The following is a 44,993-nucleotide window of genomic DNA, read 5'->3' as shown; positions in this document are numbered from 1 at the left end:
GAAACCGCGTCGCTAGATGTGGTGGAGTCGTCCTTGAAATACCACCCTTGTAGTTTTGATGTTCTAACGTTGGTCCCTGAATCGGGATTACGGACAGTGCCTGGTGGGTAGTTTGACTGGGGCGGTCTCCTCCCAAAGAGTAACGGAGGAGCACGAAGGTGGGCTAAACACGGTTGGACATCGTGTGGTTAGTGCAATGGCATAAGCCCGCTTGACTGCGAGAATGACAATTCGAGCAGGTGCGAAAGCAGGTCATAGTGATCCGGTGGTTCTGAATGGAAGGGCCATCGCTCAACGGATAAAAGGTACTCCGGGGATAACAGGCTGATACCGCCCAAGAGTTCATATCGACGGCGGTGTTTGGCACCTCGATGTCGGCTCATCACATCCTGGGGCTGAAGTCGGTCCCAAGGGTATGGCTGTTCGCCATTTAAAGTGGTACGCGAGCTGGGTTTAGAACGTCGTGAGACAGTTCGGTCCCTATCTGCCGTGGGCGTTGGAAAATTGAAAGGGGCTGCTCCTAGTACGAGAGGACCGGAGTGGACGAACCTCTGGTGTTCGGGTTGTCATGCCAATGGCATTGCCCGGTAGCTAAGTTCGGAATCGATAACCGCTGAAAGCATCTAAGCGGGAAGCGAGCCTTGAGATGAGTTTTCCCTGGCGCTATAAGCGTCCTAAAGGGTTGTCGTAGACTACGACGTTGATAGGCAGGGTGTGTAAGTGCTGCGAGGCATTGAGCTAACCTGTACTAATTGCCCGTGAGGCTTAACCATACAACACCCAAGGGGTTTTGTGGACTCAATAGAAATACCAAACGCTTGAATGAGTTTGAAGAGAATTTAACAGCTTTCCAGATTATTTTGCCTTCAGTTTTTTAAAAACTGAAAGTAAAAGCAAAATTTGCTTGGCGACCATAGCATTGTGGACCCACCTGATTCCATGCCGAACTCAGAAGTGAAACACAATAGCGCCGATGGTAGTGTGGGGCTTCCCCATGTGAGAGTAGGACATCGCCAGGCTTTAATTTCGTTATTTGCATAGCAAGTAACAACCTCAACAGTGCACAAATCTGTTGATGACAATTTGTTGGAGGGATGGCTGAGTGGTCGAAAGCACCGGTCTTGAAAACCGGCAACCGTTAATAGCGGTTCTAGGGTTCAAATCCCTATCCCTCCACCACCATTGAAAAGCCCGCTGAGAAATCAGCGGGCTTTTTTCATATCTGTCGTTTAGAAAAACAAAAAGAGCACTAACGTGCTCTTTATCTGTGACTCTATCCCCGTTTGTTATCACTTATATATTCTTTAGTCTTGCAGATATTTTCCTTCGGCGACCTGCCAAAATGCTCTAATTAATGGGTTTTCTAACTGTGCTCTCTTGCAGCAAACACCCAACTCAAAGGGTTTGATGGGTTCTATCTTTAAACGGTCGACTTTATCTCTTACAGGGCTATTGTTAATCACCACATCAGGTGCAATTCCTACCCCACAACCTAGCGCCACCATACTCACTATCGCCTCATGGCCTGAAACTTGCGCGTATATGTTGGGTTTTATCTTCATCTTTTTGAACCATGCATTGGCACGTTCACGCGCCGTACCCGCTTCAGGGATGATAAAAGGCACTTCATTCCAGTTTGGCTTGTCAGACTGAAGTTGCTGGCTAAAGCTGCTGACACCTGATGGAATTATGACGGATAGTGGTATATCGCTAATCGTTTCGAATTCTAACCTTGAAGGAAGGATGTCCGGCTTCGCCGAGATAGCAATATCCGCTTCATCATTTAATATTTTGTCGATAGATTGAGCAGGATCGCCCGTAGAGAGCTTGAATTCAATATACGGGTGAATGGCTCTGAATTCAGTAATTAGTTCAGGTAAGTGACTGTAGCTAGCTGTTACTGAACAAAATATACGGATCTCACCTTTAAGCTCTTGCTCTCCACCTTTCAAATGAAGATTGTATTGCTGCCACTCTCCAACGATGCTTAATGCTACAGGCAATAGGTGTTTTCCTGCTGGGGTGAGATCAACACTGCGGTTGTCTCTGATAAGCAGTTCTTGTCCTGTTTCTTCTTCAAGCTTTTGTATCTGACGGCTCAGCGCTGAAGGACTGACATGCATAGCAGCAGCGGTTTTGCTGAAACTCTTGCTATCACATAAATGTATAAATAATTGTAGAGATTTTATGTTCATGTTTTGCGATCGTTTCCATGTTGCATTTATTGCAATAACTAATTGTGAATATATCACTTTCAGCAATGGAGTGTCTGTTTTAGTATGAAGTCATTCGATAGAGAGATATCGACCTTACGGACTTATTTTTAAAGGAGTGCCCTAGAATGGCTAACTATTTCAATACATTAAACCTTCGTGAACAACTAGACCAACTAGGTCGTTGCCGCTTTATGGATCGTGAAGAATTCGCGACAGAAGCTGAATTTCTTGAAGGTAAGAAAATCGTAATTGTTGGTTGTGGTGCTCAAGGCTTAAACCAAGGTCTAAACATGCGTGATTCTGGTCTAGACGTATCTTACGCTCTACGCCAAGCAGCAATTGATGAAAAGCGTCAATCATTCAAAAATGCTGATGAAAATGGCTTTGTTGTAGGTAGCTACGAAACGCTAATCCCTCAAGCAGACCTAGTAATCAACCTTACTCCAGACAAGCAACATACAAATGTTGTTGAAACTGTAATGCCTCTAATGAAAGAAGGTGCTGCACTTGGTTACTCTCACGGCTTTAACGTTGTTGAAGAAGGCATGCAGTTACGTTCTGACCTTACGGTTGTAATGGTTGCTCCTAAGTGTCCTGGTTCTGAAGTTCGCGAAGAGTACAAGCGTGGTTTCGGTGTACCAACACTGATTGCTGTTCACCCAGAGAATGACCCTAAAGGTGAAGGCTGGGATATCGCTAAAGCTTGGGCTGCAGGTACTGGTGGTCACCGTGCAGGTTGCCTAGAGTCTTCTTTCGTAGCGGAAGTTAAATCTGACCTTATGGGTGAGCAAACTATCCTTTGTGGCATGCTACAAGCGGGTTCTATCGTATCTTACGAGAAGATGATTGCTGACGGTATCGAACCTGGCTACGCAGGCAAACTTCTACAATACGGTTGGGAAACGATCACTGAAGCACTTAAGTTTGGTGGCGTAACTCACATGATGGATCGTTTATCTAACCCAGCTAAAGTTAAAGCGTTTGAGCTTTCTGAAGAGCTTAAAGACCTAATGCGTCCGCTTTACAACAAGCACATGGATGACATCATCTCTGGTCACTTCTCTAGCACAATGATGGCTGACTGGGCGAACGATGACGTGAACCTACTAGGCTGGCGTGAAGAGACAGGCGAAACGGCATTCGAAAACTACCCAGCTTCTGACGTAGAAATCTCAGAGCAAGAGTACTTCGACAACGGTATCCTAATGGTTGCTATGGTTCGTGCAGGTGTTGAGCTAGCATTCGAAGCTATGACTGCATCAGGCATCATCGACGAGTCTGCTTACTACGAATCTCTACATGAGCTTCCACTAATCGCAAACACAGTTGCTCGTAAGCGTCTTTACGAAATGAACGTTGTAATCTCAGATACTGCTGAGTACGGTAACTACCTATTCGCTAACGTAGCAACACCGTTACTACGTGAGAAGTTCATGCCTTCAGTAGCAACTGACGTAATCGGCCGCGGTCTAGGTGAAGCATCTAACCAAGTTGATAACGCTAAGCTAATTGAAGTAAACGAAGCTATCCGTAACCACTCTGTAGAGTACATTGGTGAAGAGCTACGTAGCTACATGAGCGACATGAAGCGTATCGCTGTAGGCGGTTAATTAGTCGCTTAGATACTGATAAATTTGCAGAAAAAGCGAAGCAGTATCACTAACTCCTTACAGGTTGGAGTTATAAGTAAGCAACACAACATCTAATAAAAAGGCTTGGTCGCCGTTGACCAAGCCTTTTTGCTTTTAGTAACAAAGTCTTAAAAATCAATCAAATGAACATTGCTTGATCAGTCTTCGTCGACTTTCAGGTCTTGATTGATCCTCAGAAATACAAAAGGGTTGGCGTTTTCACACCAACCCTTTCAGTTTTCTTGCTTTGCGCTTACTTATCGGCAATCTTTGCTTCTAAGTCAGCTAGCTTTTGTTCCATTTCAGTTAGCTTTTGGCGAGTGCGAAGCAGTACTTGTGTTTGAACATCAAACTCTTCACGGCTCACAACGTCTAGCTTGTTTAGTTGGCCTTGGATAACTTGGCGAACTTTTTGATCTACGTCTGAACCAAGCTCTTTTACTGGTTGAGGCATAGAATCGTGGATCTGCTTAGCAATCTGCTCTAGTTTTTTTGGATCAAACATATCAATTAAAACTCCTGAATATTTACCACTATTCTATTTAATCACACTTGAGATGTCGCCTATGGCGTATAAAAAAAGGCCACCGAAGTAGCCTTTTTATTGTTAATACGACTTAGCGATTACTTATTATCAGCTAATTCTCTGTGTGCCGCTTTTGCTTCATCGATGCGAGCTAGCTTTTCTAGGTCTTTGTCTTCTACAAATACAGGTAGAGGTTTGTGTTTTTCAGCCAAGTAGCTGTAAATCACTGGCAGTACAAATAGCGTGAAGATAGTACCAATCGCTAGACCAGCAACGATTACGATACCAATACTAAAGCGCTGAGCTGCACCCGCACCACTTGCGTACATCAGTGGGATTAGACCCGCGATCATCGCAGCTGTTGTCATCAGGATTGGACGAAGACGAACCTTCGCAGCTTCCATTACCGCTTCGATACGAGTCTTGTGATGATGCAACTGTTCTTCTTTTGCAACTTCACAGATCAAGATACCGTGCTTGGTAATTAGGCCGACTAAGGTGATCAAACCTACTTGCGAGTAGATGTTCATTGTTGCCGCACCCCAAGCCAGAGCTATTAGGGCACCACAGATCGCCAGTGGTACAGATACCATGATAACCAATGGATCTTTCAGAGATTCGAATTGAATCGCTAGTACCAAGAAGATGATAGCCAGTGCTAGACCAAAGGTCGCGTAAAGTGCGCTACCTTCAGTTACGTATTGACGTGCTTCACCCATGTAATCGTGGTTGTAGCCACTTGGAAGCTTATTCGCCGCCGTGTCTTCAAACCATGCAATTGCATCACCCATTGCAGCGCCTGGAGCAGGTACTGCACCAATCGTAGCTGAGTTCAATTGGTTGAAGTGAGGAAGAGAGCGAGGCTCTGCCACAACATCAATCGTAATCAAACTGCCTAATGGGACAGCATTACCGTCCGCAGCACGTACGTAGTAGTTATTCATCGATTCTGGGTTCAAACGGAATTTACGTTCAACCTGAGGGATAACCTCGTAAGAACGACCATTCAAGTCGATACGGTTTACGTAGCCATCTGACATCATGGTACCTAGCGTGATACCGATATCTTGCATGGTTACGCCGTATGCGCCCGCTTTATCCTTGTCGATGTGTACTTTCATCGTTGCTGAGTCGTAGTTCAGATCGAGATCCGAGTATACGAATAGTGGGTTTGTCGCTACATCAGTCAAAATGTCAGTGGTGATTTGGAACAAGCTTTCAAAACTGTTTGGCGTTGTAATAACAAACTGAATTGGAAGGCCAGAACCTGCACCTGGTAGTTCTGGCATTTGGAAGGCTGTTACTGCCATTCCTGGAACATCTTTCACCAAACCACCAACGCGGTTTGCTACCTCAGATTGGCTTGCTTCACGCTCACTCCAAGGAACCATAGATGCAATACCAAACGCTTGGTTTGCATTAGGAACTCCTGTGAACACCTGCGCGTAAGCGACTTCTGGCTGGTCAGACAGAATCTTGTTTACGTCGTTCATGGTATTTTGCATGAAGTCTAAGTTCGCATTAGATGGTGCAGTACCCATTAGCATGATTACACCTTTATCTTCTGAAGGTGCTAATTCACTAGGGATGAACTTGAACAACATCGGCAAACTTGCAAATACGATGATAGCAAAGCCAATAAATACTGGACGATGTTGCATTACCGCGCCAAGCATACGCTCGTAACGGTTAGTCATACCATCCAAAACGCTATGAACCTTCTGTTCAAACTTGCTCGGCTCAGCGTGAGCTTTCAGCATTTTTGAACACATCATTGGCGACAGCGTTAGTGCCACGATACCTGATACAAATACAGAACCGGCTAGGGTTAATGCGAACTCTTTAAATAGTGAGCCCGTGATACCGCCCATCATTGCGATTGGAGCGTATACCGCACCTAGCGTGAGTGTCATTGCGATAACAGGGACCGCAATTTCACGAGTACCGATGATCGCAGCGCGGAAAGGGGACTCTCCGAGCTTGATATGCCTGTCGACGTTCTCAAGTACCACGATCGCATCATCTACCACCAGACCGATGGCGAGTACCATTGCCAGTAGTGTCATCAGGTTCCAAGAGAAGCCCATCGCCTGCATTACCATTGCCACACCAATCAGAGATAGTGGGATAGTAACGATAGGGATCAGTACCGCTCGGAATGAACCTAAGAACAATGTGATTACGATTAATACGATTAATGCCGCTTCAAGAATTGTCTTGATAACTTCTTGAATTGACTCGTTAATCGCAATGGTTGAATCGTACATTACGTTCATTGAGATGTTGCTTGGAAGGTTCTTCTCTAGCTGAGGAAGAAGCTCAAGTACATCTGCAGCGATGTTGATTGGGTTCGCACTTGGTGCCGCATTAATTGCTGCAACAACCGCCTCCTGACCGTTCGCACTTGCACGATAAACGTCGTGGCTTTTCTCTAGAGAAACCTTAGCGATGTCAGACAGACGGATAATCTCACCTTCACCACTTCTAACGACTAAGTTCTCTAACTCTTCAGTGTTTGATACTTGTGTATCGGCACTGCCGTTATAAAGAACGAATTCGCCAGTAGCTTGACCTGTCGCTGACTGGTAGTTGTTGGCATTCAATACCGACATAACATCAGTAGCAGTTAGGTTAACAGCTGCCATTTTTGATGGATCTAGCCATACGCGCAGTGCGTATTTCATACCACCATAAAGGTCGACTTTAGATACACCATTTACCGTGAATAGTTGCGGGTTGATTACACGCTCTAGGTAGTCGGTAATTTGGCTCGACACCAACTCATCACTGGTAAAACCAATGTAGAGTACAGCTGTCGTTGAACCGGTAGACATGGTTACGGTTGGATCTTCTGCTTCTTTAGGAAGCTGAGAACGCACCGAGTTAGTCTTGGCCAGTATGTCAGACAGCGCCGCATTCGGGTCGGTGTTCAACTTCATGTTCACGGTAATAGTAGAACTACCGAGCACAGAAGAAGAAGTCATATAGTCGATGTTATCCGCTTGAGCCACAGCCTGTTCGAGGGGCTGGGTGATAAAGCCTTGGATAAGATCGGCACTTGCACCGTAGTAACTCGTGGTTACGGTTACGACGGTATTCGTCATTTCAGGGTATTCACGCACCTGCATTTTGAAGATTGCTTGTAAGCCAAGCAGCGCAATCAAAAAGCTGATGGATACCGCTAGAACTGGACGTTTAATAAAAACATCAGTAAAGCGCATTGTGCCTCCAGTTACAGCTTAGGTGTTTCAGATGGTGGAGTGATTGCATCACTTTCAACAACCTTAACTTTGGCACCGTTACTTAGACGTACTTGGCCAGAAGTTACAACCGTATCGCCGGCTTTAACGCCTTCAAGGATGTGTGCAATATCAGCTGTACGCTCACCTACTTTTACAACATGTTGAGCAACACGTTGAACGCCGTCTTCTTCAGTCAGGATGTAAACATTGTCACCGTATAGAGTGAAAGTAATCGCCGTTTGAGGCAGAGTTACTTGGTTCTCTAGTTTAGGCAGAATGATGTTAGCGCGAGCGAACATACCGCTACGAAGCTTGCCATCATTGTTTGGAATGTCTGCTTGAACTTGGATAAGACCACTTTGGATGCTTACAGCTGGTTCAATTGCACTGATAGAGCCTTCAAACGGTGTCTCTGGGTAAGCATCAACAAAGATGTCGATAGCCTGACCAACATTGATACGAGAGATATCTGTTTGAGAAACTGTGAAGCGCAGACGCATGACACTGGTATCTTCTAAACGAACGATATCGGTACCCGATTGTAGGTATTGGCCTAGGTATACGTTACGAATACCAACAGTACCGTCGAATGGCGCGCGAATTTCACGACGCTCGATCGATGCTTTTAGGCTTTCAATGTCAGCAGATAGAGAGAAGTAGTTCGCTTCTGCTTCATCGTACGCTTCTTTAGAGATAGAACCTTTCTTGAATAGACCTTGGTAACGCTTGTATTTTGCTTTCGCAGCAGGCAAACGAGCTTCAGAACTCTTTAGGTTTGCTTTCTCTACGTCAGAATCAAGACGCACCAGTTGCTGACCACTCTTAACATCAGTACCTGACTCGAAAGAGATCTGGTCAATAACACCGCTGGTCTCGTTCGCTAGTGTCACACCTTGGTTAGGTTCGATGAAGCCGATAGCTTCAATCACTGGAACCCAGTCGATCGGCTGAACTTCAGTTACCGTTACTGGAAACTCTGGTTCAGGGCGGTTGGCCATATACTCAGCAATTTTTTGTTGTTTGAACATGTTAAACCCAATAACGCTGCCGAAAAGTAGTACAGCGATGAGTAACATGAAGAAAGTCCACTTTTTCATTATGGTCAAAACTCCGATCTAGTGTTTAATTATTGCGTCCCAACTGGCTTCGATTGCAGATTCTAGTTCTGCCTCATCAAGTTGGTAAAATCCTAAAGAATGCTTGCGTGCTAGAGAAACACTAGCCGCCAAGCTCAATCCACCTAATACTTCATTGTTAAGTGGTTTAAACAATCCTTGTTCCTTCCCCTCATTAAATAGCAGCTCAACTTGGGCAAACATTTTACGTTCTAGTTCCCTGAAGTTTAGGCTATTTGTGATGGGTAGAGAGTCATACTGAACTCGATTTTTTATTGCGGCTAAATTCGTTCCTGCTAAGTTCCATATGTTCAACCACATAGTACGGTAGCGTTGTTTAATTGGATCCGAATCATTAACCCCTTCTTGAACAGCATCAGCTACTCTTTGAGTCACGAGCATTCGAACATCTTCTATCAAGTGCTCTTTATCATCGAAGTAGCGATAGATAGTGCCTGCAGCCACTCCCGCTTCTTTGGCTAATTTTTGCATTGAAAGGCCTTGGAAACCGACCTCTGCAATTAGCTTTTCAGCTGCAGAAAGTATTTGCTGGCGTTTATCCCGAGGTGCATGAGTTGTCATTATTCCATCACCAGTGAATGAACGTTCATTCATTATAGCCTAAGAACCACACACATGTGCAACAAAGTTTTACACAAGCAGCGTAAAAATCTTGTATAAGAGAACGTAGCATTCGAGGTGTTGCAGCATTATTATAAGCGCGCAATTTAATTCGCTCCTCTAGACCAAATTGAGAACCAAATGAAACTGAACCCAAGACAAGATGAAGCCGTGAAATATGTTTCGGGGCCCTGCTTAGTATTAGCGGGCGCTGGATCCGGTAAAACACGTGTTATCACGAATAAGATCGCTTACTTGGTTCAAGAGTGTGGCTATAAGGCGCGTAATATTGCAGCGGTAACCTTTACCAATAAAGCGGCACGTGAGATGAAAGAGCGTGTTGGTCAAACCTTAGGTAAAGGTGAGTCGAAAGGACTTATTGTTTCGACGTTTCACACCATGGGCCTAACTATTATTCGTCGCGAGTACAAAGCACTGGGCTTAAAAGCTGGCTTCTCTCTGTTTGATGACCAAGATCAGTTAGCTCTGTTAAAAGAGCTAACAGAGAGACAGATCGATGGCGATAAAGATTTATTGCGTGCATTGATGAGTGCGATTTCGAATTGGAAGAATGACATGCTGACGCCAGATCAGGCGAAAGCTCGAGCTCAAGGCGAACAAGAACAGCTTTTTGCATTCTGTTTTGAGATGTACCAGAAACAGATGAAGGCATACAACGCGCTCGATTTTGATGATTTGATTGCGATGCCTGTATTGTTACTGAAAACCAATCAAGAAGTGCGTGAGCGCTGGCAGTCGCGTATCCGCTATTTACTGGTCGATGAATACCAAGATACCAATACTAGCCAGTATGAGTTGGTTCGTCTGCTTGTTGGAGAGCGTGGTCGCTTGACGGTAGTAGGTGATGATGACCAATCTATCTATTCATGGCGTGGCGCAAAACCGCAAAACTTGGTGTTGCTGGGTGAAGACTACCCGAACCTTCGCTTGATCAAACTCGAGCAAAACTATCGCTCAACCAGTCGAATCTTACGTGCGGCGAACATCTTGATCGCTAACAACCCACACGTTTATGAAAAGTCACTGTTCTCAGAGATCCCAGATGGTGAAAAGCTCAAGGTACTGAATGCCAAGAATGAAGAGCATGAAGCAGAGCGTATTACCGGTGAGATCATCGCTCATAAGTTTTTGAACCGTACTGAATATAAAGATTACGCAGTGCTTTACCGTGGTAACCACCAATCGCGCTTGATTGAAAAAGCCTTGATGCAGAACCGTGTGCCTTACAAGATCTCTGGCGGTACTTCTTTCTTTGCTAGAGCAGAAATTAAAGACATTATGGCTTACCTACGTGTATTGGTGAACCCAGATGATGACAACGCCTTCCTGCGCATTGTAAATACACCGCGTCGTGAGATTGGTCCGGTGACGCTTGAGAAATTAGGCAGTTACGCCAATATGCGTGGTAAGAGTCTGTTTGAAGCCAGCTTTGAGATGGGCTTAGAGCAGACACTGACGGGACGTGGTTTAGAAAATCTACGCCGTTTCGGTGACTGGATTGTTCGTATCTCAGATAATGCTGAGCGTGGTAATACGGTTGAAGCCGTTCGCTCTTTGGTTCGTGATATCAATTACGAAGATTGGTTGTACGAAACCTCTGCGAGCCCGAAAGCCGCTGAAATGCGAATGAAGAACGTCTCTGATCTCTATAGTTGGATTGTGGCCGATCTTGAGGGTGACAACTACGACAAAGAAGAGAAAACCCTACGCGAGGTGGTTCAACGTTTAACGCTGCGCGACATGATGGAGCGTGGTGAAGATGACGACGACGCAGACCAAGTTCAATTAATGACATTGCACGCATCGAAAGGCCTAGAGTTCCCGTATGTATTTCTGATGGGTGCAGAAGAGGGCATCTTGCCGCACCAAACCAGTGTCGATGAAGGTAACGTAGAAGAAGAACGTCGTCTTATGTATGTAGGGATTACTCGAGCTCAGAAAGAGCTGACCTTTACTAAGTGTCGTGAACGTCGTCAATATGGTGAATTGATTAAGCCAACACAAAGTCGCTTTCTAGACGAGTTGCCGCATGAGGACGTTGAGTGGGAAAGCGTTAAGAAGCCTCAATCCGCTGAAGAAAGAATGGAAAAAGGGCAGGCACACATTGCGAATATTCGTGCGATGTTCAACAAGAAATAAAGCTCAGCTTTAATAGCACTATATTAGAAGCCAATAAAAAAGGTGACCATGAGGTCACCTTTTTTGAATCTGGCATTTTTAATTACAGATCGGTAAATTACAGACCGGCAATCATGTGCTCGATAGCATCTTTGATTTCATCGTCTGAACAGTCCATACATGAACCTTTCGCTGGCATCGCATTGAAACCGTTGATTGCGTGGTCAGCTAGGATGTCGCGACCTTGAGCAATACGAGGGCCCCAATCTCCAGCATCACCTGTTTTAGGTGCGCCACTTACGCCAGATGCGTGACAAGCGATACAAAAGGTACCGTAAACTGCTGCGCCATCACGAGGGCCTGTTGGTTCTGCGGCTACTGGCTCGCTGCCGACTAGGTAAACTTGGCCAACTGGTTTGATGCGTTCAGCAATTGCATCTTGCTCCGCTTCGCTAAGGCCTGCAGCCATTGCGCCAGTTGAAAAGGTTAAAACTGCGATGACAACGCTTAAAATTCGACGAGACATATCCATTAAACTCACTTTACATTCCCAAGGTAAGTACATGCTTACCAATTTATAGTGTTGGAAGGGTGTTTTGGCTTTAACCAGCAAAGAGCAACTGTTAAACCAATGTAAATAATGGGTGATTATATCCCGATAAGTTGTTGCAATAAACAACAACTTATAAGCTGTGGCGGGTTGTAGTACTCAAATAAGGGGTTTATCACATATTAACTGTCGAAAAAGAGACCAAACAGAAAAAAAAGTTAAAAAAGTACTAGACGGCATTGGGTGATATACGTATTATTCCACTCCGCCGACAGGGCATGCGCCTGTAGCTCAGCTGGATAGAGCGTTGGCCTCCGGAGCCAAAGGCCGAAGGTTCGAATCCTTTCAGGCGCGCCATCCGGTCTCTTACTTCGGTAAGTGAGAAATTGGCACAAAAGAAATAATGGTGGCTATAGCTCAGTTGGTAGAGCCCTGGATTGTGATTCCGGTGGTCGCGAGTTCGAATCTCGTTAGCCACCCCATTCTTTCTTTATAAAATATCGGTAGCTTCGGCTTCCTGTGTTGATTCACTATCCCAAGAATCGATACAAAATTAGTCGGTGAATAGCGCAGCTTGGTAGCGCATCTGGTTTGGGACCAGAGGGTCGGGGGTTCGAATCCCTCTTCACCGACCACTATTTCAATAATCGCTTTTAAGCGGTTATATAAAAAATTAGTGGTGGCTATAGCTCAGTTGGTAGAGCCCTGGATTGTGATTCCGGTGGTCGCGAGTTCGAATCTCGTTAGCCACCCCATTAATTTTGGTAACTTCTTTGAAGTTCCCAGTTTGAGAAATCAAACGAAATGTCTCGGTGAATAGCGCAGCTTGGTAGCGCATCTGGTTTGGGACCAGAGGGTCGGGGGTTCGAATCCCTCTTCACCGACCACCTTAAGAAAGCTCATCAGAAATGATGAGCTTTTTTTTCATCTGTAGATCACAGGTTGGAACCCAAGTGGGGTTCGCCTGATGTTCAAAGGATGTCTCTTCACTGACCGCCTTTATGAAAGCTCATCAGAAATGATGAGTTTTTTTTCATCTGTAGATCACTAGATAGGAACCCAAATGGGTTCGCCTGATGTTCAAAGAATGTCTCTTCACCGCTCACTTAAGAAGCATCATCAGAAATGATGGGCTTTGTTGCATATGTCGTGTCAGTATTCTTCAATTATTGCTTCTCACAGTGTTGAATTGGTCCAGTTCGACTCGCTCCTCTTTAATAAACTCCTTTTAGAAGCAAGAATCCCACCTTCGATCTCCTCGATTATTACGTCTGTACGGAGGTAGTTCATTTATCAAACGGAAAGATCTATATCTAATTTTATATAAAATAACCACTCAATAATTCGACAAATTAATAGGTCTGGTCTAGAGATTTTTGTGAAAAGTTGAATTTGGCCCTTAATCTGCTCACTAACCCATGTATTTGACAGCTTTCTACGCATTTGGTCGTTCAAAACTCCTCAGATTTATTAAGCCTTTCGTTTCTCTGGTTTGTATTTATCAAAAAAATACAAATGGTTAAATGTATGGTTACTTGGCGTGTATCTAGTTGTTTTATTTGTTTAAATTAACAAAGTTAGCGTTTGTTTCTATAGTGTTAATTGTTTTTTGGAATAATTATTTGTTTTTATTGAATGGTAGTGAGATCTGCTTTGAAGCACAGGTTTAACTCTACAAGTAAGCAGTGGTAAGGAGTTTGTGAGTATTTCTTGCCGATAATATAATGTTGATTTTTCTTACTATATGCTCTCTGGGTGAATAGTTATGTGGCACTTTTGCTTGCTAAGCGTTTAATGTCGACTTTTTATCCTATTTTTGTTGCTTTTCTGTGAATTATTTGCCAAATTGTCAACCGTATAAAATATCAGAACAATATTCTGGTAAGAATGGATTCAATTTTGCAGACAGGGCAGAAAGCTGCCAAAGCAGTAGAGGTCTGGTAATGTCACTTTTAGAAGTAAAAAATCTTCGTATCGAATACCCATCTCGTCATGGAGTTCACGCCGCAGTTAAATCGCTTTCGTTCAACATCGAACGTGGTGAGATCGTTGGTGTTGTAGGCGAGTCTGGTGCAGGTAAATCAACAGTAGGTAATGCTGTGATCGATTTGCTGAGCCCTCCCGGCCGCATTGCTAGCGGCGAGGTATTTCTGGATGGCGAAAAAGTCTCTGGCTTATCTCCTGAACAGATGCGTTCTGTTCGCGGCTCAAAGATTGGTTTTATCTTCCAAGATCCAATGACGTCTCTTAACCCTCTATTCACAGTAGAACAGCAGTTAAAAGAGACGATTCATGCCAACATGAAGGTTTCGGATCAAGAAGCCTACCAGCGTTCATTAGACTTGATGAACCAAGTGGGTATCCCACAACCTGAAAACCGTTTAAAGCAGTACCCACACCAGTTCTCTGGCGGTATGCGTCAGCGTGTGGTTATCGCGATCGCATTGGCTGGTGAACCTGACCTTATCATCGCAGATGAACCAACGACGGCACTGGATGTGTCTATTCAAGATCAAATCTTAGGTTTGATTCGCGATCTATGTATTAAGAAAAACGTAGGTTGTATGTTGGTCACGCACGACATGGGCGTGGTATCAAACGTTACCGACCGCGTAGCCGTTATGTATCGTGGTGACTTAGTTGAGTTTGGCCCGACGGCGAAAGTCCTTGGTACTCCTGAACACCCATACACACACAGCTTGATTTCTGCGGTTCCTCGTTCAGACCGCAAACTCGATCGTTTCCCTCTTGTTAGCTACATCGAAGAAGCGCACGAGATGGAACCACTGGATGTGAAAAACCACTGGTTAGGTCAAAGCCAAGATCACCGCGATTACACTGGCCCATTGTTGAACGTTGAGAATGTAAACTTGCGCTTTACCACCAAAGATTCTTTCTTTGAGAGCCGTCGTGAGTACGTTCAGGCGTCAAACAACGTGAGCTTTGAAGTACATGAAGGCGAAACGTTTGGTCTAGTCGGTGAATCAGGTTCAGGTAAGTCAACGATCGCTCGTGTGATTGCTGGCTTGTACGCACCGAATTCAGGCAAGGTAACGTTTGAAGGCGTTGATCTTACTGGTCTTAAATCTGAAAAAGAACGTCGCCCTATGCGTCGTCAAATGCAGATGGTTTTCCAAAACCCTTACACATCAATGAACCCTCGAATGAAGATATTCGACATCATTGCTGAGCCTATCCGATTCCATAAGCTTACGCGCAACGAGAATGAAACTCGTCAGATCGTGAACGACCTGCTAGAGCACGTTGGTCTAGGCGTAATGGCCGGGGTTAAGTACCCGCACGAATTCTCAGGTGGTCAACGTCAGCGTATTTCTATCGCTCGCGCTTTGGCAACTCGCCCTCGTCTTTTGATTTGTGATGAACCTACCTCGGCACTGGATGTGTCGGTACAGGCTCAGATCCTTAACCTACTAAAAGACTTACAAGACGAGCTAAACCTAACCATGCTGTTCATCAGTCACGATTTACCGGTTATTCGCCAAATGTGTGATCGTGTTGGTGTGATGCAAATGGGAGAACTATTGGAAGTCGCGCCAACTGAGCAGCTATTCCAATCGCCTCAGCATGAATACAGCAAACACCTAATTTCTTTAATGCCTGAATTTACAGGTTTAAGAGAAGAAAAAGCAGTGGCACAAGCCGCGGTATAAAAATCAGCAGGCTGGAGTTTAGCTTGCTAACAACAATAAACAGACGCAAATACAACAACTAGGGATCTGGATTCCCGCATGAAGGAGTTATGCAATGAAAACCATGAAAAGCAAATTAGCAGTAGCTTTAATGGCAGCTGGCCTAAGCTTTAGTGCAGCAGCAGCAGATATTACCGTTGGCTACGCAGCTGACCCAGTATCACTTGACCCGCACGAGCAGCTGTCTGGTGGCACACTGCAAATGTCTCACATGGTGTTTGACCCTCTAGTACGTTTCACAAAAGAGATGGATTTTGAAGGCCGCCTAGCATCTAGCTGGGAGCGTGTTGATGAAACGACTTTCCGTTTCAACCTACGTAAAGGTGTGAAATTCCACTCTGGTAACGAACTGACTGCTGATGATGTTGTGTGGACTTTTGAACGTCTACAAGCTTCTCCAGACTTTAAGTCTATCTTCACGCCATACGAAAAAATGGTAAAAGTGGATGACTACACAGTTGAGCTAGTATCAAAAGCGGCTTACCCACTAGTACTACAAACAGCAACTTACATCTTCCCAATGGACAGCAAGTTCTACTCTGGCCAAACAGCGGAAGGTAAAGACAAGTCTGAGCTAGTTAAGCACGGTAACTCGTTTGCTTCGACTAACGTTTCAGGTACTGGTCCTTTCATCGTAACGCAGCGTGAGCAAGGCGTTAAAGTAACGTTCGAACGTTTCAACGATTACTGGGATACAGAAACTGAAGGTAACGTAGACAAGCTAACACTTGTGCCAATCAAAGAAGACGCGACACGTGTTGCAGCACTTCTTTCTGGCGACGTTGATATGATTCACCCAGTAGCACCAAACGATCACAAGCGTGTTAAAAACGCTAAGAACATCGATCTAGTAACGCTACCTGGTACTCGTATCATCACGTTCCAAATGAACCAAAACAGCAACGAAGCTCTTAAAGATGTTCGCGTTCGTCAGGCGATTGTTCACGCAATCAACAACGAAGGTATCGTTAAGAAGATCATGAAAGGCTTCGCAACAGCTGCTGGTCAGCAAAGCCCAACAGGCTACGCGGGTCACAACGAAGACCTAGTTCCTCGTTACGATCTGAAAAAAGCGAAAGAGTTGATGAAAGAAGCGGGCTACGAAGATGGCTTTACGCTAACTATGATGGCTCCAAACAACCGTTACGTGAACGATGCGAAAGTAGCGCAAGCGTCTGCGGCAATGCTGTCTAAGATTGGTATCAAAGTTGATCTTAAGACTATGCCTAAAGCACAGTACTGGCCTGAGTTTGACCTATGTTCAGCAGACATGATGATGATCGGCTGGCACTCAGATACTGAAGATTCAGCTAACTTCAACGAGTTCCTAACTATGACTCGTAACGAAGAGACTGGTCGTGGTCAATACAACTGTTCTGGTTACTCAAACCCAGAAATGGATGCGATTGTAGAAGCTTCTAACACTGAAACTGACCCAGTTAAGCGTGCTGAAATGCTGAAAGGCGTTGAAGCAACACTGTACAACGACGCAGCATTTGTACCGCTACACTGGCAAAGTGAAGCGTGGGGCGCGAAGTCTAACGTAGGTGCAGCAGACGTAGTAAACCCAATGGTTATGCCTTACTTCGGCGACCTAGTTGTAAAATAATCTAGCTTGCTAGAATCGAGAGCCTGAAGCTTTTCAGGCTCTCAAATTATTAAGAAATAGATTTAAGTTTCGGTATTTGGTCTTCCTTCAGTCTGGCTAAATACCTTTTTTAAGACTGAATTTTGTTATCTAGTCGCGGATTTCGATTAGATAGTCATGGATAGATAAGGGGCAAGGAATGGTTACGTTTCTGGTCAAGCGCCTGTTTCAGGCACTGATAGTGATGTTTGTGATCAGTTTGGTGGCGTTTGCCATTCAGGATAACCTGGGCGACCCGTTGCGTGAGTTAGTCGGTCAATCTGTTTCAGAATCGGAGCGTCAAGCGCTGCGTGATGAACTCGGCTTAAATGATCCCTTCATTACAAAATACACTCGCTTTGTGGGCGCAGCTCTACAAGGTGATCTTGGTACTTCATATTTCTTTAAACGCCCAGCTGTGGACGTAATCTTAGATAAACTAGTCGCAACGCTTGAACTTGTGTTTGGCGCTTCTCTGATCATTGTTTGTCTGTCGATTCCACTTGGCGTTTATTCTGCAATACACCCAAAAAGCTTCTTCACTAAACTGGTGATGGCGGGCAGTAGTATCGGCATTTCTGTGCCTGTTTTCTTAACCGCAATCATGTTGATGTATGTATTCTCTATTGAATTAGGTTGGCTGCCGTCGTTTGGACGTGGTGAGACCGCAAACTGGTTTGGTTGGGAGTCTGGCTTCTTAACGATAGATGGCCTTGCGCACTTAGTGCTGCCGAGTATTGCTCTAGCATCTATCATGCTGCCGCTATTCATTCGTCTAGTACGTTCTGAAATGCTAGAGGTTCTTAGCTCTGAATACATCAAGTTTGGTAAAGCAAAAGGCCTAGCGCTGAACAAGATTTACTACCAACACGCTTTGAAAAACACAATGCTGCCAGTATTAACGGTAGGTGGTGTTCAAATCGGTACTATGGTGGCTTACACCATTCTTACTGAAACTGTATTCCAGTGGCCAGGCACCGGCTTCCTATTCCTTGAAGCGATTAACCGAGTGGATACACCACTGATTACCGCATACGTTATCTTCGTAGGTCTTATCTTCGTAGTAACGAACACCATTGTTGACTTGCTATACGGCATCATTAACCCAACAGTGAACATTACAGGGAAAGGAGCATAATCATGGAACAAACAACAACAGCTCCATCTCGTTGGGAGCGATTCAAGCAGTCAGATATTCTGTACTACTTCTTACGCGACAAAGTGGCAATGGTCAGCTTTGCCATCTTTGCAGCCTTCTTAGTGATGGCACTCGCGGCACCGATTTTAGCGCCAACAGACCCGTATGACGTGACGTCTATCGACATCATGGATTCAGAGTTGCCACCATCTTGGATGGAAGACGGCGAAGAACGTTTCTTACTGGGCACTGATGAGCAAGGTCGTGACATCCTATCGACCATGCTTTACGGCTCTCGTCTTTCATTGACGATTGGTTTCTTGGCGGTTGGCCTTCAGCTGACTCTAGGTATCATCATTGGTCTGTCTGCGGGTTACTTCGGTGGTCGTATCGATAGCTTCCTGATGCGTTTTGCCGATGTTCAGCTTTCGTTTTCAACCATGATGGTAGCGATCATTGTCTCGGCTATCTTTAAGGCGAGTTTCGGTAGTGACTTCTACGCGCAATATGCCGTTGTTATGCTGGTGGTGATCATCGGTATTGCTGAATGGCCGCAGTATGCTCGTACGATTCGTGCATCGGTATTGGCAGAGAAGAAGAAAGAGTACGTAGAAGCGGCTCGTGTGATGGGCTTCCGAGCACCTCGCATCATGTTCCGTCATATTCTACCTAACTGTTTATCACCGATTTTGGTTATCTCTACGGTACAGGTGGCAAATGCCATCATGTCAGAGGCGGCACTTTCTTTCCTAGGTTTAGGTCTTCCGGTAGACCAACCGTCACTCGGTGCCCTGATCAGTACTGGTTTTAACTACATTTTCTCAGGAGCATGGTGGATCACGGCATTCCCAGGTGTGCTTTTGGTAACATTAGTTCTAGTTATTAACCTATTAGGCGACTGGTTACGTGACGTGTTTAACCCTAAAATTTATAAAGGGTGATAGCGCGGTTTGATTTTTAGAAAAAAAAGTCACTAAACTAAGAGCCGTAAGCAATTACGGCTCTTTTTTTGCTTAATGGATCTGGAACTTAGTATCATTGATACTGTCAATAATACTTAAAATGGAATTCATGTTTTATCGACATTGATTCGGTAATAATTAACCCGTAAGGGTTTAAGTGGTGGTTATGAAATTGACAATGAATGCTGTATGTCGTGCTGTGATGAGAAATTATCGTATGGGGCTTATCGCTGCATCCCTTTTGGTATCGAGCCAAGTTAGTGCAGAATTGGTTCTATGTGATGCTACTCAGGCAAGCACTAATCAATTACCACAGCTAGAGCAGTCATGTCCGATTGGTAAAGGAGTTTGGGGCAGTAAGGCACCTAAACGTCATTCAGATAACGAGTTGTTCTGGGTTCAATGTGGTCTACTGAACAAGCCTTTGTCACTGAGCCGTGCAAAACCTCTATATGAAAAGATCTCGACTAATGTTTGGATGAAGCCTGAAGGTGGTGACTACCGTTGCTTAATCGGCCCTTACTCGACCTTTTCTGATGCAAGGAAAGACCTAGCTCAAGTACGTAAGGTTCCTGGTTACGGTGAAGCCTTTATTCGTATGGTCGATAAGTCGAAAACTTCATCACGACCTATCGTTGCAAAAACGGCAGAACCAAAAACGGTGAAGCCTAAGGCTCCTGTAAAACCAAAAGTAGAAGCTAAACCTGTATCGAAACCTGTGGCTGCCAAGCAAGCGGCTGTGGTGACGAGCGCTGCTGCTATTCAGACGCTACCAAGTGGTAACGCGAGATTAGATAATGATCTAGAGATCGAGATTCGCGTGAAAGCAGACGTAGCGGGTAGCCAATATGCGATACCTTACCTTCTAGATCATCAACAACAGTTCTACATGGAGCAAGGTAAGCCTTGGAGTCGCCTAGATTACGCCAGTGCTGAGTTAGTGTGTCAGCAGGTCAACATGAAGCTGATGACTGAAAAGCAATGGCAGAGCATCTTAGGTTCGAAGGTAATGGAGAAACAGAACTGGCCAATGCACCTACCTTACTGGGGCGCAGATAAGAAAGGTCTGTTTACTAACGGTAACGTGAATCAACTAAAAGGGTCTTCACTGCTCAATGTGATGTGTGTGAAATAACTCCGACATGCAGTAATACCAAACAAGCCTCAGCTAAAGCTGGGGCTTTGTTATTTTTAAATCTTTCTTTTTCAATGTTGGTCTAAGTTGTTGATGTTTATTTCTTCAAAACGAATTTGATTAAATATCGTTAAAAGTTGTTCAAATAGAGCCGTTGATGCGTAGAAAACCATAACTCAAGCAATAAGGTGATTGAGATTATGAGTTTGAAAAAACGATTAGAAGACGTGGCTCCGCGCTTCGAAGCGGGTGGTAAGTACGAAAAGCTTTACCCAGTGTATGAGGCTTTTGCGACCATCTTTTACACGCCCGGCAACGTAAACCGCGGCATAACCCATGTTCGAGACAGCATAGACCTCAAACGCATCATGATTCTGGTGTGGCTAGCAACTTTTCCCGCAATGTTCTGGGGTATGTACAACGTAGGTCAGCAAGCCGTGATGGGTTTGACTGCTACCTATTCTGGCACCGAGCTAGCCTCTATCATTGACAGCAGTTGGCGCTTATCGTGGGCGTTTGGTAGTGCTGACGCTATAGTCTCCAGTGGATGGGGAAGCCAGATGTTTCTCGGTGCTCTCTATTTCTTACCCGTTTATGCCACGGTATTTGTGGTTGGTGGCTTTTGGGAGGTGTTGTTTGCTGTTGTTCGAAAACATGAAGTTAACGAGGGTTTCTTTGTTAGCTCGGTGCTGTTTGCACTAATCCTCCCGCCAACCATTCCGCTATGGCAAGCCGCATTAGGTATCACCTTTGGTATCGTTGTTGCCAAAGAGCTGTTCGGAGGGACTGGACGAAATTTCCTTAACCCTGCGCTCGCAGGTCGGGCTTTTCTCTACTTCGCTTATCCTGCCAACATGTCGGGTGGCTTAGTATGGGTTGCCGCTGACGGCTATTCAGGCGCGACACCGCTGAGCCAATGGTATGAAGGCGGTAGTTCGTCACTCATCAACAACATGACAGGTGAGGCGATCACTTGGATGGATGCCTTCATCGGTAATATTCCAGGTTCGATGGGCGAAGTGTCTTCATTGCTGATCATGCTAACGGGTGTGATTCTGATTGTGATGAAGATTGCTTCTTGGCGCATTGTAGCAGGTGTGATTGTTGGTCTGGTGGTGACGTCGAGCTTAATGAACTGGATTGGCTCAGAGACTAACTCGATGTTCTCGATGCCGTTCTACTGGCACTTCGTGTTGGGTGGTGTTGCATTTGGTACCTTCTTTATGGCAACGGATCCGGTTTCCGCGGCGTTCACTAATCAGAGTAAGTGGGCTTACGGGATCTTGATTGGTGTAATGACGGTCGGTATCCGAGTGCTCAATCCTGCTTATCCAGAGGGCATTATGCTCGCTATCTTGTTTGCTAACCTGTTTGCTCCGCTGTTCGACTTTGTCGTGAAAGAGCAAAACATTAAACGCAGACAAAAACGCACTGCACGATAATAAATATGACCCAAAAGAAAAAGGCTTGCATTAGTGCAAGCCTTTCTATTTTTATCACGACTGATTTGAAGTTGATTTAACTCCACTTCAAATCAATCTCGAACGGTTGTGTGCTACCACAGTGTTCACCACACATTTCGTCATAAGCACTGTTATGAATTAGAGTTGCCGACGCCACACCTTGATCACTAAAGTGGTCACGTGCTTGATTGACACTCAAAAATTTCATTGGGTGCTGGTGGTCGTCTTTAATTAACTGCTTTTGCTCACCAACGATTTGGTAAGCCAAGTAAATCCCGCCTTCAAATGATTCAATTAGTAGATTCATCACAAACTCCATTTTTCTAGTTAGGTGGATATTGGTGTTACGTCGAATCGAGAACCAAGGTTCAAAGCGGGCATAAAAAAAGCAGTCCCAAGGACTGCTTTTTAAAAGTATCAACTAAAGGTGTTGATTAACGCATAGTTACGAATTCTTCGCTGCCCGTTGGGTGAATCGCCACAACAGAGTCGAAGTCTGCTTTGGTTGCGCCCATCTTCATTGCAACGCCGAAGCCTTGAATCATTTCATCAACAGTGAAACCGATGCCGTGTAGGCCAACTACAGTCTCTTCTTCGCCAGCACATACTAGCTTCATCTTACAAGGTTGACGGTGCTTGGTGACTGCTGTGTACATCGCAGTGAAGCCAGATGTGTAAACCTTGATGTTGTCTTTGCCATACTGCTCTTCAGCTTCTTGAGTCGTTAGACCGATCGTGCCGATAGGTGGGTGGCTGAATACAACAGTAGGAACTAGCTTGTAGTCCATCTTCGCGTTGGTTTGACCGTTGAATAGACGCTCAGAAAGCTGACGACCTGCTTTAACTGCTACAGGAGTTAGCTCGATACCGCCTTCCATGATGTCACCAACACAGTAGATGCCCGGAACGTTAGTCGCTTGGAACTCGTCTACCTTGATATAGCCACGGTCGTTCGTCTCAACGCCAGTTGATGCTAGGTTGATCGCGTCAGTTGCTGGGTGGCGACCGATAGCCCAAATTAGGTGGTCAACGTTTTGAGTGTTGCCGTTCTCTAGGTGTAGAGTCAGTGTGCCATCCGCTTCTTTCACCACTTCTTTAGGCACTGAGTGCGTATGAAGTGTTGGACCTTCTGCTTCCATTACTTCTACTAGCGTTTCGATGATCATTGGATCGAAGCTACGTAGTGGTGATTCTTTACGGCAGAATAGGTGTGTTTCTGTGCCAAGTGCACTTAGTACGCCTGCGATCTCAACTGCGATGTATCCCGCGCCGATAACAGCAACACGTTTAGGTTGCTCCATTAGGTCGAAGAAGCCGTTTGAGTCGATGCCGTACTCTGCGCCTGGGATGTTTGGAATGGTTGGACGACCACCTACCGCGATCAGGATGTGATCTGCAGTGTAGTGTTCACCATTCACCTCAACCGTCTTCTCGTCAACGAACTTAGCAAAGCCTTTGATTACGTTTACTTTGTTGTTACCCAGTACGCGATCGTAAGATTGGTGGATACGACCAATGTACGCTTGGCGGTTTTCTACCAATTTGCTCCAGTTGAAGCCTTTTACGTCAACGTCGAAGCCGTAATCTTCAGAGTATAGATTGATCGCTTCAGCAACTTGAGCGCCGTGCCACATTACCTTTTTAGGAACACAACCAACGTTTACACAAGTACCACCAAGGTCTTGAGCTTCGATAAGTGCAACTTTTGCACCGTGCATTGCTGCGCGGTTTGCTGATGCGATGCCGCCGCTGCCGCCGCCGATACAGATGTAATCAAAATGAGTCGCCATTACTTTCTCCATTTATTGAAGGTTGTAGTCACAGTGAGAGCACCGGATACCTACGTCCTATAGATTCTTAAATTGTCTAATTATTATATTGAGGGCAGATCGGTTGAACTCAATCTCCCTGTTTAAAATTTATTCGTCCACATCACAGTCTGTTGAAGATTCTTCAGTCTATGATATGGATTCGAGATTACTCGGGTACGATCCACTCTACTTTGAAATGACCGGTCGCCGGCGCAATTGCTTCCTTCAAGAATGGAAGAATCTCTTTCATTTGGCTTTCTAACTTCCAAGGCGGGTTAATCACGATCATGCCTGATGCTGTCATGCCACGCTCGTTGGTGTCTGGTGATACGCCAAGTTCGATTTGTAGAATTTTGTTGATGCCTAAGCTTTCGAGACCTTCGATCATATCTTCGATATCACAGCGGTTTACTACCGGGTACCAAATTGCGTAGATACCGGTTGCCCAGCGCTTGTGGCTTTGAGCGATTGCAGTCACGACATCACGGTACTCTTTTGCAAGCTCGTAAGGCGGGTCGATCAGTACTAAACCACGACGTTCTTTTGGTGGTAGGCTGCCTTTTAAGCGTTGGAAGCCATCTTCTTTGTAGATAGATACCTGACGATCGCGGTGGAATTCTTGCTCAAGCAGAGGGTGATCGGCCGGGTGAAGCTCGGTCAGTACCATGCGGTCTTGGTCACGCAGGTGAGCACGTGCAACACGTGGTGAACCCGGGTAATAACGCAGCTTGTCGCCGTTGTTTAGTGTTGAGATAGACTCAAGGTAGCTTTGAATGTCTTCAGGGAGGTCTTTTTGCTCCCACACACGAGCAATACCTTGCTTGTATTCACCGGTTTTTTCAGACCATTCATGCGTTAAGTCGTAACGACCTACACCAGAGTGAGTGTCATGATAAACAAAAGGCTTATCCTTCTGTTTCAAAGAATTAAGAATAAGGCTCTGTACGATATGCTTTACTACGTCGGCATGGTTACCTGCGTGGAAGCTGTGGCGATAACTTAACAAATTAAACTCTCGTAACACTCTCGATTTAGAGTGTGGTTAGTGTAGGTGGGGTTAATCAGACCATTATAACCCTCAATGGACCATAAATTCTCGAACAATTCAGGAGCAGTCGTTCGCAATATGTGGTTAGTTATTGGTTCTACTATTGAAATTTGCCTTATTGGGCACTATTTAATAACTATTCGCAGGTGATTTTTTTAGGGCGAACCTGAGCCTGATGACTGTAAGACGACCTCATTACAAAAAAGACGAAAGTCTCTAAAGCCAAAGGAATGTTTATATGTCTAATCCGCTATTAACCTTCACGGACTTACCTCCGTTTTCACAAATCAAACCTGAGCACGTTAAGCCAGCGGTTGAGCAAGTGATTGAAGCGTGTCGCAACAAGATAGAACAAGTACTTGAAGGTAATACTTCGCCAAGCTGGGACAACCTCGTTGCTCCGATTGAAGAAGTGGATGATCGTTTAGGCCGTATTTGGTCACCAGTAAGCCACATGAACTCTGTTGTGAACAGCGACGAACTGCGTGAAGCGTATGAGAGCTGCCTACCAGTACTGTCTGAGTACGGCACTTGGGTTGGCCAACACAAAGGCTTGTTTGAAGCGTACAAAGCGATCAAGGCGAGCGAAGCATTCTCTGCACTGAACCGAGCTCAACAAAAAACCATTACCGATGCACTGCGTGACTTCGAGCTGTCAGGCATTGGCCTGCCAGCTGACGAACAGCACCGTTACGGTGAGATCAGCAAGCGTCAGTCTGAGCTAGGCTCTCAATTCTCAAACAACGTGCTTGATGCAACCATGGGTTGGAGCAAACAGATCACAGACGTAGCTGAACTGGCGGGTATGCCTGAATCGGCACTGGCGGCAGCTCAAGCGGCGGCCGAATCTAAAGAGCAAGAAGGTTACCTACTGACTCTAGATATCCCATCATACCTACCTGTGATGACTTACTGTGATAACCAAGCGTTACGTAAAGAGTTGTACGAAGCTTACGTAACTCGTGCTTCAGATCGCGGTCCAAATGCAGGCAAATGGGACAACACTGAGATCATCACAGAGCAGCTTAAACTGCGTCACGAGATCGCTCGTATGCTAGGTTTCAGCACTTACAGCGAAAAATCACTGTCGACCAAAATGGCTGAAACGCCAGACCAAGTACTTGGTTTCCTAAACGACCTAGCAGTAAAAGCAAAACCGCAAGGTGAACGCGAAGTTGAAGAACTGCGTCAGTTTGCTGAAAAAGAGTTTGGAGTTTCTGAACTAAATCTTTGGGACATCGCTTACTACAGCGAAAAGCAGAAGCAGAACCTGTTCGAGATCTCTGATGAAGAACTTCGTCCTTACTTCCCAGAATCTAATGTGGTTTCAGGCCTGTTTGAGGTACTGAATCGTGTGTTTGGTATGTCGGTAACAGAGCGTGAAGGCGTCGACACATGGCATGAGTCAGTGCGCTTCTTTGATATCTTTGATGCGACAGGAGCACTGCGCGGTAGCTTCTACCTAGACCTATACGCACGTGAGCACAAACGTGGCGGTGCTTGGATGGATGACTGTCGTGGTCGTCGTATTACTGAATCTGGCGAGCTACAAACACCTGTCGCTTACCTAACGTGTAACTTCAACAAGCCAGTTGGTGATAAGCCTGCGCTATTTACTCATGATGAAGTAGTGACTCTGTTCCACGAGTTTGGCCACGGTATCCACCACATGCTAACGCAAGTAGAAGCGGGTGCAGTTGCGGGTATCAATGGTGTGCCTTGGGATGCGGTTGAGTTACCGAGTCAGTTCCTAGAAAACTGGTGTTGGGAAGAAGAAGCGCTGTCGTTTATCTCTGGTCACTTCGAAACCGGTGAAGCATTACCAAAAGAGATGCTAGAGAAGATGCTAGCGGCGAAGAACTTCCAATCTGCGATGTTTATTCTGCGTCAGTTAGAGCTTGGCCTGTTTGACTTTACACTGCACACAGAATACGACCCAGAAGTGGGTGCTCGCGTACTAGAAACGCTAGCGGATGTGAAATCTAAGGTGTCGGTACTGCCAAGCCTTGATTGGAACCGTTTCTCACACAGCTTTGGTCATATCTTCGCTGGTGGTTACAGCGCAGGTTACTACAGCTACCTATGGGCAGAAGTGCTTTCAGCTGATGCGTTTTCGGCATTTGAAGAAGAGGGTATCTTCAACACTGAAACGGGCAATCGCTTCCTGAATAACATCCTTGAAATGGGTGGCAGTGAAGAGCCTATGGAGCTGTTTAAACGCTTCCGTGGTCGTGAGCCACAAATTGATGCGATGCTGCGCCATGCGGGTATCAGCGCTTAATATTGTGCTGATAAGAATGTAAAAAGAGCCTCCTTGTGAGGCTCTTTTTGTATCTATTTATCAACGATTATGGGTTAACGTTGCGGTTGATAGGGTTCTGTAATGAAATCAGTGTCTCTGTCGACTGAACTTCATCGATTGCTTGCAGCTTATCTATCAATACAAACTGCAGCTCTTCAATCGACTTACACATCAGCTTTACAAAGATATTGTAAGCACCAGTGGTGTAGTACGCCTCAACCACTTCATCTAAGGCATTCAGCTTGGCGATCGCTGAGTGGTAATCTTTGGCAGCATTGAGGTTGATACCAATAAAGCAACACACGTCGTAACCTAGCTTTTTCGTGTTTACCACAACCTCGGTACGCTCAATAATGTCGGCCGATCTCATCTTTTCGATACGAACGTGAATCGTCGCAGGGCTGACATCGAACTGCTTTGCCATTTCAGCATAAGGAGTACGTGCATCTTCCATCAAGGTTTTGAGGATGGCACGGTCTAGATCATCGAGACGAGCTGTGGTTGTGGACATGCATAATCCTTAGATTGAATGAAAAACATACCGGCCTGAGTACACATCATAGCCAAGGGTGATAATATTAGCAGTAACTATAGGGTTAGGGTGAATTCAGTGCGATTTTCGTTATTTTTTATTGTGATGTGTTGGAGTGTGTTTGCTTCAGCTCAGGCAAAGGATGTATTGGTGATCCACTCTTACCACCAAGGCTTTTTCTGGACAGATGATTTCCATAAAGGATTATCAGATGAGCTCGATCGTGACGGGCTGTCTTACCGTGTGGTTTATCTCGATAGTAAACGCACTCAAAACCCAGAATACCTAGAGCGCGTGTATCAGCTTTATCATACCAAGCTACTGCATGAAGAATTTGCAGCGATTGTCGTTAGTGATAATAACGCGCTCAACTTAATGAAGCGCCTTGCGCCCGATCTCAAAGATACGCCAGTCATCTTTGGTGGCATCAACAACTTCTCCCCTGAAATGATCGAAGGTTTGAACGCGACGGGCATCACCGAAGATATCGACTTAGTTGGCAATATTGAGTTGGTTAAGCGTCTTCAAGCGACCGTAAAGAAAATCTATATTGTTACTGATCACTCGGTCACGGGTAAGGCGATTCGCTCTCAAATCGATTTATTTATCAAAAACCATCCCGATATTTCTGATCTCGTTGAGCACTATGTGCCGGATTCCTACCAAGAGTTAATGGCCTTTTCTCAACGTGTTGACCTAGGAAAAAGCTTGCTGTTTTGGGCGTATTACCGCGATGCACAAGGCAGAGTGAGTAGTGATGAAGATTGGCGACAACTGAATATTAAGACCCAAATTCCATTGTACATGGTGCACGATCTAGGGCTAGGTTTTGGTGCGATTGGTGGTGTGATTCAAAGCGGAGAAACGCAAGGCCGAGACACCGGGCGCGTATTGTTGAGTGTACTGAAAAACCCCAAGGCACCATTGCCATTGGTGGTTGCTGGCGCGCCAGAAATCAAACTTGACTACCAACAGATCTCAAGATGGGATTTGGGTGCCGAGAATGAAGCCTCGGTGACCTTCCTCAACAAGCCAAAGTCATTTTTAGTACGCTACCGCGATGAAATTCGCACCGTAGGTTTGCTGTTTTTGGTTATGTCGTGTGTCATCGCGACATTGGTGTATTACCTCAATCGCCTAAAGAAAAGTGAACGTGCCAGCCGACAAAGCCAGCTGCTGCTTGAGTCGATATTCGACCAAAGCCTGCAGTTTATGGGGATCATTGATAAGGGCGGTGTGTTGTTGTCGAGTAACAGCAAGCTACATGAGCTGCTTTATAACCAAGGCTATAAACTGGGAACACCTCTGCAGCAACATCAACATTGGGAAGATTCTGCACGAGAAGTGCTAAGTGAATATTTCATCACTAAAAGTGAACACCCAGCCTTACGATTTGAAGCTGAGGTGTGGTGTCGTGATCGTGGTGCGATGGTGTTGGATATTTCATTGAAGCCGATGCCAGGCAATGAGAAGGAAGACACTCAGTTCCTGTTTGAAGCGCGTGACGTGACCTCTCGTAAGCTGGCTGAGAATAAACTGTTCCAGCGCGAAGCGAACCTCAAGTTATATTACGACAAACAACCGGTGATGATGATTACCCTCGATGGCAATAACCGCATCCAACAAGTGAACCAGTTTGCGGAGCAGTTACTAGGTTACCCGCTAGAACAACTATTAGGGCACCGCCCTCGAGAGTTCTATGTCGACGAGAATGCGATGATTCCACGTCATATTTTGCTGCAACCACAACATAAGATTCGTGGGGTATGGCGTCGTGATATCGAATATCGCCATGCGGACGGCAGCAAGATCTGGATTCGAGAAAATATCCGCCCGCTAGTGGAGTCTGATCAGCTGTTGATTGTGGGCGAAGACATCACTGAAACGCACGAGCTCTCTGAAAAGTTAGAGTATCAAGCTCGTTATGATCTGCTGACTGATACCTTCAACCGTAACCATTTTGAGCAAGAGCTGCAAAAAGCGCTCAAAGAGGTTGAGAGTCACATGCGAACTCACGCAATGTTGTTCTTAGACTTGGATCAGTTGAAGGTCCTGAACGACACCGCAGGGCATGAAGCGGGTGATGCCGCAATCATGTTTAGCGCCAAATTGCTGGAAGATGTACTGCCTTATAATGCGGTGTTAGCGCGAATGGGCGGTGACGAGTTTGCAGTATTAATGAAAGACTGTACTGAGCGAGATGCGGTGAATGTGTGTCGCAGTATTATCTCGACGATGAGCGAGAATCCGTTCTTGTGGGATGATATTCGACTCAACCTGACTTGCTCTATTGGCATTCGATTGATTGACCATACTGCGGCTTCACCGCAGATGGTGCATGCTCAGGCGGATGCGGCTTGTCATGCGGCTAAAGAAGAAGGCCGTAACCGTTATAACCTTTACCATCAAGATGATGAAGACCTGCGTCGTCGTCACTTAGAGATGGAGTGCGTCAACTTAGTGCATGAGGCTTTGGCGAATGACCGCTTAGAGTTGTTTGCTCAGCGCATTCTTGGTCTAGATGAAAATAGTGAAAAAATGCATTTTGAGATCTTGGTACGTATCAAGAATATCAAAGGTGAGTACATCTCTCCGGGGATCTTCATGCCAGCCTCTGAGCGCTACAACATCGCGCATTTGATTGACCGCCAAGTGGTGGGTCAAACCTTGAGTTGGTTGGAACAACGACCAGATATCATTGATGAGTTGGGGATGTGTTCAATTAACCTTTCCGGTCACTCGATGGGTAACCGTGAGTTTGTCGAGTTCTTGATAGATAGCCTGAGTGATTCATCGATACCGTGTCATAAGATTTGTTTAGAGATCACCGAAACGGCTGCGATGAGTAACATGAAGCAGGCGATCAAATTCTTCACTCGAATCAAAGAGCTCGGCTGCATGATTGCACTGGATGACTTTGGCTCAGGGCTATCGTCGTTTGGTTATCTGAAAAAACTGCCGGTCGATATTGTGAAGATCGATGGCTTGTTTGTACGTGATATTGATGTCAATGAGATGGACCATGTGATGGTTCGCTCGATCAATGATTTAGCTAAGCAGATGGGTAAACATACCGTGGCTGAGTTCGTTGAAAATACTCAAATCATAGATAAGTTGATCGAGCTTGGTGTGAACTACGCGCAGGGCTACATCATAGGGCGACCTAAGCCGCTTGCAGAGCTCGTTGAAGAGTTAAGACAAGAACGAGAGACAGAGCAATTGGTTTAGGTAAGCCGACTTTAGCTGTGAATACTTTTCACCGCTAATATGTATTGTTGAGGCAATCAGGTAAACTGGTTGCCTCTTTTGTTTTGAATACTACTGTCTGTTGGAGACGACCTTGCAACTACAACTGATTTGCGAAGATGCTACCCAAATCGATCATTTGAATGACTTAGCGACCCGCTGGAACTTATCTCATGATGAAAGCAGTGATTTTGCTTTGGTACTGACTAGTGAGCGACTTGAGCTACGTAAAGTCGATGAGCCTAAGCTTGGCGCTATCTTTGTTGATTTAGTGGGAGGCGCTGTCGGTCACCGACGTAAGTTTGGTGGTGGTAAAGGTCAGGCGATTGCCAAAGCCGCTGGTTTAAACAAAGGCGCAACGCCAACTATCCTCGATGGCACTGCAGGCTTAGGGCGCGATGCGTTTGTGTTGGCTTCTCTAGGTTGTAAGGTACAAATGGTCGAGCGTCACCCCGTTGTGGCAGCACTGCTTGATGATGGCTTGCAGCGAGCGCAACAAGACCCAGACATCGGTGGTTGGGTTAGCGAACGTATGAAGTTGATTCACGCTTCGAGTCACGATGCGCTAGATAAACTCAGTAACGATCCTGATTTCGAACAACCAGACGTGGTGTATCTAGACCCAATGTACCCACACCCAGAGAACAAAAAGAAATCGGCTTTGGTTAAAAAAGAGATGCGCGTATTCCAATCTTTGGTGGGTGCCGATCTGGATGCTGATGGTCTATTTGAGCCGGCGATGAAATTGGCATCGAAGCGCGTTGTGGTCAAAAGACCGGATTACGCAGCTTGGTTAGACGAGCAAAAACCGAGTATGGCGATAGAAACCAAAAAGAACCGCTTTGACGTCTATGTGAAAGCATCAATGACTTAATTGATGCATCAATAACTTAGATACACGCTAAGAAAATTTCCCGTCATAAATACGATAAATTGCCATTTAACACTTGCGATAGTCGCGTTACGGATGTATATCTAACTAAGAATCATTATTATTCTTAGCTGGAGTTGTAGCATGGCTAAACGCTTTTGTAAGTTAAACCGTCGAGATATCACTGAACACTTGGGCGAGATCCACAGCTTGGTGACTGAACCTAAGTTCGTGTGTCGTTCTTGTGCGCGTTCTTCGGCGGATCAAGCGAATCTATGCAAACCAACCGCAATTCCACCTATTGGTTGTCAAAACAAACCCGTTGAAGAGAAAGTCGCATGCGGCCTGTTAGCGGAAACATTACCTGCACCAGAGCTATCGCTTGCAGAAATCAACGAGACAATTGAGCCTAGCGTGCAAATGTTCGATCCAGCCGCAACTGATATTGTTCCTGAGCTTGCAAAAAAAGAGGCAGCACAGAAAAAAGCCAAGTTGAAAAAACTGATGGCGAAGGCGAGTAGTGATGAGAAAGCTGAACTCAAACAAGCGAAGAAAGCAGCTAAGAAACAAGAGAAGTACAACAAAAAGCTCGCGAAGATGATTAAGAAACAGCAAAAGCTGTTTAAGAAAAGCCAGAAACTGGAAAGTGACCTTGAACGCATCAATCTACAACTTGATGATGTCGCCTTCACTGAAACCAAGACTCAGGTAGTGAGCCATAATCACATTCACTGAAGTTGATTCGAATGGTTTATTGCTACAGCGATGATTTAAAAAGAGCGACCTTAGGTCGCTCTTTTGCTTTTTGGGGTTATCCGAGCTAGCTTATGTATCTCGTTCAAATCAGCTAAGCGTTGCTTGCGGATCTTGCTACGCGCTTCTTCACCCAAGTCTCATTGACGAACAAAGAGAACAAGATAACGGCGCCACCAATAGACAATCGAACCAAATCGACATCTCTGTTCCAAATCAGGATATTCACCACAAGACCAGCAGGAACCAATGCATTGTTCATTACCGCCAGTGCACCGGCATTCACCATGCATGCACCTTTATTCCACATAAAGTAACCCAGCCCCGAAGCAATCAAGCCAAGGTAGATCAGGATTCCCCATTGAAGTGTGGTGGTGGGTAGTTTCTCTGGATTGCCCAGTAGCATGAAAGCAACCGAAGCGACACATAGCGCCCCTAAGTAGAAGTAACCAAATATGGTTCGCTGAGGTAACTCGGTCGATTCCTTCTCCATCACAACTTTGTAGCCCACCTGACCGATAGCAAAGCACAGGTTCGCGCCTTGCACGACGAGGAAGCCAACTAAAAAGTTTTCGTTGATGCCTGCGAATTTAATGAATACCGCGCCTAATACCGCAATTGCCGCAGTCACTAGGTACCACGGAGAGAATTGCCCTTTGAGAAAGTCATAAATCAGCGTGACGTAAATTGGCGTGAAAACGGTAAACAAAAGGACTTCAGGAACAGATAGCAGTAAGAAAGACTGATAGTAGAAGCAGTACATCAGGCCAAGCTGGATACCACCAATAGTCATCAATTTAGCGATCAGCTTACGTGATACGCCGCGAAACTTTAGGAAAGGAAGAAATACGACGCCAGCAAGGGCAACACGCATTAAAACAGAGAACCAAGAATCAACCTGACCCGCAAGGTAAACGCCGATCAGGCTAAAGGAGAAGGCCCATAGGAGGGTAACACCAGCTAAATAGCTCATAGTAAAACTTCGTTAATAAGATATGAGCTGTATGTTACCTAACCTTAAATCATTAGTCTTCTGAATCTCTTAGAGGCACGACCAGCATATCAACCGGAGAGGCGTTGATCAGTTGTCGTGTTGAAGAAAGCAGTTTGCTCCAAAAGTCTTGATGGTGACCGCAAACCACGAGATCAACATTGAACTCGTTGATGGTGTCACACAGCTCATGACTCAAATCGCCACTGCCCACCAGGGTATGGGTGATCGGGTATTGAGCGTGCTCCGCAAAATTTTGCAGCTGAATACGAGATGCTTCCATCGCGTTATGTTGCGTTTCGGCCATGTTGATATCAATCAGGCCAGTGTAGAGTTCCGCGTAGTTAATATCGATATGGATAAAAGAGACTTTGGCTTCCAATGGCTTTGCCAATGCTACCGCTTTATCCACAATTAATTTGCTGTCTTCTGATAAATCGACCGCGACCAAAATATGTTTGTAACTCATATCTCTACCTCCTTTATTCATTGTCTGTTTAAAGATTAGCACTATGCGGTGGCTTTTTTTGCTGAAGTGATCTCATATCCACTGTCTTGCGTAATGACAGCTCGAAATATTGGTTAACTAATGGCCTGCGAGATATTCATTAAAAAGTGATATAGTAGAGAAAATTGAGGATGTAATTAGGAGTCTTAAATGCTGTCAAAAACTATGGTTGAGCAACTGAATGATCAAATTAACCTAGAATTTTTCTCATCCAATCTATACTTACAAATGAGTGCTTGGTGTGAAGACAAAGGATTTGAAGGTGCAGCAGAGTTTCTGCGTGTTCATGCAGTAGAAGAAATGGAACATATGCAGCGTCTTTTCACTTACGTAAGCGAAACAGGTGCAATGCCAATTCTGGGTGCAATTGAAGCACCAAAACACGAATTCGAAAGCCTTGGAGCAGTGTTCCGTGAAACTTATGAACATGAGCAGATGATTACTGAAAAGATCAACAAACTGGCTCACGTTGCTTTCAGCACACAAGACTACTCAACCTTTAACTTCCTGCAATGGTACGTTGCAGAGCAACACGAAGAAGAGAAGTTGTTTAAAGGTGTATTGGATAAGCTAGAACTTGTTGGTGAAGACGGTAAGGCACTGTTCTTTATTGATAAAGACCTAGCGCAATTGGCAAAAGATGGTTCATCTTCAATTATGGAAGCTCCTGCCGTTTAGGTAGTACGAGAAAGACACTGATTATCTTTTTCTTTTGAGTTTTCTTATGAAGATGTAGGGAGGAAAGGATGATCAGCGGCGACACTATTCTATTTGCACTAATGGTTGTGACTTGCGTGAACTGGGCGCGTTATTTTACTGCGCTAAGAACGCTCATTTATATTATGCGAGAAGCGCATCCTCTACTTTATCAACAAGTAGACGGAGGCGGTTTTTTCACAACTCATGGCAATATGACCAAACAGGTTCGTCTGTTTAGTTACATCAAAAGCAAAGAGTATCACCATCACCATGATGAAGTGTTCACTTCCAAGTGTGATCGTGTGAGACAGTTATTCATACTCTCTTCCGCCCTGCTGGGTGTAACGTTACTGGCTTCTTTCATCGTCTAAGTTATTTAGTGCGTGTGAAGTAGAACTTAGTTTTTGGTGTAAAGCTTCGGTTGTTGGTTTGCTAAGCCAATTAGGGTTTTTGCTGTTGTCTGCAAATTGTACAATTGAACATCAATTGCAAAGTTTAAAATTGCCGCTAAAATAGCGAGCAATTAGTAAGGATGTGCTGTTTATGCACATCCTTTTTTATTGATGGCATTTCGAGAACAGGGCGTACTCGGGCTGCAAAAGTGAAGAAAAGCAGAACCACATGAGTGAAAAATTTGATGTAATCGTAATTGGTGCGGGCGCCGCGGGCTTAATGTGTGCTGCGGAAGCTGGTAAACGCGGCCGACGAGTGCTGGTGGTTGATCATGCAAAGAAACCAGGCAGAAAAATTTTAATCTCAGGTGGCGGCCGTTGTAACTTCACTAACTATGATGTTTCAGCCAACAACTTCCTGTGTAACAACCCTCACTTTGTGAAGTCAGCTTTATCTCAATACACCAACTGGGATTTTATCTCGATGGTGAGCAAGTACGGTATAGAGTTCGAAGAGCGAGACCACGGCCAGTTGTTCTGTGTGAATGACCACACCGCAAAAGACATCGTGAGCATGTTGCTTGAAGAGTGTAAGCTGGCGAAAGTTGAACAGCGCTACCGTTGTGACGTTCACTCCATCGAAAAGACCGATTCTGGCTTCAAGATGCATCTCAATACCGACCAAGTTGAGTGTGACTCACTGGTGGTAGCGACCGGTGGTTTGTCGATGCCTAAGCTGGGCGCAACGCCATTTGGTTACAAGATTGCAGAGCAATTTGGTTTGTCTGTGATGCCAACTACCGCAGGCTTGGTGCCATTCACTCTGCATAAAGAAGATAAAGAAGCTTTCGCAGAGCTTTCTGGTATCGCAATTCCTGCCGAGATCACCGCGCAAGACGGAACCTTGTTCAAAGAAGCATTGTTGTTTACTCACCGCGGCCTATCGGGTCCTTCAGTACTGCAAATTTCTTCGTTCTGGAAAGCGGGTCAGTCGGTTTCGATTAATCTAGTACCTGAAGTCGATGTAGCTGAGTTGCTGGCTAACTCTCGCGAGAAGCACCCAAATCAGAGCCTGAAAAATACCTTGGCGAAAGCACTACCGAAGCGTTTTGTGGAAGTGTTGATTGATCGTAAAGAGCTGGAAGACAAGCCGCTCAAGCAGTTCAATGAAAAACAGCTGAATGACATCGTAGAGCACTTAGAAAATTGGAAAATCGCGCCAAACGGTACCGAAGGCTACCGAACGGCCGAAGTAACTCTAGGCGGCGTGGACACCAATCACCTATCTTCAAAAACTATGGAATGTAAGAGCGTCTCTGGCCTCTACTTCATCGGTGAAGTGATGGACGTAACGGGCTGGCTTGGAGGTTATAACTTCCAATGGTGCTGGAGTTCTGGCTTTGCTGCAGGCCAGTGGGTTTAAGCTTACCCATAGATTTAAAATTACATAAAAATGGCGAGTCATACGACTCGCCATTTTTGTATCTAACATTGTGCTCTAGCTCTAGATTCGGCTTTATAGATAGCTTTTCGTTCTCAATCGAATCTTTTAGCGCTTATTTACGCAGCTTTGTTTTTTGAAAATTTGATCTGTTGAACCACTAAACCAGCAATGATCAGTACCAAGCCAAACAGTGTCGCTGGGTGAATTTCTTCGCCGATAATCGTGGAAAGTAGCATCAACGAGATAAATGGTGATGCGAAAATCAGGTTGCTGATACGAGCTGTGTTGTTGGTTAGCTTGAGTGCTGATAACCACAATACAAAGGTAATTCCCATCTCGAATAGGCCAACGTAAGTCACCGCCATCCAGCCCTTCGCCGTGATTTGGCTAAAGCTTTCGCCCTCAAAAATGGTTAAACCGATCGCGAATGGCAATGCCACTAAGAAACCAAGCAGTACACCCACCACAGGATCTGCCTTGTTTTTGGTGTTGAGAATCCAGTATCCCGCCCAAAGCAAAGTTGAAAGCAGCGCTAGCGCCACACCGAGTGGGCTATCGAACTGCATTCCTAACACGTCGCCTTTGGTCGCAATAACTACCACACCCGCATAGCTGAAGGTACACGCAATCCAATCTTGTTTACGAATCTTTTGCCCTAGAAAAACCGCTGCCATTAAGGTTAGCGTGATCGCCCAGCTGTAGTTGATGGCTTGAGCTTGTGAAGCGGGAAGCAGGTCGTATGCTTTGAATAGAATCAGGTAATAGGCCAATGGGTTGACCAAGCCGAGCAGTAAGTAATACCAAGGGTTTGAAAGGAACGTAGTACTCAGCTGAGAAAGCTTGCCCTGAAAGGCGCAGACTGCGATCAGCGCAATCGACGACACAATGCTAGCGATAGTCAGCATTTGAATAGGTGAAAACTCAGCAAGGGTCAGCTTAAAAGCAGTAGCGACCGTTGACCACAGCAGTACTGCGGAAAGGCCAAAGCCTAAGGCACGACGTTCGTTCATGGCAACTCATTTTAATTTGATGGGACAGAATACGGAGCGCCTAGTCTATCTGTCGAATTTTAATACGGCAAACTGGACATTTATCCAGTATCAAAATACCATTTAATGAGTTATTTCCAATTAGGCTAAATCATTATCATGCAATGGATTATCGAACATCAGGCAACGCTTATTGCTGCAATTTCTGGCGCGCTCGTCAGCGGTGGCGTCGTGGGTTGGTGGATTAAACAGAAGCTCTCTTTTCAGCAGCGATTGCTCGAGCAGCAGCTAGAGTCCGATCGTTTGTTGCATGAATCTCAGCAAGCTCAGCTCAAATCATCACTCGCAGAGGCGCAACAAGAACTCAATGAGTTAGATGATGACCGAGACAAAGCGGCATTCGAGCTCAAGCAAGCACACGGTAAGGTGATGGCTGCGATGGAAAAGCTGCGCTACTTTGAGGCAGTAAAGCAAGAGCGCCAGCAGTACGCTGATGAGATCAATGTGCTTAAGGATCATAAGTCTGAATTAGAAGCCGAGCTGCGCGAACAAGAAGCAAGGCATGATCAAGAAAACCTCGCCAATAGCGAAAAGCTGCAGTTGCTAGAACAAGCTGAATCTCGACTTAAGCAGCAGTTTGAATTGTTAGCGAACCAACTTTTTGAGAGTAAAACCGCCAAGGTAGATCAGCAGAACAAGCAGAGCCTAGAAGGTTTGTTGTCTCCACTAAGAGAGCAGTTGGAAGGCTTTAAGAAGCAGGTTAACGATAGCTTTAGCCAAGAAGCCAAAGAGCGCCATACCTTAGTGCATGAGCTGAAAAACCTGCAGCGCCTTAATGAAAGCATGACGCGTGAAGCGGTTAACCTGACTCAAGCACTAAAGGGCGATAACAAACAACAAGGTAACTGGGGTGAAGTGGTACTGGCTCGCGTGCTTGCTGAATCAGGGCTGCGCGAAGGTCACGAATACCAAACGCAAGTGAACCTACAGAACGATGCAGGTAAGCGCTATCAGCCGGATGTGATTGTGCATTTGCCACAAGATAAGCAAGTAGTGGTGGATTCTAAAATGGCATTGGTCGCGTTTGAGCGTTACTTCAATGCCGAAACCGATCAACAGCGTGATGCCGCATTGCGTGATCATTTGGCTTCATTGCGAGCGCATATTAAAGGCTTGAGCCAGAAAGATTATCATCAGCTCAAAGGCATACAGAGCCTGGATTACGTGTTGATGTTTATCCCGGTTGAGCCAGCATTCCAAGTGGCGATTCAGGCTGATCCTAGCTTGGTGAAAGATGCGATGGAGCAAAACATCATCTTGGTCAGCCCAACCACCCTGCTGGTGGCACTGCGTACCATTGATAATCTTTGGCGCAACGACAGACAGAACCAAAATGCACAAGTTATCGCGGAACGTGCGAGCAAGCTTTACGACAAGCTGCGCCTGTTTGTTGATGATATGGAAGGCCTTGGCAGCTCACTTGATAGAGCCAACCAAAGTTATCAAGGGGCGATGAATAAGCTAGTGACAGGGCGAGGCAACGTGATTCGTCAGGCCGAAAGCTTCAAGCAATTGGGTGTTGAAGTGAAGAAACCGATCTCGATTGGTTTGGCTGAAATGGCGCAAAATGAGGCTTTTTCAGAAAATGCCTCCTTAGTAGAAAGACAACCTGCTGAGGATAAAGTAAACTAATCGGCCGCAGCGCCTCTAAATACAAAGAGCGCTGTCGATGAGAACTTACCATGGTAGATAACAGCATTATGGACACAAGCGTGCAGACAAATTCAGCAGTAGAGTCAGAAACCACACACTTTGGTTTCGAAACAGTCGCAAAAGACGAAAAAGTCGCGAAAGTAGCAGAGGTATTTCACTCTGTAGCCGCTAAATACGACATCATGAATGACTTAATGTCGGGTGGTGTTCACCGCTTGTGGAAGCGATTCACGATTGATTGTAGTGGCGTGCGCCCGGGTCAACGTATCCTAGACCTTGGTGGTGGTACCGGTGACCTGACTGCGAAGTTCTCGCGTATCGTTGGTGAAAAAGGCCACGTGGTTCTTGCTGATATCAACAACTCAATGCTGAATGTTGGCCGTGATAAGCTGCGTGATAGCGGCATTGTTGGCAACGTACACTATGTACAAGCGAACGCTGAAGAGTTGCCTTTCCCGGATAACTACTTCGATTGCATTACCATCAGCTTCTGTCTGCGTAATGTAACCGATAAAGACCAAGCGCTGCGTTCAATGTACCGCGTGCTTAAGCCGGGTGGTCGTCTGTTGGTTCTTGAGTTTTCTAAGCCAGTGCTTGAGCCACTATCAAAGGTTTACGACGCATACTCTTTCCACCTATTGCCAAAAATGGGTGAGCTGATTGCTAACGATGCAGATAGCTACCGTTACCTTGCAGAATCTATCCGCATGCACCCTAACCAAGAGACTTTGGAAGGCATGATGCAGGAAGCGGGTTTCGAGAATACTAAATATTTCAACCTAACGGGCGGCATTGTTGCGCTGCACCGCGGTTACAAGTTCTAGTCGAACTTGGTAGCAGGCTCGTTGAGCGTGCTAAACAATAAGAATAAAGACAGAACGGATAGGTTAAGGCTTATCCGTTTTCAAAGGTAAGGACAGTCATGCCATTTGATCCATTGGTAACCGCGGTTATTGAAACCTCTTTAAATACTTTCGTGAACGATGATCCAGCTTTGGTTCGTCGTTTGTCTCGTTTAAAGGGGCAGATCATTCAAGTTAATTTGAAAGAGTTGAATAAAACACTCACTTTCGTTTTCAGCCAACAAATTGATGTGTTGTCGGAATACGAAGGGCAGCCTGATTGCTACCTATCTTTGAATTTATCGGTGTTACCGGAACTGCGTGAGCAATCGAACATCACCAAGCTGATCAAGCAAGATAAGCTGATCTTAGAGGGTGATATTCAACTGGCTCAGAAATTTGCTCAACTGATGACAGACTGCAAGCCTGACTTGGAAGAGTGGTTATCGCGCGTAACAGGTGATGTGGTTGCTCATACCTTGGTGCAAGGCGTTAAAAACGTCGGTGGTTTTGTGGCAAAGCAAGCCAGCAAACATCAAAGCCATGTTGCTCAAGTTCTGACTGAAGAGTGGAAGATCGCACCAGCACCGTTAGAAGTCGCGCACTTTTGCGATCAAGTTGATGACGTGAAAAGCTCTGCAGCACGCCTTGAAGCTAAGTTGAACGCCCTGTTGGAGAAAGCATGACCCCAACAGAACTGAAACGTCTTTATCATATTATCAAGGTACAGTTGGAATATGGCCTTGATGAATTGATGCCAGAGCACCAATTGACCAAAGCCCCTTTGCTGGCGCGAAAGTCGCTGTTTTGGCTTAAGAACAAGCATCAAGATAAAGAGTTGGGTCATCGCTTACGTCTCGCGCTGCAAGAGCTTGGGCCTGTGTGGATCAAGTTCGGACAGATGATGTCGACGCGTCGCGATTTGTTCCCTCCTCATATCGCCGATCAACTGGCACTGTTGCAAGACCAAGTTGCGCCATTCGATGGTCAATTGGCTAAACAAGATATGGAAAAGGCGCTCGGTGGCAGTTTAGATAACTGGTTTACCGACTTTGATATCGAGCCTCTGGCTTCTGCTTCTATCGCTCAGGTGCATACCGCAAAGCTTAAAGAGAGCGGTCGTGAGATTGTTCTCAAGGTAATTCGACCTGATATTCGCCCGGTGATTGACGCAGATCTAAAACTGATGCACCGAATGGCGCGTATAGTCGCTAAGTCGCTTCCTGAAGCACGTCGTTTGAAACCTGTTGAGGTGGTTCATGAGTACGAGAAAACGTTACTTGATGAACTAGACCTGCGCCGTGAGGCGGCCAATGCGATTCAACTGCGACGTAATTTTGAAGGCAGTGAAGAGCTGTATGTTCCAGAGGTTATCCCTGATTTAAGCAGTGAAACCTTGATGGTGTCAGAGCGAATCTATGGTATTCAGGTTTCGGATATTGAGACGTTAAACTCCAACGGCACCAACATGAAATTGCTCGCGGAACGTGGTGTGACCGTATTCTTCACCCAAGTATTTCGAGACAGCTTTTTCCATGCAGACATGCACCCGGGCAACGTATTCGTTAATCCAGAAAATCCAGATAACCCGCAGTGGATTGGTTTGGATTGTGGCATTGTCGGCACACTCAACAGTGAAGATAAGCGTTATTTAGCAGAAAACCTGCTGGCTTTCTTCAACCGAGATTATCGTAAAGTCGCTGAGCTGCACGTTGATTCGGGGTGGGTGCCACACGACACCAACGTCAACGACTTTGAGTTCGCGATTCGCATGGTGTGTGAGCCAATTTTTGCAAAACCACTTGGCGAGATCTCATTTGGCCATGTGTTGCTAAACTTATTTAATACAGCAAGACGTTTCAACATGGAGGTTCAACCTCAGTTGGTGCTTCTGCAGAAGACCTTGTTGTATGTGGAAGGTCTAGGCCGCCAGTTGTATCCGCAGCTTGATTTGTGGGCAACCGCCAAGCCTTTCCTTGAAACCTGGATGATGAATCAGGTGGGGCCGCAAGCTGTGATTAACGCAGTAAAAGAGCGCGCGCCATTCTGGGCAGAAAAACTGCCAGAGCTGCCAGAGCTACTTTATGACAGCTTGCGCCAAGGTAAAGCGATGAACCACAGAATGGATCAGCTTTATCAAGGTTACCGAGATAGTAAGCGTCAGCAAGCAACTGGAAAGTTTTTGTTTGGCGTTGGAGCCACTTTAGTCGTATGCTCCGCAATATTAGTTTCAAGCCCTTATGAGCAGCTATCTATGGGCTGTGGCATCGCAGGTGTCACATTTTGGTTGCTTAGTTGGCGAGCTTACCGTCGTTAGACAGTAGACTCTCTTAATATTTTTATGTGTAGACAGACCCGAGGACAATGACAATGGGTGGTATCAGTATTTGGCAACTTCTAATCATTGCTGTAATTGTAATTTTGCTATTCGGAACAAAGAAACTGCGCGGTATGGGTGGTGACTTAGGTTCAGCGGTTAAAGGCTTCAAAAAAGCGATGAGCGATGAAGACAAGCCTGCAGATAAGAAAGATGCAGACTTCGAACCAAAGAATATTGAACAGCAGAAGACAGAAGCTCACGCTGAAACAACTGCTGAAACAAAGAAAGACAAAGAGCAGGCGTAAATCGTGTTTGATATCGGTTTTTGGGAACTGGTATTAATATCTGTCGTTGGGTTAGTGGTTTTAGGGCCTGAGCGTTTGCCCGTGGCGATTCGCAGTATTTCCAAGTTTGTTGGACAAGCGAAAAGCATGGCAAATAGTGTGAAAGATGAACTTTCTCATGAGCTTAAGGTGCAGGAGCTGCAAGAAAACCTACGCAAGGCGGAAAAAATGGGCATGGAAGATTTATCTCCAGACCTTAAAGCGTCAGTCGATGAACTCAAGCAGGCCGCTGCTGAGGTTCAACGTCCGTATGCTAAGCCTGAGTCTGATAAGCCAAGTGAGACTAAACCTAGTGTCACGGAAACTGTGGAATCTGAAACCATTCAGGTCAACAGCGAAGCTTCAGCACCGTCAGATAAGAAAGCCGAATAGTCTCGCAAGGAGGAGTCGCCGGATACTTGAGTCGCTAGATGTTTAAATAGATAGCTATTCAAGTAAATAACTATTCAAGTGGATACCAATTCAACTGGATAGATACACGCGCGGCTCCTTTTCGATCTTCCTGTTTAAGAGGTTTGACATGTCTTCGACTGAGCAGACACAGCCTTTAATTAGCCACCTTCTAGAACTACGTAATCGTCTACTACGTGCGATTGTCGCGGTGCTAGTGATATTTGTCGGGCTAATTTATTTTGCTAATGATATTTATGAATTCGTATCAGCACCTTTGGTAGATCGTCTACCTGAAGGGGCGACGATGATCGCAACCGATGTTGCATCGCCATTTTTCACACCACTGAAATTAACCTTGATCGCGTCTATATTCCTCGCGGTTCCGTTTATTTTGTATCAGGTGTGGGCTTTTGTTGCTCCGGGTTTATACAAGCATGAAAAACGCTTGATCATGCCGCTATTGGCTTCAAGTTCATTGCTGTTTTACTGTGGTGTGGCGTTCGCTTACTTCATTGTATTCCCGTTGGTATTTGGCTTTTTTACGGCCATATCATTAGGGGGGGTAGAGTTCGCAACCGACATCTCAAGCTATCTTGATTTTGTACTCGCGCTGTTCTTTGCTTTTGGTATTGCCTTTGAAGTGCCCGTTGCGATTATCTTGCTATGTTGGACGGGGGCAACAACGCCTCAATCTCTATCTGAAAAGCGTCCTTACATCGTTGTAGGTGCTTTCATCATCGGTATGATGCTGACACCACCAGATATGATCTCACAAACACTGTTGGCGATTCCAATGTGTATTCTGTTTGAGATTGGTCTGTTCTTCGCACGTTTTTATACGCGTAAGCCAGATGCGGATGAAGAGGAAGAAGCTGAGTCTTAATTCGGAATGCTTCAGTAAGAATCACATAATAAAAAAGCGGCCTAGGGCCGCTTTTTTATTATGTCTGTTTATCGAATCTTTAACTGATAGCCACAGTTCTGACATATATAGAGCTCTTTGATGCCCAAAATCTTATGCCATAGGGTTCGATGTTGACGTTGTAAGTGTTGTGAATGGTCACACATAATCAACTACCTCCATATGCAGGTGGTTGATACTATACATATCACTTAGCTTTCTCAAATAAATTCAGGATAAATCCGTAATAATTACTTATTAATAGATTTATCATAGATTAAACAATGCCTTAGCATTTGTGCTGGTTATGTTTTCGACTTCTTCAAGGGTAATTCCGCGCAATTCGGCGATGCGTTTTGCCACCAATTCTGTATAGGCTGGCTCATTACGTTTACCGCGATTCGGTGTTGGTGCCAAGTATGGGCAATCTGTCTCTAGAATGACGTAATCCATATCAAGATGTGGGATTACCTTGTCCATCCCTGAGTTCTTAAAGGTCGAAACGCCGCCTAAACCTAAGTGAAAACCTAACGCATTGATCGCTTGAGCTTCCTCTAAGCTGCTGCCAAAACAGTGGAATACCCCGCGTAAGCTGCCATCTTGTTCTTTACGAAGTAGGGCAAGTGTCTCTTCAATGGAATCACGGGTGTGGATCACCACCGGTAGATCGAGCTCTTTTGCCCACTGCAGTTGAGTCACGAAAGCCATCTCTTGTTTAGCCTTGAAGGTTTTATCCCAGTACAAGTCGATACCAATCTCACCCACGGCGATAAAGTCATGCTTATCAAACCAAGCTCGAATGGTTTTGAGGGTTTGCTC

36 protein-coding genes, 6 tRNA genes and 2 rRNA genes (1 of these 44 cut by a window edge) are annotated in these 44,993 nt (G+C 45.4%); 30 read left to right on the top strand and 14 right to left on the bottom strand.

The window, feature by feature from the left end; genetic code table 11:
• From CWO27_RS12465 to CWO27_RS12455, 3 genes are all read left to right on the top strand, one after another.
• Nucleotides 1–773: ribosomal RNA gene (locus CWO27_RS12465) — 23S ribosomal RNA — on the top strand; the annotation flags it as partial.
• 130 nt (nucleotides 774–903) lie between these two features.
• A 5S ribosomal RNA gene (gene rrf / locus CWO27_RS12460) occupies nucleotides 904–1,019 on the top strand.
• Between the two features lie 69 nt (nucleotides 1,020–1,088).
• Nucleotides 1,089–1,179: transfer RNA gene (locus tag CWO27_RS12455), tRNA-Ser, on the top strand.
• Between the two features lie 125 nt (nucleotides 1,180–1,304).
• Here the strand turns inward: CWO27_RS12455 and ilvY are convergent.
• Entirely contained in the window at nucleotides 1,305–2,195 is an 891-nt protein-coding gene (ilvY, locus tag CWO27_RS12450) for an HTH-type transcriptional activator IlvY (RefSeq protein WP_048612410.1), read from the bottom strand.
• 146 nt (nucleotides 2,196–2,341) lie between these two features.
• On the opposite strand from ilvY, the gene ilvC reads away from it, so the two are divergent.
• The gene (ilvC, locus tag CWO27_RS12445; protein ID WP_107899042.1) at nucleotides 2,342–3,826 is read left to right on the top strand and encodes a ketol-acid reductoisomerase; all 1,485 of its coding nucleotides are present in this window, start codon (nucleotides 2,342–2,344) and stop codon (nucleotides 3,824–3,826) included.
• Between the two features lie 274 nt (nucleotides 3,827–4,100).
• Here the strand turns inward: ilvC and ubiK are convergent, their stop codons facing one another.
• From ubiK to CWO27_RS12425, 4 genes are all read right to left on the bottom strand, one after another.
• Nucleotides 4,101–4,352, bottom strand: coding sequence for a ubiquinone biosynthesis accessory factor UbiK (ubiK, locus tag CWO27_RS12440; RefSeq protein ID WP_009848085.1), 252 nt, complete (start codon nucleotides 4,350–4,352; stop codon nucleotides 4,101–4,103).
• A 119-nt stretch (nucleotides 4,353–4,471) separates the two neighbouring features.
• Complete coding sequence (locus CWO27_RS12435; RefSeq protein WP_102479088.1) at nucleotides 4,472–7,594, bottom strand: multidrug efflux RND transporter permease subunit; 3,123 nt, start codon at nucleotides 7,592–7,594, stop codon at nucleotides 4,472–4,474.
• A gap of 11 nt (nucleotides 7,595–7,605) precedes the next feature.
• Nucleotides 7,606–8,712, bottom strand: a complete 1,107-nt coding sequence (locus tag CWO27_RS12430) for an efflux RND transporter periplasmic adaptor subunit (RefSeq protein WP_065677334.1) — start codon at nucleotides 8,710–8,712, stop codon at nucleotides 7,606–7,608.
• An 18-nt stretch (nucleotides 8,713–8,730) separates the two neighbouring features.
• A complete protein-coding gene (locus CWO27_RS12425) occupies nucleotides 8,731–9,312 on the bottom strand; it encodes a TetR/AcrR family transcriptional regulator (RefSeq protein WP_017629442.1) in 582 nt (193 codons plus the stop codon).
• 180 nt (nucleotides 9,313–9,492) lie between these two features.
• On the opposite strand from CWO27_RS12425, the gene rep reads away from it, so the two are divergent.
• Nucleotides 9,493–11,511 (top strand): DNA helicase Rep, encoded by a 2,019-nt coding sequence (gene rep, locus CWO27_RS12420; protein ID WP_107899041.1) that lies wholly within the window; start codon nucleotides 9,493–9,495, stop codon nucleotides 11,509–11,511.
• 97 nt (nucleotides 11,512–11,608) lie between these two features.
• Here the strand turns inward: rep and CWO27_RS12415 are convergent, their stop codons facing one another.
• A complete protein-coding gene (locus CWO27_RS12415) occupies nucleotides 11,609–12,022 on the bottom strand; it encodes a c-type cytochrome (protein ID WP_017069626.1) in 414 nt (137 codons plus the stop codon).
• A gap of 298 nt (nucleotides 12,023–12,320) precedes the next feature.
• Here CWO27_RS12415 and CWO27_RS12410 point away from each other — a divergent pair.
• The 11 genes from CWO27_RS12410 (at nucleotide 12,321) to CWO27_RS12355 (ending at nucleotide 22,054) form a co-directional block, all read left to right on the top strand.
• Nucleotides 12,321–12,397: transfer RNA gene (locus CWO27_RS12410), tRNA-Arg, on the top strand.
• A 49-nt stretch (nucleotides 12,398–12,446) separates the two neighbouring features.
• Nucleotides 12,447–12,522 (top strand) — tRNA-His (locus CWO27_RS12405).
• A gap of 76 nt (nucleotides 12,523–12,598) precedes the next feature.
• Nucleotides 12,599–12,675, top strand: a tRNA-Pro gene (locus tag CWO27_RS12400).
• A 44-nt stretch (nucleotides 12,676–12,719) separates the two neighbouring features.
• Nucleotides 12,720–12,795: transfer RNA gene (locus tag CWO27_RS12395), tRNA-His, on the top strand.
• 55 nt (nucleotides 12,796–12,850) lie between these two features.
• Nucleotides 12,851–12,927: transfer RNA gene (locus tag CWO27_RS12390), tRNA-Pro, on the top strand.
• 1,056 nt (nucleotides 12,928–13,983) lie between these two features.
• A complete protein-coding gene (locus CWO27_RS12385) occupies nucleotides 13,984–15,711 on the top strand; it encodes a dipeptide ABC transporter ATP-binding protein (RefSeq protein WP_055318741.1) in 1,728 nt (575 codons plus the stop codon).
• Nucleotides 15,712–15,805: 94 nt separating this feature from the next.
• Nucleotides 15,806–17,359: an ABC transporter substrate-binding protein gene (locus CWO27_RS12380; protein ID WP_050633914.1), complete on the top strand. Its 1,554-nt coding sequence runs from the start codon at nucleotides 15,806–15,808 to the stop codon at nucleotides 17,357–17,359.
• Between the two features lie 178 nt (nucleotides 17,360–17,537).
• Nucleotides 17,538–18,515: an ABC transporter permease gene (locus CWO27_RS12375; protein WP_008218600.1), complete on the top strand. Its 978-nt coding sequence runs from the start codon at nucleotides 17,538–17,540 to the stop codon at nucleotides 18,513–18,515.
• Between the two features lie 2 nt (nucleotides 18,516–18,517).
• Complete coding sequence (locus CWO27_RS12370; RefSeq protein WP_017060135.1) at nucleotides 18,518–19,456, top strand: ABC transporter permease; 939 nt, start codon at nucleotides 18,518–18,520, stop codon at nucleotides 19,454–19,456.
• A gap of 187 nt (nucleotides 19,457–19,643) precedes the next feature.
• On the top strand, nucleotides 19,644–20,612 hold the full coding sequence (locus CWO27_RS12365) for an SPOR domain-containing protein (protein ID WP_107899040.1): 969 nt from the start codon (nucleotides 19,644–19,646) through the stop codon (nucleotides 20,610–20,612).
• 200 nt (nucleotides 20,613–20,812) lie between these two features.
• Complete coding sequence (locus tag CWO27_RS12355; RefSeq protein WP_107899039.1) at nucleotides 20,813–22,054, top strand: NADH:ubiquinone reductase (Na(+)-transporting) subunit B; 1,242 nt, start codon at nucleotides 20,813–20,815, stop codon at nucleotides 22,052–22,054.
• Nucleotides 22,055–22,130: 76 nt separating this feature from the next.
• Here the strand turns inward: CWO27_RS12355 and CWO27_RS12350 are convergent, their stop codons facing one another.
• The 3 genes from CWO27_RS12350 to CWO27_RS12340 all read right to left on the bottom strand — a co-directional run bounded on the left by CWO27_RS12350 (nucleotide 22,131) and on the right by CWO27_RS12340 (nucleotide 24,892).
• Nucleotides 22,131–22,394: a DUF6482 family protein gene (locus CWO27_RS12350; RefSeq protein ID WP_333918956.1), complete on the bottom strand. Its 264-nt coding sequence runs from the start codon at nucleotides 22,392–22,394 to the stop codon at nucleotides 22,131–22,133.
• Between the two features lie 115 nt (nucleotides 22,395–22,509).
• On the bottom strand, nucleotides 22,510–23,865 hold the full coding sequence (gene gorA, locus CWO27_RS12345; protein WP_102432224.1) for a glutathione-disulfide reductase: 1,356 nt from the start codon (nucleotides 23,863–23,865) through the stop codon (nucleotides 22,510–22,512).
• A gap of 187 nt (nucleotides 23,866–24,052) precedes the next feature.
• Nucleotides 24,053–24,892, bottom strand: coding sequence for a 23S rRNA (adenine(2030)-N(6))-methyltransferase RlmJ (locus CWO27_RS12340; protein ID WP_102432223.1), 840 nt, complete (start codon nucleotides 24,890–24,892; stop codon nucleotides 24,053–24,055).
• Nucleotides 24,893–25,172: 280 nt separating this feature from the next.
• On the opposite strand from CWO27_RS12340, the gene prlC reads away from it, so the two are divergent.
• Nucleotides 25,173–27,215 (top strand): oligopeptidase A, encoded by a 2,043-nt coding sequence (gene prlC / locus CWO27_RS12335; RefSeq protein ID WP_102432222.1) that lies wholly within the window; start codon nucleotides 25,173–25,175, stop codon nucleotides 27,213–27,215.
• A 67-nt stretch (nucleotides 27,216–27,282) separates the two neighbouring features.
• Here prlC and asnC read toward each other — a convergent pair whose 3' ends face one another.
• The gene (gene asnC / locus CWO27_RS12330) at nucleotides 27,283–27,747 is read right to left on the bottom strand and encodes a transcriptional regulator AsnC (RefSeq protein ID WP_008218581.1); all 465 of its coding nucleotides are present in this window, start codon (nucleotides 27,745–27,747) and stop codon (nucleotides 27,283–27,285) included.
• Nucleotides 27,748–27,873: 126 nt separating this feature from the next.
• Between asnC and CWO27_RS12325 the strand changes: the two genes are divergently transcribed.
• From CWO27_RS12325 to CWO27_RS12315, 3 genes are all read left to right on the top strand, one after another.
• The gene (locus CWO27_RS12325) at nucleotides 27,874–30,996 is read left to right on the top strand and encodes an EAL domain-containing protein (protein ID WP_107899038.1); all 3,123 of its coding nucleotides are present in this window, start codon (nucleotides 27,874–27,876) and stop codon (nucleotides 30,994–30,996) included.
• Between the two features lie 112 nt (nucleotides 30,997–31,108).
• Entirely contained in the window at nucleotides 31,109–31,888 is a 780-nt protein-coding gene (locus CWO27_RS12320) for a class I SAM-dependent methyltransferase (RefSeq protein ID WP_017060146.1), read from the top strand.
• Between the two features lie 141 nt (nucleotides 31,889–32,029).
• Entirely contained in the window at nucleotides 32,030–32,620 is a 591-nt protein-coding gene (locus CWO27_RS12315; RefSeq protein ID WP_102530152.1) for a hypothetical protein, read from the top strand.
• A gap of 112 nt (nucleotides 32,621–32,732) precedes the next feature.
• Here CWO27_RS12315 and CWO27_RS12310 read toward each other — a convergent pair whose 3' ends face one another.
• Both CWO27_RS12310 and uspA read right to left on the bottom strand, forming a co-directional pair.
• Complete coding sequence (locus tag CWO27_RS12310) at nucleotides 32,733–33,611, bottom strand: carboxylate/amino acid/amine transporter (protein ID WP_102479131.1); 879 nt, start codon at nucleotides 33,609–33,611, stop codon at nucleotides 32,733–32,735.
• A gap of 52 nt (nucleotides 33,612–33,663) precedes the next feature.
• On the bottom strand, nucleotides 33,664–34,098 hold the full coding sequence (gene uspA / locus CWO27_RS12305) for a universal stress protein UspA (RefSeq protein WP_017060149.1): 435 nt from the start codon (nucleotides 34,096–34,098) through the stop codon (nucleotides 33,664–33,666).
• Between the two features lie 189 nt (nucleotides 34,099–34,287).
• Between uspA and ftnA the strand changes: the two genes are divergently transcribed.
• From ftnA to CWO27_RS12290, 3 genes are all read left to right on the top strand, one after another.
• On the top strand, nucleotides 34,288–34,815 hold the full coding sequence (gene ftnA / locus CWO27_RS12300; RefSeq protein WP_017066029.1) for a non-heme ferritin: 528 nt from the start codon (nucleotides 34,288–34,290) through the stop codon (nucleotides 34,813–34,815).
• 68 nt (nucleotides 34,816–34,883) lie between these two features.
• Nucleotides 34,884–35,207, top strand: a complete 324-nt coding sequence (gene uspB, locus CWO27_RS12295; protein ID WP_048661272.1) for a universal stress protein UspB — start codon at nucleotides 34,884–34,886, stop codon at nucleotides 35,205–35,207.
• 250 nt (nucleotides 35,208–35,457) lie between these two features.
• Complete coding sequence (locus CWO27_RS12290) at nucleotides 35,458–36,651, top strand: NAD(P)/FAD-dependent oxidoreductase (RefSeq protein WP_107899037.1); 1,194 nt, start codon at nucleotides 35,458–35,460, stop codon at nucleotides 36,649–36,651.
• 137 nt (nucleotides 36,652–36,788) lie between these two features.
• Here CWO27_RS12290 and CWO27_RS12285 read toward each other — a convergent pair whose 3' ends face one another.
• Nucleotides 36,789–37,682, bottom strand: a complete 894-nt coding sequence (locus CWO27_RS12285; protein ID WP_107899036.1) for a DMT family transporter — start codon at nucleotides 37,680–37,682, stop codon at nucleotides 36,789–36,791.
• Between the two features lie 138 nt (nucleotides 37,683–37,820).
• Here CWO27_RS12285 and rmuC point away from each other — a divergent pair, with 138 nt between their 5' ends.
• From rmuC to tatC, 7 genes are all read left to right on the top strand, one after another.
• Nucleotides 37,821–39,353 carry a DNA recombination protein RmuC gene (gene rmuC, locus CWO27_RS12280; RefSeq protein ID WP_102432215.1) on the top strand — a complete coding sequence of 511 codons (1,533 nt, stop codon included), beginning with the start codon at nucleotides 37,821–37,823 and terminating at the stop codon, nucleotides 39,351–39,353.
• A gap of 65 nt (nucleotides 39,354–39,418) precedes the next feature.
• Nucleotides 39,419–40,198, top strand: a complete 780-nt coding sequence (gene ubiE / locus CWO27_RS12275) for a bifunctional demethylmenaquinone methyltransferase/2-methoxy-6-polyprenyl-1,4-benzoquinol methylase UbiE (protein ID WP_026012235.1) — start codon at nucleotides 39,419–39,421, stop codon at nucleotides 40,196–40,198.
• A 98-nt stretch (nucleotides 40,199–40,296) separates the two neighbouring features.
• On the top strand, nucleotides 40,297–40,902 hold the full coding sequence (locus CWO27_RS12270; protein WP_102432214.1) for a ubiquinone biosynthesis accessory factor UbiJ: 606 nt from the start codon (nucleotides 40,297–40,299) through the stop codon (nucleotides 40,900–40,902).
• Nucleotides 40,899–42,533, top strand: a complete 1,635-nt coding sequence (gene ubiB, locus CWO27_RS12265; protein ID WP_107899035.1) for a ubiquinone biosynthesis regulatory protein kinase UbiB — start codon at nucleotides 40,899–40,901, stop codon at nucleotides 42,531–42,533. Before CWO27_RS12270 ends, ubiB begins: the two co-directional genes overlap by 4 nt.
• Before the next feature lie 53 nt (nucleotides 42,534–42,586).
• Nucleotides 42,587–42,841 carry a Sec-independent protein translocase subunit TatA gene (tatA, locus tag CWO27_RS12260; RefSeq protein WP_017060154.1) on the top strand — a complete coding sequence of 85 codons (255 nt, stop codon included), beginning with the start codon at nucleotides 42,587–42,589 and terminating at the stop codon, nucleotides 42,839–42,841.
• Nucleotides 42,842–42,844: 3 nt separating this feature from the next.
• Entirely contained in the window at nucleotides 42,845–43,252 is a 408-nt protein-coding gene (gene tatB, locus CWO27_RS12255; RefSeq protein WP_048612432.1) for a Sec-independent protein translocase protein TatB, read from the top strand.
• Nucleotides 43,253–43,400: 148 nt separating this feature from the next.
• Nucleotides 43,401–44,156 carry a twin-arginine translocase subunit TatC gene (gene tatC, locus CWO27_RS12250; RefSeq protein ID WP_017060156.1) on the top strand — a complete coding sequence of 252 codons (756 nt, stop codon included), beginning with the start codon at nucleotides 43,401–43,403 and terminating at the stop codon, nucleotides 44,154–44,156.
• 288 nt (nucleotides 44,157–44,444) lie between these two features.
• Here the strand turns inward: tatC and CWO27_RS12245 are convergent, their stop codons facing one another.
• A protein-coding gene (locus CWO27_RS12245; RefSeq protein WP_107899034.1) for a TatD family hydrolase crosses the window boundary here: on the bottom strand, nucleotides 44,445–44,993 show its 3' portion. 213 nt of this gene lie beyond the right edge of the window; only the last 549 of its 762 coding nucleotides appear in the window; its start codon lies beyond the right edge, outside the window; its stop codon occupies nucleotides 44,445–44,447.

It is taken from the genome of Vibrio sp. 10N.286.51.C3 (assembly GCF_003050065.1).
Classification (GTDB): Bacteria; Pseudomonadota; Gammaproteobacteria; order Enterobacterales; family Vibrionaceae; genus Vibrio; species Vibrio crassostreae.
Note: the sequence above shows the minus strand (reverse complement) of the source record. Positions and strands in the feature narration are given on the sequence as shown.

Bases quoted from the DNA above. Each gene is read 5' to 3' on its own strand.
- ftnA (WP_017066029.1), top strand. From the start codon at position 34,288: ATGCTGTCAAAAACTATGGTTGAGCAACTGAATGATCAAATTAACCTA.
- CWO27_RS12375 (WP_008218600.1), top strand. From the start codon at position 17,538: ATGGTTACGTTTCTGGTCAAGCGCCTGTTTCAGGCACTGATAGTGATG.
- tatA (WP_017060154.1), top strand. From the start codon at position 42,587: ATGGGTGGTATCAGTATTTGGCAACTTCTAATCATTGCTGTAATTGTA.
- CWO27_RS12310 (WP_102479131.1), bottom strand. From the start codon at position 33,611: ATGAGCTATTTAGCTGGTGTTACCCTCCTATGGGCCTTCTCCTTTAGC.
- CWO27_RS12435 (WP_102479088.1), bottom strand. From the start codon at position 7,594: ATGCGCTTTACTGATGTTTTTATTAAACGTCCAGTTCTAGCGGTATCC.
- CWO27_RS12270 (WP_102432214.1), top strand. From the start codon at position 40,297: ATGCCATTTGATCCATTGGTAACCGCGGTTATTGAAACCTCTTTAAAT.
- ilvC (WP_107899042.1), top strand. From the start codon at position 2,342: ATGGCTAACTATTTCAATACATTAAACCTTCGTGAACAACTAGACCAA.
- uspA (WP_017060149.1), bottom strand. From the start codon at position 34,098: ATGAGTTACAAACATATTTTGGTCGCGGTCGATTTATCAGAAGACAGC.
- CWO27_RS12350 (WP_333918956.1), bottom strand. From the start codon at position 22,394: ATGGAGTTTGTGATGAATCTACTAATTGAATCATTTGAAGGCGGGATT.
- ilvY (WP_048612410.1), bottom strand. From the start codon at position 2,195: ATGAACATAAAATCTCTACAATTATTTATACATTTATGTGATAGCAAG.
- CWO27_RS12315 (WP_102530152.1), top strand. From the start codon at position 32,030: ATGGCTAAACGCTTTTGTAAGTTAAACCGTCGAGATATCACTGAACAC.
- tatC (WP_017060156.1), top strand. From the start codon at position 43,401: ATGTCTTCGACTGAGCAGACACAGCCTTTAATTAGCCACCTTCTAGAA.
- prlC (WP_102432222.1), top strand. From the start codon at position 25,173: ATGTCTAATCCGCTATTAACCTTCACGGACTTACCTCCGTTTTCACAA.
- rep (WP_107899041.1), top strand. From the start codon at position 9,493: ATGAAACTGAACCCAAGACAAGATGAAGCCGTGAAATATGTTTCGGGG.
- CWO27_RS12430 (WP_065677334.1), bottom strand. From the start codon at position 8,712: ATGAAAAAGTGGACTTTCTTCATGTTACTCATCGCTGTACTACTTTTC.
- asnC (WP_008218581.1), bottom strand. From the start codon at position 27,747: ATGTCCACAACCACAGCTCGTCTCGATGATCTAGACCGTGCCATCCTC.
- ubiK (WP_009848085.1), bottom strand. From the start codon at position 4,352: ATGTTTGATCCAAAAAAACTAGAGCAGATTGCTAAGCAGATCCACGAT.
- CWO27_RS12385 (WP_055318741.1), top strand. From the start codon at position 13,984: ATGTCACTTTTAGAAGTAAAAAATCTTCGTATCGAATACCCATCTCGT.
- CWO27_RS12325 (WP_107899038.1), top strand. From the start codon at position 27,874: ATGTGTTGGAGTGTGTTTGCTTCAGCTCAGGCAAAGGATGTATTGGTG.
- ubiB (WP_107899035.1), top strand. From the start codon at position 40,899: ATGACCCCAACAGAACTGAAACGTCTTTATCATATTATCAAGGTACAG.
- CWO27_RS12365 (WP_107899040.1), top strand. From the start codon at position 19,644: ATGAAATTGACAATGAATGCTGTATGTCGTGCTGTGATGAGAAATTAT.
- CWO27_RS12355 (WP_107899039.1), top strand. From the start codon at position 20,813: ATGAGTTTGAAAAAACGATTAGAAGACGTGGCTCCGCGCTTCGAAGCG.
- uspB (WP_048661272.1), top strand. From the start codon at position 34,884: ATGATCAGCGGCGACACTATTCTATTTGCACTAATGGTTGTGACTTGC.
- CWO27_RS12290 (WP_107899037.1), top strand. From the start codon at position 35,458: ATGAGTGAAAAATTTGATGTAATCGTAATTGGTGCGGGCGCCGCGGGC.
- CWO27_RS12370 (WP_017060135.1), top strand. From the start codon at position 18,518: ATGGAACAAACAACAACAGCTCCATCTCGTTGGGAGCGATTCAAGCAG.
- CWO27_RS12415 (WP_017069626.1), bottom strand. From the start codon at position 12,022: ATGGATATGTCTCGTCGAATTTTAAGCGTTGTCATCGCAGTTTTAACC.
- rmuC (WP_102432215.1), top strand. From the start codon at position 37,821: ATGCAATGGATTATCGAACATCAGGCAACGCTTATTGCTGCAATTTCT.
- CWO27_RS12285 (WP_107899036.1), bottom strand. From the start codon at position 37,682: ATGAACGAACGTCGTGCCTTAGGCTTTGGCCTTTCCGCAGTACTGCTG.
- CWO27_RS12425 (WP_017629442.1), bottom strand. From the start codon at position 9,312: ATGACAACTCATGCACCTCGGGATAAACGCCAGCAAATACTTTCTGCA.
- CWO27_RS12380 (WP_050633914.1), top strand. From the start codon at position 15,806: ATGAAAACCATGAAAAGCAAATTAGCAGTAGCTTTAATGGCAGCTGGC.
- gorA (WP_102432224.1), bottom strand. From the start codon at position 23,865: ATGGCGACTCATTTTGATTACATCTGTATCGGCGGCGGCAGCGGCGGC.